General features: G+C 38.3%; 38 protein-coding genes, 19 tRNA genes, 2 pseudogenes, 1 riboswitch and 1 other annotated feature (1 of these 61 running past the window's edge). Of the genes and pseudogenes, 47 read left to right on the plus strand and 12 right to left on the minus strand.

Translation table 11 applies throughout. From position 1 onward, the window contains the following. Positions 1 to 52 precede the first annotated feature (52 nt). The 22 genes from OZ002_RS10170 to OZ002_RS10275 all read left to right on the plus strand — a co-directional run bounded on the left by OZ002_RS10170 (position 53) and on the right by OZ002_RS10275 (position 5686). Positions 53 to 126 (plus strand) — tRNA-Arg (locus tag OZ002_RS10170). Positions 127 to 135: 9 nt separating this feature from the next. Then, positions 136 to 209 (plus strand) — tRNA-Pro (locus OZ002_RS10175). Positions 210 to 228: 19 nt separating this feature from the next. Beyond that, a tRNA-Ala gene (locus OZ002_RS10180) sits at positions 229 to 301 on the plus strand. 27 nt (positions 302 to 328) lie between these two features. Continuing rightward, positions 329 to 402, plus strand: a tRNA-Met gene (locus OZ002_RS10185). Between the two features lie 13 nt (positions 403 to 415). Beyond that, positions 416 to 489: transfer RNA gene (locus OZ002_RS10190), tRNA-Ile, on the plus strand. 23 nt (positions 490 to 512) lie between these two features. After that, a tRNA-Ser gene (locus OZ002_RS10195) sits at positions 513 to 602 on the plus strand. Positions 603 to 614: 12 nt separating this feature from the next. Continuing rightward, positions 615 to 688, plus strand: a tRNA-Met gene (locus tag OZ002_RS10200). 18 nt (positions 689 to 706) lie between these two features. Then, positions 707 to 782: transfer RNA gene (locus tag OZ002_RS10205), tRNA-Asp, on the plus strand. Between the two features lies 1 nt (position 783). Beyond that, positions 784 to 854 (plus strand) — tRNA-Gly (locus OZ002_RS10210). A gap of 12 nt (positions 855 to 866) precedes the next feature. Beyond that, positions 867 to 940 (plus strand) — tRNA-Ile (locus tag OZ002_RS10215). Positions 941 to 964: 24 nt separating this feature from the next. Beyond that, positions 965 to 1052, plus strand: a tRNA-Ser gene (locus OZ002_RS10220). Positions 1053 to 1073: 21 nt separating this feature from the next. Further along, a tRNA-Glu gene (locus OZ002_RS10225) sits at positions 1074 to 1145 on the plus strand. A gap of 22 nt (positions 1146 to 1167) precedes the next feature. Further along, positions 1168 to 1257: transfer RNA gene (locus OZ002_RS10230), tRNA-Ser, on the plus strand. A 12-nt stretch (positions 1258 to 1269) separates the two neighbouring features. Beyond that, positions 1270 to 1343, plus strand: a tRNA-Met gene (locus OZ002_RS10235). Between the two features lie 18 nt (positions 1344 to 1361). Next, positions 1362 to 1434, plus strand: a tRNA-Asp gene (locus OZ002_RS10240). A gap of 3 nt (positions 1435 to 1437) precedes the next feature. Beyond that, a tRNA-Phe gene (locus tag OZ002_RS10245) sits at positions 1438 to 1510 on the plus strand. Positions 1511 to 1514: 4 nt separating this feature from the next. Beyond that, a tRNA-Gly gene (locus OZ002_RS10250) sits at positions 1515 to 1585 on the plus strand. 12 nt (positions 1586 to 1597) lie between these two features. Further along, positions 1598 to 1671: transfer RNA gene (locus tag OZ002_RS10255), tRNA-Ile, on the plus strand. 11 nt (positions 1672 to 1682) lie between these two features. Then, positions 1683 to 1754 (plus strand) — tRNA-Glu (locus tag OZ002_RS10260). 188 nt (positions 1755 to 1942) lie between these two features. Beyond that, positions 1943 to 2022, plus strand: a riboswitch (SMK box riboswitch). Further along, positions 2020 to 3213 (plus strand): methionine adenosyltransferase, encoded by a 1194-nt coding sequence (metK, locus tag OZ002_RS10265; protein WP_002289731.1) that lies wholly within the window; start codon positions 2020 to 2022, stop codon positions 3211 to 3213. Its footprint overlaps the riboswitch before it by 3 nt. A gap of 129 nt (positions 3214 to 3342) precedes the next feature. After that, positions 3343 to 4815, plus strand: coding sequence for an MDR family MFS transporter (locus OZ002_RS10270; protein ID WP_002307944.1), 1473 nt, complete (start codon positions 3343 to 3345; stop codon positions 4813 to 4815). Between the two features lie 82 nt (positions 4816 to 4897). Then, positions 4898 to 5686: an alpha/beta hydrolase gene (locus OZ002_RS10275; RefSeq protein WP_002299077.1), complete on the plus strand. Its 789-nt coding sequence runs from the start codon at positions 4898 to 4900 to the stop codon at positions 5684 to 5686. Positions 5687 to 5752: 66 nt separating this feature from the next. Here OZ002_RS10275 and OZ002_RS10280 read toward each other — a convergent pair whose 3' ends face one another. Next, positions 5753 to 6421 carry a TetR family transcriptional regulator gene (locus OZ002_RS10280; protein WP_002299075.1) on the minus strand — a complete coding sequence of 223 codons (669 nt, stop codon included), beginning with the start codon at positions 6419 to 6421 and terminating at the stop codon, positions 5753 to 5755. A gap of 114 nt (positions 6422 to 6535) precedes the next feature. Between OZ002_RS10280 and OZ002_RS10285 the strand changes: the two genes are divergently transcribed. Both OZ002_RS10285 and OZ002_RS10290 read left to right on the plus strand, forming a co-directional pair. Beyond that, positions 6536 to 8248 carry an ABC transporter ATP-binding protein gene (locus OZ002_RS10285; RefSeq protein WP_002325619.1) on the plus strand — a complete coding sequence of 571 codons (1713 nt, stop codon included), beginning with the start codon at positions 6536 to 6538 and terminating at the stop codon, positions 8246 to 8248. A 2-nt stretch (positions 8249 to 8250) separates the two neighbouring features. Then, positions 8251 to 10020 carry an ABC transporter ATP-binding protein gene (locus OZ002_RS10290; RefSeq protein ID WP_156249358.1) on the plus strand — a complete coding sequence of 590 codons (1770 nt, stop codon included), beginning with the start codon at positions 8251 to 8253 and terminating at the stop codon, positions 10018 to 10020. Between the two features lie 204 nt (positions 10021 to 10224). Here OZ002_RS10290 and OZ002_RS10295 read toward each other — a convergent pair whose 3' ends face one another. Genes OZ002_RS10295 through OZ002_RS10305 form a run of 3 tightly spaced genes read right to left on the minus strand, consistent with a single transcriptional unit; the run spans position 10225 to position 12403 of the window. Continuing rightward, entirely contained in the window at positions 10225 to 10791 is a 567-nt protein-coding gene (locus OZ002_RS10295; RefSeq protein WP_002285906.1) for a class I SAM-dependent methyltransferase, read from the minus strand. Continuing rightward, positions 10791 to 11747 carry a TIGR01212 family radical SAM protein gene (locus OZ002_RS10300; protein WP_002285909.1) on the minus strand — a complete coding sequence of 319 codons (957 nt, stop codon included), beginning with the start codon at positions 11745 to 11747 and terminating at the stop codon, positions 10791 to 10793. The genes OZ002_RS10295 and OZ002_RS10300 overlap by 1 nt, the downstream gene beginning before the upstream one ends. Then, entirely contained in the window at positions 11747 to 12403 is a 657-nt protein-coding gene (locus OZ002_RS10305) for a phosphatase PAP2 family protein (protein WP_002297384.1), read from the minus strand. Before OZ002_RS10305 ends, OZ002_RS10300 begins: the two co-directional genes overlap by 1 nt. A gap of 368 nt (positions 12404 to 12771) precedes the next feature. On the opposite strand from OZ002_RS10305, the gene OZ002_RS10310 reads away from it, so the two are divergent. The 3 genes from OZ002_RS10310 to OZ002_RS10320 all read left to right on the plus strand — a co-directional run bounded on the left by OZ002_RS10310 (position 12772) and on the right by OZ002_RS10320 (position 19532). Next, positions 12772 to 14790: a LysM peptidoglycan-binding domain-containing protein gene (locus OZ002_RS10310; RefSeq protein WP_002307949.1), complete on the plus strand. Its 2019-nt coding sequence runs from the start codon at positions 12772 to 12774 to the stop codon at positions 14788 to 14790. A gap of 69 nt (positions 14791 to 14859) precedes the next feature. Beyond that, positions 14860 to 15066 (plus strand) — a binding site (T-box leader). A gap of 150 nt (positions 15067 to 15216) precedes the next feature. Further along, entirely contained in the window at positions 15217 to 17631 is a 2415-nt protein-coding gene (gene leuS, locus OZ002_RS10315; RefSeq protein WP_002285916.1) for a leucine--tRNA ligase, read from the plus strand. Between the two features lie 347 nt (positions 17632 to 17978). After that, positions 17979 to 19532: a WD40/YVTN/BNR-like repeat-containing protein gene (locus tag OZ002_RS10320; RefSeq protein ID WP_325083254.1), complete on the plus strand. Its 1554-nt coding sequence runs from the start codon at positions 17979 to 17981 to the stop codon at positions 19530 to 19532. A gap of 380 nt (positions 19533 to 19912) precedes the next feature. Here the strand turns inward: OZ002_RS10320 and OZ002_RS10325 are convergent, their stop codons facing one another. Together OZ002_RS10325 and OZ002_RS10330 are read right to left on the minus strand one after the other, a co-directional pair. Then, on the minus strand, positions 19913 to 21697 hold the full coding sequence (locus tag OZ002_RS10325) for an ABC transporter ATP-binding protein (RefSeq protein WP_002285918.1): 1785 nt from the start codon (positions 21695 to 21697) through the stop codon (positions 19913 to 19915). Between the two features lie 14 nt (positions 21698 to 21711). Beyond that, complete coding sequence (locus OZ002_RS10330) at positions 21712 to 23433, minus strand: ABC transporter ATP-binding protein (protein WP_156249360.1); 1722 nt, start codon at positions 23431 to 23433, stop codon at positions 21712 to 21714. Between the two features lie 99 nt (positions 23434 to 23532). Between OZ002_RS10330 and OZ002_RS10335 the strand changes: the two genes are divergently transcribed. From OZ002_RS10335 to OZ002_RS10345, 3 genes and pseudogenes are all read left to right on the plus strand, one after another. Next, the gene (locus OZ002_RS10335) at positions 23533 to 24294 is read left to right on the plus strand and encodes a MerR family transcriptional regulator (protein WP_002307953.1); all 762 of its coding nucleotides are present in this window, start codon (positions 23533 to 23535) and stop codon (positions 24292 to 24294) included. A 942-nt stretch (positions 24295 to 25236) separates the two neighbouring features. Next, positions 25237 to 25530 (plus strand): annotated as a pseudogene (locus tag OZ002_RS10340) (IS607 family transposase); the annotation flags it as partial. A gap of 663 nt (positions 25531 to 26193) precedes the next feature. Further along, positions 26194 to 28950, plus strand: a complete 2757-nt coding sequence (locus OZ002_RS10345) for a SpaA isopeptide-forming pilin-related protein (RefSeq protein WP_325083256.1) — start codon at positions 26194 to 26196, stop codon at positions 28948 to 28950. Between the two features lie 459 nt (positions 28951 to 29409). On the opposite strand, the pseudogene OZ002_RS10350 reads toward OZ002_RS10345, so the two are convergent. Continuing rightward, a pseudogene (locus OZ002_RS10350) lies at positions 29410 to 30151 on the minus strand (transposase); the annotation flags it as partial. A 152-nt stretch (positions 30152 to 30303) separates the two neighbouring features. Between OZ002_RS10350 and OZ002_RS10355 the strand changes: the two are divergent. Then, positions 30304 to 31416: an FUSC family protein gene (locus OZ002_RS10355; protein WP_050564378.1), complete on the plus strand. Its 1113-nt coding sequence runs from the start codon at positions 30304 to 30306 to the stop codon at positions 31414 to 31416. A 77-nt stretch (positions 31417 to 31493) separates the two neighbouring features. Here the strand turns inward: OZ002_RS10355 and OZ002_RS10360 are convergent, their stop codons facing one another. Beyond that, positions 31494 to 31787 (minus strand): antibiotic biosynthesis monooxygenase family protein, encoded by a 294-nt coding sequence (locus OZ002_RS10360; protein ID WP_002285944.1) that lies wholly within the window; start codon positions 31785 to 31787, stop codon positions 31494 to 31496. 167 nt (positions 31788 to 31954) lie between these two features. On the opposite strand from OZ002_RS10360, the gene OZ002_RS10365 reads away from it, so the two are divergent. The 5 genes from OZ002_RS10365 to celB are packed head-to-tail and all read left to right on the plus strand — an operon-like array spanning position 31955 to position 36494. Next, a complete protein-coding gene (locus OZ002_RS10365; RefSeq protein WP_002297720.1) occupies positions 31955 to 32269 on the plus strand; it encodes a PTS cellobiose transporter subunit IIB in 315 nt (104 codons plus the stop codon). Positions 32270 to 32289: 20 nt separating this feature from the next. Next, the gene (locus OZ002_RS10370) at positions 32290 to 34269 is read left to right on the plus strand and encodes a BglG family transcription antiterminator (protein WP_156249336.1); all 1980 of its coding nucleotides are present in this window, start codon (positions 32290 to 32292) and stop codon (positions 34267 to 34269) included. 12 nt (positions 34270 to 34281) lie between these two features. Continuing rightward, positions 34282 to 34608, plus strand: coding sequence for a PTS cellobiose transporter subunit IIA (locus OZ002_RS10375; RefSeq protein ID WP_002285954.1), 327 nt, complete (start codon positions 34282 to 34284; stop codon positions 34606 to 34608). A 15-nt stretch (positions 34609 to 34623) separates the two neighbouring features. Further along, complete coding sequence (locus OZ002_RS10380) at positions 34624 to 35142, plus strand: hypothetical protein (RefSeq protein WP_002297723.1); 519 nt, start codon at positions 34624 to 34626, stop codon at positions 35140 to 35142. After that, the gene (gene celB / locus OZ002_RS10385; protein WP_325083259.1) at positions 35142 to 36494 is read left to right on the plus strand and encodes a PTS cellobiose transporter subunit IIC; all 1353 of its coding nucleotides are present in this window, start codon (positions 35142 to 35144) and stop codon (positions 36492 to 36494) included. Before OZ002_RS10380 ends, celB begins: the two co-directional genes overlap by 1 nt. 83 nt (positions 36495 to 36577) lie before the next feature. On the opposite strand, the gene OZ002_RS10390 is transcribed toward celB, so the two are convergent. Together OZ002_RS10390 and OZ002_RS10395 are read right to left on the minus strand one after the other, a co-directional pair. Beyond that, on the minus strand, positions 36578 to 38083 hold the full coding sequence (locus tag OZ002_RS10390; protein ID WP_156249337.1) for a UDP-N-acetylmuramoyl-L-alanyl-D-glutamate--L-lysine ligase: 1506 nt from the start codon (positions 38081 to 38083) through the stop codon (positions 36578 to 36580). A 91-nt stretch (positions 38084 to 38174) separates the two neighbouring features. Next, entirely contained in the window at positions 38175 to 38765 is a 591-nt protein-coding gene (locus OZ002_RS10395; protein WP_010727314.1) for a YitT family protein, read from the minus strand. 178 nt (positions 38766 to 38943) lie between these two features. Here OZ002_RS10395 and OZ002_RS10400 point away from each other — a divergent pair, with 178 nt between their 5' ends. The 8 genes from OZ002_RS10400 (at position 38944) to OZ002_RS10435 (ending at position 49338) form a co-directional block, all read left to right on the plus strand. Next, on the plus strand, positions 38944 to 40590 hold the full coding sequence (locus tag OZ002_RS10400; protein ID WP_002332371.1) for a putative polysaccharide biosynthesis protein: 1647 nt from the start codon (positions 38944 to 38946) through the stop codon (positions 40588 to 40590). A 48-nt stretch (positions 40591 to 40638) separates the two neighbouring features. Further along, complete coding sequence (locus tag OZ002_RS10405) at positions 40639 to 41358, plus strand: pseudouridine synthase (RefSeq protein WP_002285969.1); 720 nt, start codon at positions 40639 to 40641, stop codon at positions 41356 to 41358. Positions 41359 to 41836: 478 nt separating this feature from the next. After that, entirely contained in the window at positions 41837 to 42784 is a 948-nt protein-coding gene (locus OZ002_RS10410; RefSeq protein ID WP_325083260.1) for an ABC transporter permease, read from the plus strand. Positions 42785 to 42795: 11 nt separating this feature from the next. Then, positions 42796 to 43716 carry a carbohydrate ABC transporter permease gene (locus tag OZ002_RS10415; RefSeq protein ID WP_002285972.1) on the plus strand — a complete coding sequence of 307 codons (921 nt, stop codon included), beginning with the start codon at positions 42796 to 42798 and terminating at the stop codon, positions 43714 to 43716. Between the two features lie 40 nt (positions 43717 to 43756). Then, positions 43757 to 45214, plus strand: a complete 1458-nt coding sequence (locus OZ002_RS10420; RefSeq protein WP_156249339.1) for an ABC transporter substrate-binding protein — start codon at positions 43757 to 43759, stop codon at positions 45212 to 45214. Between the two features lie 344 nt (positions 45215 to 45558). After that, positions 45559 to 46173: a DUF624 domain-containing protein gene (locus OZ002_RS10425; protein ID WP_002297732.1), complete on the plus strand. Its 615-nt coding sequence runs from the start codon at positions 45559 to 45561 to the stop codon at positions 46171 to 46173. Then, positions 46166 to 47890: a sensor histidine kinase gene (locus OZ002_RS10430; RefSeq protein WP_010730514.1), complete on the plus strand. Its 1725-nt coding sequence runs from the start codon at positions 46166 to 46168 to the stop codon at positions 47888 to 47890. The genes OZ002_RS10425 and OZ002_RS10430 overlap by 8 nt, the downstream gene beginning before the upstream one ends. Then, positions 47887 to 49338, plus strand: coding sequence for a response regulator transcription factor (locus OZ002_RS10435; protein ID WP_002304851.1), 1452 nt, complete (start codon positions 47887 to 47889; stop codon positions 49336 to 49338). The genes OZ002_RS10430 and OZ002_RS10435 overlap by 4 nt, the downstream gene beginning before the upstream one ends. Positions 49339 to 49811: 473 nt before the next feature. On the opposite strand, the gene OZ002_RS10440 is transcribed toward OZ002_RS10435, so the two are convergent. Together OZ002_RS10440 and OZ002_RS10445 are read right to left on the minus strand one after the other, a co-directional pair. Next, a complete protein-coding gene (locus OZ002_RS10440; RefSeq protein WP_156249340.1) occupies positions 49812 to 51965 on the minus strand; it encodes a GH92 family glycosyl hydrolase in 2154 nt (717 codons plus the stop codon). 1 nt (position 51966) lies between these two features. Continuing rightward, positions 51967 to 53013 (minus strand): GntR family transcriptional regulator, encoded by a 1047-nt coding sequence (locus OZ002_RS10445; RefSeq protein WP_156249341.1) that lies wholly within the window; start codon positions 53011 to 53013, stop codon positions 51967 to 51969. A 149-nt stretch (positions 53014 to 53162) separates the two neighbouring features. Between OZ002_RS10445 and OZ002_RS10450 the strand changes: the two genes are divergently transcribed. The 3 genes in view from OZ002_RS10450 to OZ002_RS10460 are tightly spaced (at most 12 nt apart) and all read left to right on the plus strand, a layout consistent with a single transcriptional unit that may run on beyond the window. Continuing rightward, positions 53163 to 54452 (plus strand): glycoside hydrolase family 125 protein, encoded by a 1290-nt coding sequence (locus OZ002_RS10450; protein ID WP_002294491.1) that lies wholly within the window; start codon positions 53163 to 53165, stop codon positions 54450 to 54452. Positions 54453 to 54464: 12 nt separating this feature from the next. Further along, entirely contained in the window at positions 54465 to 57167 is a 2703-nt protein-coding gene (locus tag OZ002_RS10455; protein ID WP_156249342.1) for an alpha-mannosidase, read from the plus strand. Then, positions 57152 to 57671: the 5' portion of an ROK family protein gene (locus OZ002_RS10460; protein ID WP_002285988.1), read on the plus strand. 338 nt of this gene lie beyond the right edge of the window; 520 of the gene's 858 nt are visible here — the first part of the coding sequence; it begins with the start codon at positions 57152 to 57154; the stop codon falls past the right edge of the window. Before OZ002_RS10455 ends, OZ002_RS10460 begins: the two co-directional genes overlap by 16 nt.

Below are 57671 nucleotides of genomic sequence, written 5' to 3' on the forward strand. Positions count from 1 at the left end.
CGGTGAGTGATCACCGTACCGGTTCGATTCCGGTCCTCGGCATTTCAAATATGCGCCCATAGCTCAACTGGATAGAGTGTTTGACTACGGATCAAAAGGTTAGGGGTTCGACTCCTCTTGGGCGCGTTAATTAAACGGGAAGTAGCTCAGCTTGGTAGAGCACTTGGTTTGGGACCAAGGGGTCGCAGGTTCGAATCCTGTCTTCCCGATAATTATAAATTTAAACACGGGGCCTTAGCTCAGCTGGGAGAGCGCCTGCTTTGCACGCAGGAGGTCAGCGGTTCGATCCCGCTAGGCTCCATTTCATTTAAATAATGAATATCTTTTTCGCGGTGTAGCTCAGCTGGCTAGAGCGTCCGGTTCATACCCGGGAGGTCGGGGGTTCGATCCCCTCCGCCGCGATTTTTAAGAGCCTGGACCTTTAGCTCAGTTGGTTAGAGCAGACGGCTCATAACCGTCCGGTCGTAGGTTCGAGTCCTACAAGGTCCATTGTGGCGTTGTAAGTTTCATATGGAGGATTACCCAAGTCCGGCTGAAGGGAACGGTCTTGAAAACCGTCAGGCGGGTAAAACCGTGCAAGGGTTCGAATCCCTTATCCTCCTTTTTCATATTATCGCGGGATGGAGCAGTCTGGTAGCTCGTCGGGCTCATAACCCGAAGGTCGTAGGTTCAAATCCTGCTCCCGCAATTAAAAACTAAAAACACTGGTTCCGTGGTGTAGGGGTTAACATGCCTGCCTGTCACGCAGGAGATCGCGGGTTCGATTCCCGTCGGAACCGCCATGCGGGTGTAGTTTAGTGGTAAAACCACAGCCTTCCAAGCTGTTGTCGCGAGTTCGATTCTCGTCACCCGCTTTTAGTTTTTATGGGCCTATAGCTCAGCTGGTTAGAGCGCACGCCTGATAAGCGTGAGGTCGATGGTTCGAGTCCATTTAGGCCCATTAGTACAAAATCTTATTGGTTTTGGGGAAGTACTCAAGTGGCTGAAGAGGCGCCCCTGCTAAGGGTGTAGGTCGGGAAACCGGCGCGAGGGTTCAAATCCCTCCTTCTCCGTTTCAATATTTTGTTTTACCTGGCCCGTTGGTCAAGCGGTTAAGACACCGCCCTTTCACGGCGGTAACACGGGTTCGAATCCCGTACGGGTCATTAATTTAATATAGTTTTACATGGAGGATTACCCAAGTCCGGCTGAAGGGAACGGTCTTGAAAACCGTCAGGCGGGTAAAACCGTGCAAGGGTTCGAATCCCTTATCCTCCTTTTTCATATTATCGCGGGATGGAGCAGTCTGGTAGCTCGTCGGGCTCATAACCCGAAGGTCGTAGGTTCAAATCCTGCTCCCGCAATTAAAAACTAAAAACATTGGTTCCGTGGTGTAGGGGTTAACATGCCTGCCTGTCACGCAGGAGATCGCGGGTTCGATTCCCGTCGGAACCGTTTGGCTCGGTAGCTCAGTTGGTAGAGCAATGGATTGAAGCTCCATGTGTCGGCAGTTCGATTCTGTCCCGCGCCATTATGCGGGTGTAGTTTAGTGGTAAAACCACAGCCTTCCAAGCTGTTGTCGCGAGTTCGATTCTCGTCACCCGCTTTTAGTTTTTATGGGCCTATAGCTCAGCTGGTTAGAGCGCACGCCTGATAAGCGTGAGGTCGATGGTTCGAGTCCATTTAGGCCCATTTATTTTATTGGCCCGTTGGTCAAGCGGTTAAGACACCGCCCTTTCACGGCGGTAACACGGGTTCGAATCCCGTACGGGTCATGAAAGATACTTTTTGAGTATCTTTTTCTTTTTATCTGAAAGAATGATTTTAAAAAGCTTAGCAGAGTTATCTTTATGGATGATTGTGCTAAGCTTTTTTGGACAGTTCTAATGTAAAATATTTTTATATTTTTTAAGCAAAAAAATGAAAAAATACGAGCAGAAAACTGTTTTATCTGCTATACTTGGTTCGTTGCAAGTTCCCGAAAGGATCCGCAGGACGGAGATGCCTTGTAACCGAATTTAACTAGGGGGAATCATTATAATGGTAGAAAGACACTTATTTACATCAGAATCTGTTTCTGAAGGACATCCAGATAAAATTGCTGACCAAATCAGTGATGCAATCTTGGATGCAATTTTAAAACAAGATCCAACAGCACGAGTAGCGTGTGAAACGTCTGTAACAACTGGTCTTGTTTTAGTATTTGGAGAAATATCTACGACGGCATATGTAGATATTCAAAAAGTCGTACGGGAAACAATAAAAGAAATTGGTTATACACGTGCAAAATTCGGATTTGATGGAGATACAGCAGCTGTATTGGTTGCGATTGATGAACAATCTCCTGATATTGCTCAAGGAGTTGATGAAGCACTTGAGATCCGGGATGAAGATAAAAAAGACGTATTAGATGAGATTGGTGCTGGCGACCAAGGTTTAATGTTTGGGTTTGCTGTAGATGAAACACCAGAATTGATGCCTTTACCAATTGCTTTGAGTCATCGTCTGGTACGCCGCTTGGCAGATTTGCGTAAATCAAATGAATTAACGTATTTACGTCCAGATGCAAAATCTCAAGTAACGGTTGAATATGATGATCAAGGACAACCGGAACGCGTAGATACAATCGTTATTTCAACACAGCATGATGATGCAGTAGATAATGAAACAATTCGTCATGATGTCATCGAAAAAGTAGTGAAGGAAGTTATTCCAGCTGAATTATTAGATGATCAAACGAAATATTATATCAATCCGACTGGCCGATTTGTCATTGGTGGTCCTCAAGGGGATGCCGGATTAACAGGAAGAAAAATCATTGTTGATACGTATGGCGGTTATGCTCGTCATGGTGGCGGTGCTTTTTCTGGTAAAGATGCGACAAAAGTTGACCGTTCTGCCAGCTATGCTGCACGTTATATTGCTAAAAACATTGTTGCAGCAGGGCTTGCTCGCAAAGCAGAAGTACAGCTAGCTTATGCGATTGGTGTTGCTCAACCTGTTTCGATCTCAATCAATACTTTCGGTACTGGAACGGTTCCGGAAGAAGAACTGATTGCTGCAGTGAGAGAAAACTTCGATCTTCGGCCAGCAGGAATCATCGAGATGCTTGATTTGCGTCGTCCGATTTACAAACAAACAGCTGCTTACGGTCATTTTGGTCGTACAGATGTAGATTTGCCTTGGGAACATACGGACAAAGTAGATGCGTTGAAAGCAAGTTTAGCAAAATAAGTTATATTCAGCTGGAACGATCGCCAAGTGGTGGTTGTTCCAGCTTTTTTTATGGCAGTTAACCTCTTGAAAAAGATAGTAATTATTTATCTATTTTTAGATCCTGTCATAATGAAAGGGAGGAATAAGATGAAAAAAGAAACAAATGTTACTTTGGTCACAGTGAGTATTTTCATTGCAACGTTCATGACGGCTATTGAAGGTACAATCGTAACAACCGCTATGCCAACGATTGTCGGTTCATTACATGGAATGGAAATCATGAACTGGGTATTTTCGATTTATTTACTGACAAACGCTATGCTTACTCCGATTTACGGAAAACTTGCGGATAAAGTGGGACGGAAACCAATCTTTATTTTTGGGACATTATTGTTTATTATCGGTTCGTTATTTTGCGGTTTATCTCAAAGCATGATTGGGTTGATTGCTGCTCGTGCGATTCAAGGGATGGGTGCTGGGGCAATGATGCCAGTAGCTTTGACGATCATCGGCGATCTTTATTCTATTGAAAAGCGAGCAAAAGTTTTAGGTTTGAATAGTTCAGCCTGGGGGATTGCCAGTGTTTTTGGACCGCTTGCGGGAGGATTCATCGTTGAAACGATCAGCTGGCACTGGATCTTTTTTATCAATGTGCCGATCGGTATTCTATTAATTATTTTGATTTGGCTATATTTAAATGAACCAAAAATCATGCATGAGTCTAAACCAATGGATATTTTTGGTAGTTTTAGTTTGATGGCTATGCTGGTCTCATTGCTGTTAGGGTTCCAATTATTAGGAGACGAGGGAATGAGTCCGCTTGTTTCTGCTTTGTTGCTAGGCAGTATCGTACTGTTGGGTGTTTTTATTTTTGCTGAAAAAAGAGCTAAAGATCCTGTCATCATGATGCATTTATTCAAAAATCCACTATTTGTTGTGGTCAACTTGGCTGCAGCATTGGCTAGTGGTTTTTTGATGGGAATCGATGTTTATATTCCTATGTGGATGCAAGGTGTATTAGGACTGAATGCAGCAATTGGTGGGTTGGTATTAGCACCATTATCACTAGTCTGGATGGTCGGTTCTTTCCTTGCAAGCAAGTGGATGACTCAAATGAAAACTCATTGGGTTTTGAGAATTGGACTACTAATCGCAGCTATTGGGGGCGCTTGGTTGTATCTTATGCCTTTCAGAAGTAACTATTTATGGTTTTTTGCTATATCAACGGTCATCGGTATAGGCTTAGGTGTGACCATGACTACCTCGACTGTCAGTGCACAAAATAGTGTATCTCGTGACCAGCTTGGTGTAGCAACTTCTTTTAATACGTTAGTTCGAACAATTGGTCAAACAGTCATGGTTTCTATTTTTGGTTTATTGATAAATGGGGTAACTAAACGAGAACTTGCAGCAGCAAATTTAACAAATGATGCAGATATCATGAATAAACTGGTGAATCCACAAACGGCTAAATATATTGATGCGGATATTTTGTTACCATTAAGAAAAATTCTTTATGATGGGTTACATTCCGTTTATCTAGTTGGCTTGTTACTCGTGATCATTGCTTTGGTCTTAACGCTTTTCGTTCATGAAAAAAGTGGTAAAATAAAACAGTAGTTTCGGTTAAGATATGTACGTAGCCGAATCATTCAAATTTAAAGTTATTCAAAAATAACTTCTTACTAAGGAAGGCGAAAATATGGCATTTATTCAAGCAAATATTTATTCGAATGTGTTAGAAATGGAAGTCAATCTAAATGTGATACTACCGCAAACAACAAAAAAGGTGATTGGCACCAGTTCAGAGCAAGAGACAACGGATATACCTGTTTTATATTTACTTCATGGAATGGGTGGCAATCATAGTGTATGGGAAAGACGTACGTCGATTGAACGTTATGTAGCAGACTACGGATTAGCTGTCATCATGCCATCTACTGATCTTGGCTGGTACACAGATACAGTTTATGACATGAAGTATTGGACATTCATTGCAGAAGAGCTACCTGAGATTTGTCATGAATTATTCCCGCAATTAACAAGAAAAAGAGAAAAAACATATGCCGCTGGATTATCGATGGGCGGATATGGCGCGTTAAAACTAGGCCTTGCAAAATCAGAAAATTTCGCAGCAGTAATCTCTCTTTCAGGCGCTGTTTCTGTAGGAAATCGAATGGATGATCTTTTGATGGTTCGTAAAGCAGCTTTTTGGGAAGGGATCTTTGGACCATTGGATCAAATCGAAGGTTCAAAAAATGATCCGCAATACTTATTGAAAGAACTAGTAAAAAGCGGAAAACCAGTTCCAAGATTTTATATGGCTTGTGGGGAATCTGATTTTCTTTATCAGGCAAATCAGGAAATGGTATCTGCTATGCAGGAACAAGGCTTGGCGGTCACCTTTGAACAAGGACCTGGCGATCATAACTGGATCTTCTGGGACCAATGGATTCAACGTGCATTGGCGTGGCTAATGGAAGAAAAATAAAAAAAGAGTCTTAAAAAGATAGCTCCTATAGAGATCACAAACATAGTGATCTCTATAGGAGCTTTTTTACTGCTCGTTTTCTCTTCTTTTATTTTGTTGGCATAAGCCTTCAATATAGGTTTGTGCACTCGTTAGAAAGAGTGCTTTTTCATTCAATTCTGCATGGGACTGCATACTTTCTTTAAATCCCTCTAATTGATTTTCAACTACATAATTACGCATAAATAGAACTGTTTCTTTCAAAAATTCATTTCCGTCCATAATCTTTTGTCGAAGCTGCTGTTCATGCTGCTGATCCATTAACTGTCCAATCAATAAATTGTGGAGAGAGGCAATGGCCTGATGACTTTGGGTGACTGAAAATCCTTCACGAACAAGTAATTGGATCATTTGCTCCAAATGTTCTAATCGACTCGGAAAAGCGGGCACAGTATTGATTTCTAATTCTGCCCCACAAGGGAAACGTGTGTAAAGGTCATAGTAATTTTCCATATACTGCAGCAACTGTTCATTCCAAGGCAAAGTTGGATCTGGAAGCGCTAATTCATCTTCCATTGTTTCAGCCATTTTCTGCAAGAGCTGTTGTTTGTTTTTGAAATACCAATATAAAGCAGGTGCTTGAACATGAATTCTGTTTGCGATGTTTCGCATGGAAAGCTGCGAAAGAGCTTGTGTTTCAGCCAGGATATCAAAGGCGGCCTGAATGATGATTGCTTGAGAAAGCTTTATTTCCATTTTATCAACCTCGTGTATTGCATTATCTTTTTAAACATGGTAAATTGTTAGTCGGTCTAATTTTACAGTGTTAAATTAGTCCTGTCAATTTAAACAAAGGGGTGTAATCAACGAATGAAATTAATCTTACGACATGCGAAAAAATATAAAGTAGCTGTTTTTATTTCCTTGCTGTCCGTAGCAGTCATGGTTGCAGCAGCATTATGGCAACCTAAGTTACTACAGCAAGTATTGGAAGCTATTATTACAGAAGATAATGATGAAATGAAAACAATTGGTATTTACCTGATCAGTCTGGCTTTGCTAGGATTAGCCGCAGGTGTAACGAACACGATTTTCTCTGCAAAAGTAGCTCAAGGCGTAAGTGCAGATATCCGAGAAGAAGCATTTCGAAAGATCCAGACATTTTCATTTGGAAATATCGAACAGTTCTCTGCTGGAAATCTTGTTGTTCGTCTAACAAATGATATCACGCAAATCCAAAATTTAGTGATGATTTCTTTGCAATCACTTTTTCGAATTCCATTCTTATTTATTGGTGCCTTCATTTTAGCTATGATCACGATGCCGCAATTATGGTGGATCATCGTAGCGCTTATCGTTACGGTATTTCTGATTACGGCACTTTCATTTACAAGGATGGGCAAGCACTTCATGATCATTCAAAAACTGATTGATCGTGTGAATAGCATTGCAAAAGAAAATTTACTAGGGATTCGTGTAGTGAAATCTTTTGTACAAGAAGAAAACCAATTGAAGTCATTCAGCAAAGTAAGTGAGGACTTAACAAAACACAACATCATAGTCGGTACATTATTTTCTGTGATGATCCCGTCCTTCATGCTGGCTGCCAATTTGGCTGTGGTTGGGGCGATCTTTTTTGTGAGCGATCTTGTTAAAGATGATCCTACGTTAATTGGTGGAATTGCTTCATTCATGAACTACTTGATGCAGATTATGATGGCAATCATTATTGGCGGAATGATGATGATGATGACTTCAAGAGCAGCGGTATCGCTGAAGCGGATCACGGAAATTTTAGATGCTGAACCAGATCTTACTTATTTAGACGTTCCAGAACAAGAGTTGACAGGTTCTGTTACTTTTGACCATGTTTCTTTTCGTTATCCTGGTGAGGATACAGATACGCTTAAAGATATCAGCTTTTCTATCAAACCTGGAGAAATGGTCGGGATCGTCGGGGCGACTGGTGCCGGGAAGTCAACACTAGCACAATTGATCCCTCGTCTATTTGATCCGACAGAAGGCAAAGTTGAAGTAGGTGGTGTAGATCTTCGTCAAGTAAATGAAAAGAGTTTAAGACAAACGGTTTCCTTTGTTTTGCAAAAAGCAATTTTATTCTCAGGAACGATTGCTCAAAACTTGCGTCAAGGGAAAAAGAATGCAACAGAAAAAGAGATGGAACATGCTTCTTCTATTGCTCAAGCAAAAGAATTCATCGAAAAGTTATCTGATCGTTATGAAGCACCAGTAGAAGAACGTAGCAGTAACTTTTCTGGTGGTCAAAAGCAACGTTTATCCATTACTCGTGGCGTTATCGGTAATCCAAAGATCTTGATCCTAGATGACAGTACGAGTGCACTGGATGCTCGCTCTGAAAAGCTGGTCCGAGAAGCACTCGATCGAGATTTGAAGGGAACAACGACGATTGTCATCGCACAAAAAATTGCTTCTGTTGTCAAAGCAGACCGCATCTTAGTATTGGATGAAGGCAGATTAGTCGGCGAAGGAACCCATGAGGAATTGGTAGCTGGAAACCGTGTCTATCAGGAAATCTTTGAAACTCAAAAAGGAACGGAGGAGTAAGTATGACTGATCTAATAAAAGCAAGTAAATTTTTCTATCACTATTTGAAGCGGTACAAACTCTCCTTTTTCTTTATCTTTATCACAGTGATCATTGCTACCTATCTACAAGTAAAGGCACCTCAATACATCGGGGAAGCTTTTCAAGAATTAGCTAATTACGTAGGAGGCTTGATGCAAGGCGTAGACGATAAAAGCAAATTTGTTTCTGTAATATGGAAACTCTTGCTGTTTTATGTACTAGCTAGTGCAGCCAACTTTATCTATAGTATTTTGTTCACACAAGTAGTAGGGAAGTCAACGAACCGAATGCGTATCGGTCTATTCAACAAATTGGAAAAATTGACGATCCGTTTCTTTGATTCTCATCAAGACGGTGAAATTTTAAGTCGTTTTACCAGTGACTTAGATAATATTCAAAATAGTTTGAACCAAGCTTTGCTTCAAGTCATCACGAATGCTGTTTTACTTGTCGGGATCTTGATCATGATGTTCCGCCAAAATGTAGAGTTAGCTTGGGCTACAATTGCTTCCACTCCAGTAGCCGTTTTGATAGCTGTCTTGATTATCCGCAAAGCACGGAAATATGTGGATCTTCAGCAAGATGAAGTGGGGAAACTAAATGGTTATATGGATGAAAAAATCAGCGGACAACGTGTCATCATCACAAATGGCTTACAAGAAGAAACGATTGAAGGATTCTTAGAGCATAATCAAAGTGTTCGCGAAGCAACCTTCAAAGGACAAGCTTATTCTGGTCTACTATTTCCGATGATGCAAGGAATGTCACTGGTCAATACAGCGATAGTTATCTTTTTCGGCGGCTGGTTAGCATTAAATGGTGATTTGGAACGTTCGGTGGCATTAGGCTTAGTTGTGACATTCGTCCAGTATTCACAACAATATTACCAACCACTGATGCAGATTTCATCTGGATACAGCATGATCCAATTAGCGATTACAGGGGCAAGACGATTGAATGAAATGTTTGATGAAAAAGATGAAGTCAAACCAGAAAACGGTAAAGCATTTGATGGTGTTGAAAAAGGTCTTGCGTTGCAGCACGTAGATTTTGGTTATTCTCCAGAAAAACTAGTCTTGAAAGATGTCTCGATCAATGTGGACAAAGGAGAAATGGTTGCTCTTGTTGGTCCAACAGGATCGGGGAAAACGACGATCATGAATCTGCTAAACCGTTTTTACGATGTCAATGATGGTTCAGTAGTCATCGATGGAATAGATATCCGAGATTATGATCTTGATGCATTACGTAGACATGTAGGAATCGTTTTGCAAGAATCTGTATTGTTCTCCGGAACGATCAAAGACAATATCACATTCGGCAAACCGGGCGCTTCAGATGAAGAAGTCATCAATGCAGCAAAACAAGCGAATATTCATGACTTCATCATGACGTTAGAAAAAGGTTATGATACAGAGATATCCGAAGAAAATAACTTATTCAGTACCGGTCAAAAGCAGTTGATCAGTATTGCTCGAACGATCATCACAAATCCATCTTTATTGATTTTGGATGAAGCAACAAGTAATGTAGACACGGTAACAGAAGCAAGGATCCAAAAAGCAATGGATGAAGCAATCAAAGGAAGAACCAGCTTTGTGATTGCTCACCGGCTGAAAACAATCTTGAATGCAGATAGAATCGTTGTCTTGCGTGATGGGGAAGTCATTGAAGAAGGCAGTCATCACGAGTTATTAGCAGAAAATGGATTTTATGCGGAACTTTATCATAATCAATTTGTATTTGAATAAAGAGGTTGTGAAAAAGCTGTCCTGCATCAAGTAATAAGAACAGCCAATCAAAAACAGCTTCTCATGTTTTTGATTTAGTTGGACTTATTACCGCAGATATAAGCTTTTGAGCACCGTGAATAAAGAGATTGTGAAATCAACGCTCTAACCTGAGTATTAGAGAAAAAAACGCAAAACATATCATTTATGTTTTGCGTTTTTTATTTATCTTTTTTTCTCAATACAATATAAAATAGGCGGCTGGTTCTTTTGGTTGATAAACCGATAATTCAGCACATTGTATGTTTCCTGTGGCAGTTTGGAACAAAAAGAATCAACCATATCCAGTTCTTTTTCTCCACCTTCATGACCATAGTAGACGACAAGGATCAATCTTCCGCGAGGCACAAGTCGTTTCAATATTTCTTCCATAGCTGTGCGTGTAGTCTCTGGCATAGTGATGATTGCTTTATCACTTTTTGGGAGATACCCTAGATTGAAAATCCCTGCTTTGAGATTTTGTTGTTCAGCTATCACTTCTCCTAACGTTTCGTGGCCTTGTAGAAACAATGAGACACGTTCTTCTAACTGACGCTGTTCTAGCCTTTCACGAGTAGCATCGATTGCTTGTTGCTGGATATCGAAACTATAGACATGACCAGTTTTTCCGATGTGTTCTGCTAGAAAAACCGTATCGTGGCCATTGCCCATCGTTGCATCTACGACGTGATCCCCTGGTTGCAAGATTTCTTGCAGTAATGTATGGCTGAAATGCAAAGCAGTTTGCAACATCAGACGCTCACCTTTTTCCGTACATCATATTTTCCTTGGAAGCTATCTCTGCGAAGAAGTTCTTCATCAATTGCATTCAAGACTTCCCATTTTTTCAAGCTCCACATTGGTCCAATCAAGGAATCCCACGGCGCATCCCCTGTCAAACGATGGATGATGATCTCTTTTGGTATCATTTCCAGCTGGTCGCAAATGACATTGACATAGTCAGGACGGCTCATTAATTGAAGGCGACCTTCATGATAGTCCCGCAACATTCTCGTTTTGCGCATCAGATGCATCAAATGGAGCTTGATTCCTTGGATATCTGAATCTAAAATGGTGCGTCTGACATTTTCTTTCATCATTTCTAAACTTTCGCCTGGTAATCCGTTGATCAAATGCGTACAAACACGGATATTATGTTTGCGTAATTTAGCCACGCCATCTAAATAAGTTTGATAATCATGTGCTCGGTTGATCAGTTTTGAAGTTTCTTCAAAAGTTGTTTGCAATCCAAGTTCTACCCATAAATACATCCGCTCGTTCAGTTCAGCAAGGTAATCAACTACTTCATCTGGCAGACAATCCGGTCGTGTACCGACTGATAATCCTACGACACCTGGTAAATTGACTACTTGCTCAAATCGTTCTTTGATTATTTCAACTGGCGCATGGGTGTTTGTAAAATTTTGGAAATAAACGATGTATTGTTGGACATGAGGCCATTTTTGATGCATCATGTCGATTTCTTTCTGGAATTGGATTGGAAGAGGGTCTTCAGGTGCAACGATCATGTCACCCGAACCAGATACACTGCAAAAAGTACATCCGCCATGGGCAACAGTCCCATCTCGATTCGGGCAGTCGAACCCTCCATCGATAGGCACCTTGAAAATTTTCCCGCCAAACTCATTTCGTAAAGCGTAATTCCAAGAATGATATCTTTTATTTCCTTCTGAATAAGGAAAAGTCATTAAAAGTCCTTCTTTCTGTAAGAGTTATCTATTTGTTTTCTTTTTTCTCTATACACTGGATAAGTCAGGCACAGCCAAGAAAGACTGAGTAAGTAGCCGCCGATGATATCAGTAGGAAAATGAACGCCCAGATAAATGCGGCTTATCCCGACACTTACTATAATAAACACCATCAGCAATTGAAGCAATGTGCGTAAGGTTCTTTTTTGAACAAAAGCTGGAAGCAGAAATAGTAAAGAACCGTAAAGAATCATACTGCCTGCTGCATGTCCACTAGGGAAACTGTAACTTGTTTCAACTACTAAGTGCGCCAATGAAGGACGCTCTCGCATGAAAAATAGTTTGATCACCGGGTTGATGATTCCAGCAATTACAATAAATCCAGAAACGAACCAAAATGTTTCTGCCCTTTTTTTCTTATACCACATCCATAAAGCCGCACAAGCAAATAAAATGATGACGGTAAGAGGATTACCGAATTTAGTCATAAAGAGTTGGTAGCTGTTCAGATCAGGATAAGAAGCTCTGACAATGCCTGTAAACCACTGATCGAAACCAGAAAGCCACGACAGATGGAACTTTACGATCCAGCCCAAAATGAAAAACAGGACAAGAAAGAAGCTACCAGCCACCTGAAATGATGTTTTATATTTCATACAATTCCTCCTTTGAAGCAATGACTTATTATAGCATTTTTGGTCCAGCGAAAAAAACGGTAAAGAGATAAAACCAATGTATGATTCCTCTGTGAATAACCAATATTCTTATAAAAAAATAACTGTAATCGGAAAGACATTTTTTGGTAATGCAAATGAAATGTTAGGGAAATAAAATCAGTGTTTTTCGAAATCCTTTTAAACAAGAACGTAGACGTAGGAAGAACTTGAAAATGAACAGAAGTTGTTCATTACGGTAAATTACAATATGATTACAAAAAACAACAAAGCTCTTAAATAACTTTTAATAAATATTAAGAGAAGTTATAATTATTAATAATAGATAAATTGAAGTTGGAGGATAGAAGATGGAAAACATTGCAAGAAAAGAACGGAGACGTTTAGAACAGACCAAACGTTTTCGAAAAGCAAAACGAGGGGCAGCAATCGTGGGAACTGCGATGGTAGGCTGTTCTGTCGCTGCCCCATTAGTACAGCCGGTTCCTGTTCAAGCGGATGAAACACCTGTTCAGTTCGGCGCAAGAATCAATACAGCGGCATTTATCACAGAAATTGCTACTTATGCTCAACCAATCGCTCAAGCCAACGATCTATATGCATCAGTGATGATCGCACAAGCAGTTGTAGAAAGCGGTTGGGGCAGTAGTGCGTTATCTCAAGCACCTTATTATAATCTTTTTGGGATAAAAGGCAGCTATCAAGGACAAACCGTCTACATGGATACGCTTGAATTTTTAAATAATCAATGGGTAAATAAAAAGGAGCCTTTCCGACAATATCCTTCTTTTGCTGAATCTTTCAATGACAATGCCTATGTACTTAGAAATACTTCATTTGGCAACGGTTATTACTATGCCGGTACTTGGAAGAGCAACACGAAATCCTATACAGATGCGACAGCTTGTTTGACAGGGCGTTATGCGACTGATCCTGGTTACGCAGGCAAATTAAATAATATCATCGCAACTTACGGATTGACCCAATATGATACACCAGCTAGCGGAAACGCAGGCGGTGGAGCGACTACAGGTGGCAATAATACTGGAAGTACAGGTAGTACTGGCGGTTCAAGCAATTCTGGTAATACAAACTCAGGTTCAGCAACTTCGACCACTTATACTGTCCAATCTGGTGATTCTGTTTGGGGAATCTCAAATAAATTCGGTATCACAATGGATCAATTGATCCAATGGAACAACATCCAAAACAATTTCATTTATCCAGGACAAAAACTGACAATCAAAGGTAGCCAGGAAAATGGCTCTTCGACGAATAATTCCGGTAACAATACCAATTCTTCAGGAAATGCTGGTACATCAAACGGAGGACAAACAACTGGTGCGAAATACACTGTTCAATCTGGTGATTCTGTTTGGAAGATCTCAAATGATCACGGAATTACGATGGCTCAATTGATTGAATGGAACAATATCAAGAACAATTTCGTTTATCCAGGACAACAGCTAATCGTATCAAATGGCGGTTCTTCTAATGCTGGAGCAAATACTGGCTCAAATACTGGGAATACAAGTGGCTCTAGTTCGTCCAGCTCAAGTTCTTCTAATACAGCTTCAGGAACGAAATATACAGTTAAAGCCGGAGACTCTGTTTGGAGCGTCTCAAATAAATACGGAATTACGATGGCTCAGCTAATCCAATGGAACAATATCCAAAATAACTTTATCTACCCAGGACAACAACTGACTGTTTCAAACAGTGGATCAACAAACAGCACGTCAGGTAATACAGGTTCGTCAACCAATACAAATAACAGCAGTTCAGTTAATACTGGCAGCAGTTCGTCTCAAGGCACTTATACCGTGAAAGCAGGTGAATCTGTTTGGAGCGTGGCAAATAAAAACGGCATCACGATGGATCAGTTAATCGAATGGAATAATATCAAAAACAACTTCATTTATCCAGGACAGCAATTGATCGTTAAAGGTGGAACTTCGGCAAATACAAATACAGGTTCAACTACTTCTGCAGCGAAACCAAATACACCGAATACGTCTGCTACGACAAGTACATCATCCACTGGTAATACGATGTATACCGTGAAAGCGGGCGAGTCAGTTTGGAGCGTAGCGAACAAACATCATATCACGATGGATCAGTTAATCGAATGGAATAATATCAAAAATAATTTCATCTATCCAGGACAGCAAGTGATTGTGAAGAAAGGTTCATCTCAATCAACAAACCAACAATCAGTTACTGGTTCGAAAACCTATACTGTGAAATCTGGAGAATCTGTTTGGAGTGTTGCTGACAGTCATGGAATTACAATGGCTCAACTAATCGAATGGAACAATATTAAGAACAACTTTATTTATCCAGGTCAAACGTTGATTGTAGCTAAATAAAATAGCTGTTCGAAGAAATAACGATTGAATTCCACAAAAATATTTGTTACTATAAGGCTACTTAAATATGACAACACTTGAAAAGGAAGTAGTAAAAAGACTGAAGTTTCAGAGAGCGCATGGCTGGTGAGAATGTGTACGGATGCTTTTGAACTCGCCTTTGAGTTGCCCTTGCTGAATACCCGAGTAAGCAAGCGGCGGTGACGGCCGTTACAACGTTCGAGGCCTTTTCACTAAGGTAAAATTAGGTGGTACCGCGTAGATTACGTCCTATAAAAAGAGCAATCTTTTTATAGGATTTTTTTATTTCTTTTGTGAAGTTTGAGAAACCAAAGCAAAAGGAAATAAAAATAAACAGATTCTGCCGGTTTTTTCGTTATATTTATAATAGAAACAAGTGTTTTCAATAGAACAGGAGGACAGCAAATGAGTTACAATCATAAAGAAATTGAGAAAAAATGGCAAAAATACTGGGCAAAAACGAATACTTTCAACACCCATGATGATCCTGAAAAGCCAAAATTTTACGCACTGGATATGTTTCCCTATCCATCCGGTCAAGGGCTACATGTAGGGCATCCTGAAGGTTATACGGCAACGGATATCCTTTCACGTGTGAAAAGAAGTCAAGGATACAACGTACTGCATCCAATGGGGTGGGATGCATTCGGTCTGCCTGCTGAACAATATGCGCTAGATACAGGAAACGATCCGGCTGAGTTTACCCAAAAAAATATCGAAACATTCCGACGCCAAATCAATTCTTTAGGATTTAGTTATGACTGGAATCGCGAAGTGAATACAACTGATCCAGAGTATTATAAATGGACACAATGGATCTTTACGAAGCTTTATGAAAAAGGTCTAGCTTATGAAGCAGAAGTAGCGGTAAACTGGGTACCTGAATTAGGAACAGTTATTTCAAATGAAGAAGTGATCGATGGGAAAAGTGAACGTGGTGGCTATGATGTAGTCAGAAAACCAATGCGCCAATGGATGCTGAAAATCACTGCTTATGCTGATCGCTTATTGGATGATCTAGAATTAGTTGACTGGCCAGAAAGCATTAAAGAAATGCAAAGAAATTGGATCGGTCGTTCAGTAGGAGCAAATATTGAATTTAAAGTGGCTGGTACGGATAAATCCTATACCGTATTTACGACACGACCAGATACTCTATTCGGTGCAACTTACTCGGTTCTTGCACCTGAACTAGATCTTGTTAGAGAAATTACGACCCCTGAACAAAAAGCTGCTGTAGAAGCTTATATCGAAGAGACAGCTAAAAAATCAGATCTAAAGAGAACGGATCTTGCAAAAGAAAAAACAGGAGTATTTACTGGTGCTTATGCAATCAATCCAGTTAATGGCAAGGAAATCCCAATCTGGATCGCCGATTATGTATTATCTTCATACGGCACAGGAGCCATCATGGCTGTTCCGGCACATGATGAACGTGACTTTGAATTCGCTCAAACTTTCGGACTAGAAATTCTTCCAGTTATCGAAGGTGGAGATGTTGAAAAAGCTGCTTACACAGAAGATGGTACGCACATCAACTCTGAATTTCTAGACGGCATGAACAAACAAGAAGCAATCGATAAAATGAATGAATGGCTAGAAGAAAATGGCGTAGGGAAAAAAGAAGTCAGCTATCGCTTACGTGACTGGCTATTCTCCCGTCAACGTTACTGGGGTGAACCAATCCCAATCATCCATTGGGAGGACGGAACAGTCACAGCTGTCCCAGAAGAAGAGCTACCATTACGGTTGCCTAAGACAAAAAACATCAAGCCAAGCGGTACTGGAGAATCTCCATTAGCAAATATCGAGGAGTGGGTCAATGTCGTTGATCCTGTAACAGGTAAAAAAGGCCGTCGCGAAACGAATACAATGCCACAATGGGCAGGAAGCTCATGGTATTACCTGCGTTATATCGACCCTCATAACAAAAAAGAACTAGCAGATTATGAAAAGTTGAAGCGTTGGCTACCAGTTGACATCTACATTGGTGGAGCAGAACATGCGGTACTTCATTTACTATATGCACGATTCTGGCATAAATTCTTATACGATATCGGTGTTGTTCCTACAAAAGAACCATTCCAAAAACTATACAATCAAGGAATGATCTTAGGCGAAAACAACGAAAAAATGTCAAAATCTCGTGGTAATGTAGTCAATCCTGATGATGTGGTCGAAACTTACGGTGCAGATACACTGCGCATGTACGAAATGTTCATGGGGCCATTAGATGCTTCGATTGCTTGGAGCGAAAATGGCTTAGAAGGAAGCCGTAAATTCTTGGATCGTGTATGGCGTTTGATCGTTGATGAGAACAATAAAATGCGTGACCGTATCACTACATTGAATGATGGCAAGCTTGATAAAGTGTATCATCAAACAGTGAAAAAAGTGACAGAAGACTATGAAAATCTTCATTTCAATACAGCAATCTCCCAATTGATGGTCTTTATCAATGAAGCCTATAAAGTGGACGCTCTGCCTTATGAATATATCGAAGGATTTGTTCAACTACTCGCACCGATTGCTCCTCACATGGGTGAAGAACTATGGGCAATCCTTGGAAATGATGGTGGTATTTCTTACGCACCATGGCCAACATACGATGAAGCAGCACTTGTTGAAGACGAAGTAGAAGTTGTTTTCCAAGTAAACGGTAAAGTTCGTGCGAAAAGCAATGTTCCCCGAGACTTAGGAAAAGATGAGCTAGAAAAAGCAGCATTAGCCAATGAAATAGTGCAAGAATATATTGAAGGCAAAACAGTCAGAAAAGTTATTGCGGTACCAAATAAGTTAGTCAATATCGTTGCTAATTAATTGGCTCTTTGTCAATAAGGACTGATGAGTTGTGCAAAATCAAATCTGGGCCAGAATGAACTTCATTCTGTCTCAGATTTTTTGTTATTTCAAATTGATTAATTGATTGATCAAAAAGGTTTTGATTTTCATGTTCTCAAACACGTTCAATGTCTTTTTCTTCTGAATGGTCTTGTAAGAGATCTCTGTAATCATCAAATTTTTGTCTATTAATCTTAGTATTTTTTGATGTATACACTACCTGAAATTGAGAGTACATACCAAATTCATAAATTTTTTATTAGGGGGACTAGTGATTGTATGGATTTTGACGCATAATGAATGAAGTATGAGAAAAGGAGAGACAAATGGATCAAGAACTATTTATTATCGAAGTATTATCAGCTAAACAAAAAATTATCGAGAAAGCGAAAAAAAGAGCGAAAAGAATAATGTTCAAGCTTTTAAGCTTAGTATTTTTCTCTGGTTTGCTTTTTTTCGGAGCTGTATCGTTCCTATATCGCCATATGAGTGCAGTAGTCCGTTCAGCTGAAGGGATGCAAAAATTAAATAATTTGTATCACTTTTCGTGGGGAGTTGGCGGAATAACAATTGTTGTGCTTATTGTTTTTCTTCTACTTATTTGGCTCCGTTACCATCAATTGTCGCGTCATTTCGATCAATGGCTTAGTCAAAGAGCACAACAGTTTTTACATAATAAACCAACTTCTCAAGATGATGACTATCTTTATTTTGAGAAGACTTCGACGAGTCAAGCTTTTCGGATACAAAAAAGTGATTGCCAGTTATTGCTGAGATCACTTGATGATTTACCTGTCTACTTAGGCGAAAGCAAATCAAAATTCGGAATGAACACATTCCATATTTTTTTACTAGAAAACGAACCCAGATGGGAAAAAAGCCAGTCTTCGCCTGGTGGATACCTGACAACTAAGATGAGTACATTAGTCACTGGTTTTTTCCTCATTCTTTTAGCTGGAACAATCTATTATGGGAGATACACTCAGCCAAAAATGTCTTCTCATATAAATGCTGCTTCTCACATGACAATGAACTCAACTAACGATACGTATATACAAAAGACAAATGAAGGGTTGTTAGCTGATCCTAAGCAAAAGGTAAATTTGACAACACAAAAGATAAATGATCTCAAACTTGATACAGAGACGCACTCTCTCTATATGACAACAGATAGTGGTGCTAATTGGGTATTTGTGCCGATTGATTCGCAATGGTTGCGTTTTGGCGAATACACCCTGACAACGGGGCTGATTCCTGAAGGTTATTGGATGGACAACACATATGATATTTCCGCCGATTTCTCATGGTTTATCTATTCTTCTGGGGATGATGTACGTCTGCTGACTTCAAGAGATAATGGTAAAACATGGCAAACGTCTATTATCACCCAATCAGTTCAGCCGATACGTTATCGAAAAGCAGTATTTTATGGCAACGATGGTCTATTTATCTGTACATCAGCCAGTGGGATGTCTGCAGAAACTTTGTATATTTACACTACTATGGATGGCGGAATCACTTGGATAAAAAGTGGAAGTACAATGATCAATCAGCCAGTACAAATTGTCAGCTTCGTTACAACTTCTTTAGGTTTTGTTTCGACACGTGAAAGTTTGTTTTATACAAATAACGGAGGACGCTCATTCAAAGAATCAGTTCTGTCGATTCCGGAAAACTATCAGACAGGGGGGATAGATCTTTTTCAATCACCAAATGAAGTTACTCAAATAAGCGCGAATACGTTAGAGACAAAATTTTATTTGTTGAAAAAAGGACCAATCGATGCAGGGAAAATGTTTGCCTGCCTCTTCCGTTCAACTGATAACGGGGAAACATGGCAATTCGTTCAGCAACTATCGCAAGTAGAACAAGGAGATTAAAGAAGAGAGATTGTGAGCCTGACGTTCAGCTCCGAGTCACAAGAAACAAATTCAAAAAACAGCTTCTCATATTTGTTGAATAGTGTAACTCGTGATTCGGAGTTGACAAGAGCAACAAGAAGCGATTTTGAAGAATAGCTTCCCGTATTTTACAAGATCGTGTCTTATTGCCGATAGGTTGTCTCTTGAACACCGTTTATTCGTAAAAAGGGATTGTGACAAGTCTGTTGTCACTACTTACCGAACGAAACTGAAGGAGTTGTCCAAAAAGTATCATTAGTATTATTCTTTTTGTTTCTAGTGGCACCACTAGTACATTTAAAAAAGCTATCGATCATGGACTAATCATACATGATCGATAGCTTTTTAGATAATGTTTGTTACGCTATCTGAAATTGACTATTATAAAGACTGGCATAAAGCGTTGGTGATTGGAGTAGTTCAGAATGTGTTCCTTTTTCGACGATATCGCCATTCTTCATTACAAGGATCATGTCTGCATTTTCAATCGTTGACAATCGGTGTGCAATCACAAAACTTGTCCTATCTTTTGTCACAGCTTCCATTGCTTGCTGAATCAATGCTTCTGTTCGTGTATCTACGCTAGAAGTTGCTTCATCTAAAATAACGACAGGAGGATTCGCTAGAATGACTCGAGCAATTGTCAATAATTGTTGCTGTCCTTGAGATAACGTGCCGTTTTCGCTAGAAATGATCGTATCATATCCGTCTGGCAGTGTTCGAATAAAGTGATCACATTGTGCGATTTCAGCCGCTTCGATAATTTGTTCTCTTGTGGCATCCATTTTCCCGTAGGCGATATTATCAGCTACCGTTCCTTCAAACAGCCAGGTATTTTGTAAAACCATCCCAAAAGAACGACGTAGTTCTCCACGTGAAAGCTTGGTAATATCAAGACCGTCGAATTCGATCTTTCCTTTATTCAGTTCATAAAAACGCATCAGCAGATTGACTAAAGTCGTTTTTCCTGCACCAGTTGGACCAACGATCGCTACCGTTTGTTTTGGCTTTACTGAAAAATCGACTTGATTCATCAATATTTTATCTGATGTGTAACCAAACTGTACATTTTTGAAAGCTATTTTTCCTTTCGGTTGTTCTAAAAGTCTTGCATCTGGAAGGTCTGGAATTTCATCTGTTTCATCTAATATCTCAAATATCCTATCGATTGCTGCCATTGCGGATTGGATCGAGTTGATCACATAAGAAGCGGTAGAAATTGGTTCAGAAATCTGATTGATGTACTGAAGATAAGCTTGTAAGAAGCCGATCGTCACACCACCTGATAGAACAAGCATAGCACCGAATACCGCACTTATGATGAAGGCGAGTTGATTAATGAAACGAATGGCCGGATAGATAGCAAAGTTCATAAATTGAGCACGTTTAAAAGCGTTGTATTGCTTTTTATTTACTTCGTGTATAGCAGCTTCTGCATGAGCTTGCTGATTGAATGTTTTGACCACTAGATTACCAGCTAAGATTTCTTCCATTCGATTATTTAAAACACCCAGTTCATACTGATTCTGTTCAGAAATCTGTTTGTTTTTGTTCGCAATCTTAGTTGTAACAATTGAACTGCCAACGATCAGCAATAAGACGAGCAAAGTAAGCTTGCTTTCGATATAAAACAGCATCAGACCGGCAGCAGCTATTGTTACGACAGAAGTAAAAAATTGATTGATACCTGTCAATAACACTTGAGAAAGTTGATTGAGACCGGTAGTTGTCCGACTAATGATGTCACCTACTTGATGATTGTCAAAAAACGACATCGGTAATGTTTTGAATTTTTTTGTGATTTCTTTTCGCACCCTCAATGTGATCTTTTCGCTTAACGCTGCCATTGTCCGTTCCTGAATAAATGAAGTGATGCTGCTTAAGACTGAACAGCCGATCAGCAATAAGACAGGGAACAACAATGCTTGTTTGATATCACTGAAAGAAAGCTGTCCAATACCTGTTTTTCTTATTTCTGATAAGAGATCATCGATCCCGATTCCCATGATCAAGGGCATGGCTACGACTAATAGGTTCCCGAATAAACTGCATAGAAACAATCCGTAAAAATATTTATGTTCAGGTTTGATCATTTTCCAAAAACGTATCAAAGCACGCGTGTTCAACGTTTTTTTCTTTTCCATCGTATCCCTTCTTTCTATATTCCTTGTGATTTTGCAAACTCCTGATAAGTTTGGCAATTAGACAGTAGTTCTTCATGAGTACCTTGTCCAACGATTTTTCCTTTATCTAAAACAATGATGTTATCTGCTTGTTGGATTGTACTGAGGCGTTGAGCAACAATCACGAGAGTTTTCTCCGACATGTGTTTATGAAGGGCTGCTCTTAATGCTGCATCTGTTTTATAGTCTAAAGCGGAGAAACTATCATCGAATACATAGATCTCTGCTGGTTTGATCAACGCTCGAGCAATACATATCCGCTGTTTCTGGCCCCCTGAATAATTAGAACCGCCTTGAGCAACAAAGCTGTCCAATCCGTCAGGAAGGGTGTCCACTAGTTCTTCTAATTGAGCGATCTTGATCGCTTTAGACAACTCTTCTGTTGAGGCATATTCATTTCCCATCTGCAAGTTGCTTAAAATTGTCCCACTGAATAAGAAAGCCTTCTGAGGGACATAACTGATGTGGGAGCGGATCTGTTCTTGAGTCATTTGAGTAAGAGGAATACCACCAAGGGTTACTTTTCCTATCGTAGGGTCACTAAGTCTCAAGAGAAGTTTCGCCAAACTACTTTTTCCAGATCCGGTCCCGCCAACGATCGCTGTTGTTTTTCCTTTAGGTATTGTGAAATCAATATCTTCTAGAACTGGATCAGAGATTTCAGTATATTTAAATGTGACATGTTCAAAAGCAGCTGCATTTGTCTGATCAAAGGTTGGTTCAGCTACTGTTTTGATCGTCTCTTCCTCAATTTCGATCTCTGCTTGCAGTATTTCTTCTATCCGTCGTAATGAGGCAAACGATTTAGGGATAATGACCAATACCATAGCTGCGATCATCAAGTAAGCAAGTGTCAGCATAGAGTATTCGACTACAGCAGTCACGACACCGATTTGTAATGCTCCTTCTGCTACAAGATTTCCGCCAAACCACAAAATAGAAGCATAAACGATTCCCATGAGCAAAAAAGCAATTGGAGTGACCCAAGCAAATATTCGGTTCACTTTGATCATTTGATTAGCATAGTCAACAAAGCTCTTATTCGTTCGCTTTTCTTCATATGATTGATTATCAAAGGCACGGATCATATTAATCCCAGTAAAGAATTCTCTCAATGTGATGGTGATCCGATCCATTTTTGGCTGGATACTCAAAGATAAAGGTGCCCCTCGTTTCATCAGTCGATAAACAATCCATACATAAAAAACAACAGAGATCAATGTAACCCATGTTAGTAATAGAGAATAACGAAACATCATGAGAATGGTGAAAACGCAAATAACCGGTGCTGGTAAGATCATTTGGCAAAATAAAACAATCATTTGCTGGACATTATCGACATCATTCGTCATTCTTGTCAAAAGAGATCCAGAACTAAAACGACTGATATCCTTCATTGACAGCTGTTGGAATTTACGGAAATATTTCTCCCGCGTTTGGAATCCAAACCTAGCGGATGCCAATGCTGAAAAGTAACTAGAGGCAACCGCAGCAATCGTTCCTAGAAACGCTACAAGCAGCATTTCAACTCCGATTTTTTTTATAACTGAGGCTTCGCCACTTGCTATACCTGTGTCGATCAGCTTTGCTACTAATTTTGGTACACCTAATGTACCGGCGATTTGTAAACAGATCATCACAAAGGTAAGGAGAGCTAGTCCTTTGTTTTTCTGTAAGAATGTTTTTAAGATAGACATATTATTCCTCCTTTTTTTCTGATACTTTTCGATTCTATACCTTCAAGTAACTTGAAGGTCAATAGAAAAAAGAATAAACTGGAAAAGAGGTGAGAAAAAATGAAAAAAATGTATACGATTGGCCAAGTATCGGAACTATTTGATTTGCCAAAATCAACGATCCGCTATTGGGATGAACAAGGATTAATCCGTTCAAGTAGACAAGAAGAGAATGATTATCGATTGTTTGATATCGATGATATTTTTATGCTTTATGATATCGTTTTTTATAGAAAATTAGATATACCGATCAAACAGATGAAGAATTTATATGGAAAAACATTGACGGAGTTATATGAGACACTTGATGAAACAGAAAGAAGAATCCATAAAGAACTAGTGGTGATGAAACAAAAACAAAAAGAGATAAGGGCGCGAAAAAAACAGTTGAAATTGATGATCGATACAAACGAGGAAGAGTTTCCTGTAGAAGAGATCCCTTTTGACTGTATGATCTCAACGGAGTTTGAAGATATTGTGGAAATCAAAAAATTTCTACCTAACTATTCAAGCTTTGGGATGATGAGTATGCCAGCTTCCAGTTCACAGACGATGTATGGATTTTTTATCGACCCTAGTGAAGTACATTTATTTACTCAAGACGTGATTTGGGAGAAAAAAGATACGGCTGTTTATCGTCGATTCTTATTGAAATCCGAGATGAACCATGCGGAACGTAATAATATTTTAGAAATCAGAGAAAGAATGTATGAAAAAGGATGGAAAACAGGAGAAGTGATCGGCCAGTATCTATTGACGAATACGGATGAAAACAATATCAGAACTGAATATTATCATGCATGGATAGAAATGAAAAAATAGGAAATATGTGTTTAAGATAACTCGAAAATGATGGTTGTTTTAGTTATAAAGAAAAATTTTCTGGTTCGATTACGGGTTTAATGTGGGGGATTATTAGTCGTGGATAGATAGAATTTTAGTTTTTTAGAGGAAATATGTCTTTAAAAATGGAACAGTTGCAATTCTTAGCGATATATACGATGTAATTGTCCTCTTAAAAAAGTATGGAAAAATAATTGTATTGGGTGTTATGTATAATTCATGGTGAACTGAGACTAATGAGAAGAAAAATTCATATTGTTATGAGTGAGATTGTATCAGATGAGAATGATAAATTAAATAGGTGCATAAAAGCATTACACTTAAAATACATTGTTGCTTACATTATTACAATATGTTAATAAGGCAAAAATAAATAGATGGATTGAATAAACATATTTTTTAATCAAATAGTCCCTACTGTGACTTTCCTCAGCTATCGGTGATACTACCGATAGCATTTTTTTTGCTTATAAAATAATTATAAGTATTTAGAGATTTTTCTTCCAACATTCTTCAAACAAGAAAAATCACAAAGGTTATTGTTATTTTTTGATATTCTTTTTAAGAATGATTATTTTTTTATAGAAATTTTAAAAAATAAAACACGTTATTGATGGATAGTTAGTTTGTTATTTGGTAATATTATAGAAGTTGACTGGTAGTGATTTATTTTTCGTCGTTTTATAAAAATGTTATTTTTTAGAAAAATTCACAAATATGTAACGAATGTTTTTCTGGAATTTGCTGTGTTAAAAAGCAGTATGACTAATATAAATACTATTGTCATTTATGCAATTTTTTATGGATAGTAATTTTAGAGGGGAATCAATGAAGGAAGAATAGAAGGGAAAAATAGTTGCAAATACGCCAGTTAGCAAAAATAGCAATACATCTTCAAGCTTTAAAATTCGAGAGAATCATCTTGGTAGTGGAATCAACTACAACAAAAGGATTAAACCAATTAATAGATAGAATTACCAATGGAAAAATAGAAAAGGTAGTTATTCTATACAAAAGTTGTTTAATTCGCTTCGGTTATGAACTTAGTGAAACCCTTTGCAATATATGGTACAGAATATAGAAATTATTGACATTACAGAAAATGATGAAGATTTAATACAGATTGTCACTATTTGTAGATACCTTTTACAAGAAAACCGAGCCAATAAAGCTAAGAAGATGATTAAGGAGTTGATGGAAGACGATACAAGTTAAGAAAGTAAAACTACGCCCAAATAAAGAGCAAAAAGAGTAATTGGACGTGGAAAATGCAAGAAATGAACCATCGATTCGGTGGACAGTTTATTAGTAATGACGGTTTGAGAACATCCATGACGAGAATGAAGGAACATCCTAAATGCGTTTAGTTGAACCAAGTGCCAAATAATATGGCCAAATAAGCGATCAGTTATAGATGAATCCCAAGTATTCTAAACTATATATTCATTTTGATGCTAAGCATTGATATATTTTTTTGGGATTGATGAAGGTTAACCAATACAGGGACTCACTGATGAAATTCTAGAGTCTGACCTTGGTATCAACGATTTAGTGATTGTTTCTAATGGAAAAGTATATAAGTACATTAACAAAACAACTATTAGGGTTACGCTCCAGCTTGTGCAAGGCACTGGCAGGAGGAATCGTGAAATCATAATTATGGTTAAGCCACACGGACAACTAAAAGTCATACAAAGCTATCGAATCAATCAACAGAAGACAATCGGCAATCATTAGCTTTGTTTACAGCTTACATTGCAACGCTTGAGTTGAACCGAAAATACGAGGGAGGTAACGCAGCCATTTTGAGTTGGGGAATCTTTTTAGAAAATTATCGGGTACCTTGTTGTTTAGTCAAAATTATAAGGGGGAGTAATAGTGAGGAACAAATTTCATAAACTGTTAAGTATGTTTCTAGTTATGCTTATTGTGATCAATCAATTTGGGAACATAACGGTTCTAGCTGAGTCTTTAGCAGAACAGCCAGAGCGTTCGCTGACAATCGAAGTTGATCAAGAGGAGGTTGCTTTGGGTGAGCAGTTCCAGTTGCGAGTCAGAGGAACACCAGACCTGCTAAATGCATTGGTCATTAATAAGAGTGAGGATTTGATTGAAGGGGAAGTGAAGCAACTCAATGATTACGAACGTCTGATTACTTATTCTTCCCAGCATTCAGGTAAATACGAATTGACCGCAAGAAGCGGTGATATTCAATCAAATACGGTCTCAATAGAAATCAATGTACCAGAAGAAAGCACAAGTGAGTCTTTTAATGAAGCGAGATCATCTGAGCCATCTATGACGCAGGAATTTCAAATTGAAAGACAAGAGGAGCACTTGAATTATGACATCGGCATCTCTGCTGAGCGCCCCACTTTGCCGAGCAGGCATACACAAACGTTAAAGGGATACGTTCAAGGAGGCGCTGGCGATATTCTTGAAGAATATGGGGAGATGGTCGTACGAGTTCCTAGAGCATCGATTGGCTTAATTGAGTTCATTAGAGTGGAGGTCGCTGATGATTCTCCGTTAAAGCCACTGGCATTTTACCAAGAAGGCACAGACGTTGTTTTTCCATTTACCTTTGATTATGAAGGATTAAATGAAGCCGCTCAGTTGTATACATTCAGTATCACGTTTGAAGTTGCTTTCTTTCAATCAGGCGGTACTGAGCCAAATAATGACTTTCAAGTGAGTCTTACTTATGCTGAGCGAGTAGTAAACACGGAATTTTCAATTACACCTATTCCTTCATCAAGACCCATTTTTTCGAAATTATACTATGGCTCTAGAGAAATCGACAGCCAAGGAAATTTTGGGAATCTGCTGATTGACGGGCAAGACGTGACCAACAGTAATAAATTTATTTTGCAGGTAAATTATGAAGGATCACGAAAAGACGGTGTAGTGGTTACCGATGTACTACCGCAAGGAACAACTTTGGCACCGAATCCGACTCCATGGAGTTCCACTGGAAATAGAGAACCTATTTCAGGTGGGGTTCGGATCGCAGAAGTAACGAATCCAGGTGAAGCAAACGTTAGAACTCATTATGTTTCCGAGGAATTTGTGGACAAAGTATCTTTTAATAAGGAAACGAATACACTTGTTGTGGACTTTGGTAATCTAGCAGAGGGTCAATCGTATTTTATTGAATATGCTCTTGAAGTGACCGATGTCGACTTGTTCAATGAAGGAAGACAAGAGGATGGGTTTTCTCGGAATCGAGCGAGTATGACCTACAATAATCAGGTAATGAGCCGAAACTACCGCTTGAGAATCCCTGAAAGTAATCTTCCGGCAATCTCTTTAAGAAAAAGTGTGGACAAAAATGTTATCAATCTCAATGAAAATGAACTAACGTATACTCTGCATGTCTCGATGTTTTCTGGAACAAGCAATACACTCGTTATTGAAGATGTTTTGGAAGAAGGCATGGAATTTGTGTCATTTCTATCAGATATTCCCTCTTTCATTGATGCCGAAGTCAATAATGGAATGGTTCGTTTCAGTGCGAATAATATGATTGTTGGGCCGACAAGTTTTACCCTCTCTTTTAAGGTCAATGTAGAGGCGTATGCAGTCGGCGATCAAATTTTAAACTTTGCAACGCTTGTGAATAGTGACAGTCGATTGAATACGAGTACTGTAAGAACAAGGAAAATCGATGGGCGTATTAAAGTAATTAAAACTGATGAGAATGGCCAAAGGCTGGCAGGAGCAAAATTTGAAATTTTATCAAGCGATTCACAAGTGATACAAGAAGATATAACGGCAGAAAACGGAGAATTTTTAAGTGAACCGCTTCCTGTAGGCAGCTATCAAGTCCGAGAAATAGAAGCACCGGAAGGGTATCTTTTAGATGCGACGGTACATGATGTTTTTATAAATGAATACTCCATAGAAGAAGTGACGTTAACCATTGAAAACATCCTTGATACGGGTGGTGTTGAACTAATTAAACATGCTGAAGGCAGTGGTGAGGTCCTGCAAGGAGCAGTTTTTGAGTTACAGAACCGAGAAGGAGAAACGCTACAAACCGGTTTAACCACAGGAGCAGATGGAAAACTGGCAATTGACGGTTTAGCACCAGGAGCATATCAGCTGGTAGAAACTCAAGCGCCAACGGGGTATGAATTAGATGCGACACCAATCGAGTTTGAGATCGAAAGAAGTCAGACAGCGGTGGTAGAATTGACGAAAGCAAACCGACTTACACCAGGCGGTGTCGTGTTGACAAAGATCGATGACCAAAGCGGGGAAGTCCTGCAAGGAGCTGTTTTTGAGTTACAGAACCGAGAAGGAGAAACACTACAAACCGGTTTAACTACAGGAGCAGATGGAAAACTGGCAATTGAAGGTTTAGCACCAGGAGCATATCAGCTGGTAGAAACTCAAGCGCCAACGGGGTATGAATTAGATGCGACACCAGTAACTTTCAAGATCGAAAAAGAACAAGAGGCGGCGATCTTTTTAACAAAAGAGAATAGAAAAGTTGCTGGTAGCTCAGATACAAGAGGAAATAAGCATCTTCCAAAAACTGGAGAAACTATCATTAGCCAGTTTATATTGTCAATATTGGGTGTGCTACTTGTTTTCATCAGTATAAAATTTAGAAAGAAACGAAATATATGAGCTAAAATAAAAAATTGAATAAGCATAGTTTTTAAAATCAACTAGTACCCATCAATTGAATGGAAACTACCGATTTTAGAAGGGGTATACAAACAAATATTAGTATCGGAGTAGAGAAGGTTGAACTCAACCAGTAAATAAGTAAAGACAATTTTGTGCTGCGTTGAGAAGTGAAAAATAAACCTTTGTAGTAATACTAGTTAATAAAAAATATACAAAAACACTGCGAAAATCATTCTTGAGGTTCGCAGTGTTTTTTGCCTAATGACTCAAGTTTATTGGGTAATACTTTGATTTTCTTTCTACAAATAATCAGCGATCAGTTGTAATTTTTTCTCTAGTTTTAATGGCTCTTTGTCAATAAGGAGAAAAACAAGTCGGGTCTTTTGTCTAGAAAAGCTTCAACCAACTCGTGAATAAAGGTTACGCCTCCTTGAAAGGCGTGAAAAAACCAAGTAATCGATCAAACACCAATTTCGCATTTGGTAGAACACGTTTGGTGAGCTGAAAGTAGGTGGCGTTCATGTCTGTAACTAAGAATTCTATTTTTTTAGGATTAGTGCAGCTAAGGAAATAGTTTGTTAATCGAGGAATTTTTTGTGTAGGTAAATTTCCTCGATTAATCTTTCTGTTTCGCTATCCGCGGAAATAAAACTCAGTTTATCCTCAACGGAAACGTGAGAACGAAATTCACAACCCTCAACACTCAAGACAGAATTCTTTTGGAAGACTTTGGTAAATAGCTTTTCAACTCTTTCAATGTGCGAATAACGGTTGTCAAAGATACCTAACAACTTTTCGAAATAAAAAATAGCGACACTTTTTCAGTCAGTAAAGAAGTGATTTTATGTCTGACATGATTTGAAATCGAGTGCCTTGGACGGATAAAATAACTTTGAGCGGTCCAATGGCTTCGACAGTTTTTACAGGTATAGCGCTGCTTTTTTAGGCGTATAACCATTGGCATATGATTATATTATTCAAAGTGGACAATGGTTTCCTTCTTCTTGTTTTTCACCACCATTAATTTCCTATTTCCATCTACCACAGCAGAACCACAATTTCTACAGACACATGGAGCAGGGAAGAGAACTGCAGCAACGATCAATGTTTTTTTCTTCTGTAAGGTTTCGTAAGAGACCTCTGTAATCATCAAATTTTTGTCTATTGATCTCAGAATTTTTTTGATAGAACCATTCATAAAGCATATCGTTCTCTCAGTTGTTTATTTTGTGGTGATTTAATCATACAAGAAAACGATATGTTTTTTTATAAAAACATGAATAGGAAAAATAGTTGACAAGAAAATGACAACGCCATATGATGTTCCATAGTATTTACAACCTGTCATAGATGACTGTAAAAAATAAAAGTAAAAAGAAAGGACGACAACAGGTGGATTTTTATCAGTCTCTACAACTAGATCCGTTTATTTTAAAACAAAAAATACGAGAAGCAGCTTCTAAAAAAGAAAAGTGCATGTATATTTGTTCATTGTTTTTACGATCATTATTCATCGTATTGTTTGCCATTTGTTTTATCATTATAATTACAACATTATTTGAATCGAAGCATAAACCATACGCTGTGGTTTTATTCTGTATGTTGATGAGTATTCGTTTTGTTGACTTTGGTTATAAGATTTCCCATTCGATCATAGGTTTAGCAATCGTCATGTTCTCACTATTAGTAGCACCGTATGTCCAGCTGATCAAATGGTCAGTTATGGGCATGTTGATTCATTTTATTTTACTAAGCAGCATATTAATGGCAACCGCTAGTGATCCCAAAATGGGGAATGCTTCTTTGTACGGCTTTTCATATCTCTTTATTGTTTATTCGTTACCTAAAGATTCGTTGAACAAGAATTTCTTTACACAAACAAGTAGCTTATTATTTTTGTTTTTTTGTTGGTTTTCAGTTCTCCTTTACAGAAAACATCGAGAAAAGAACAAAGACAAAAGCTTGTTTAAAGAGATTTTTTTGAAAGGCATGTATTCGCAGGAAAAAATTTGGATGCTCATCTATGCATTTGGCATTAGTCTTTTGATCGTTGCAGGAGAGTATGTCCCTTTTCAGCGATTGATGTGGGCAGGGTTTGCATTTTCTTCTATTGTATCTAGCTATGGATTGATGTCGATTGGTTTCAAAGAACGAGCAGTAGACCGAATCATTGGCTCATTGATTGGATGTGTTTTATTTATTGGTATCAGCCAATTTATTCCTTTTAACTGGATCGGTATATTAGGTGGTCTAGCTTTAGGTGTTTGTTCTACCTATAGATATAAAACAGTTTTTAATTGTTTTGGTGCTTTGGCAATCACTGCCAGTTTATTCGGGGTTCCAGGAGCAGTAACGATCCGCATTTTTGAGAATATCCTTGGGGTATGTTTAGGAATCATGTATATTGGGGTGACTGAAATACTTATCCGAAAAATAAGAGAAAAACACGGTTTGAATCATTAGATTAGATCGAATAAAAAATAAGGAAAAAGTGAAGATACACATGGATGATAAATTGCTATCATTCCATGTGTATCTTTTTACGGTAAATCAGTGAAACGTTCGACTTTCATTTTTAATTTATACTTTTTACGGAGTTCGTTTATTTGAGCCATCATTTCGGATTTGTGATGCTTTTCGATTGCTTCTTCATCTTTCCAACGGTCGATCAGTAAAAGAGATTCTGGATCTTCTAGTGGAAAGTAATAGTCATATTTCTCGTTTCCTTCTTCTGCACGAATCGCTTTGACAATGTTTCTTTCGACCATTTCTTCTGCAAATTTTCTGGCTTGTCCATTTGTACTTGTATACAAAATATTCACTGTGATACTCACTAAATCCCCTCCTGAAAAAATTCTATCACTAGTATATCACGGTGCCAGAAATTATTATTCAAGATATGATACACATTTTTTCCGCAATGCTACGGAAATATATATTTTGAATAGAAAACGCTTACAAGATATGCTTGTTTTATAAAAATAAAAGGAGTGATTGATTTATGAAAAAAGCATTGATTATTTGTGCGGCAGGAATGTCATCCTCGATGATGGCCTCAAAGACAACAGATTTCTTTAAGCAAAAAGGAGAAGAGGTACTCGTAGATGCAGTTTCAGCTACAGAAGGCGATAATATGATTAAGAATAGTGATTTTGATTTATTTCTGATCAGCCCGCAAACGACGATGTTTTTGGATAAATTCAAAAAATTAGGAGAATCTGTTGGAAAGCCTGTTGTTAGTATCCCTTTCCAAGCGTATGTCCCAATCCCTACAGGCATCCAGAAGTTAGCAGAGGTGATCGAAGAGAACATATGATGGAATAGGAGTGGATGATAATGAAACAGAAGGAAAAATTGCTGTTGAGATATTTGATTGATCACAAGAAGGAGTATGTCACCAGTCAACGTTTAGCTTCTGAATTGTTATTATCTGATCGGACAATCCGTAATTACTTGCAGCGGATCAAAGAGTTAGTAGAAAAAAACGGAGGTAAGATCATTGCTAAACCAGGTTATGGCTACCAACTGCATATTTTACAAAGACTGATATTTGACTTGTTTTTGAGTCGGCAAGAAATAGTACCTGGATATGCTAGAGAACCGCAAGGATTTTATGAGTCCGAAGATCGACAAAAGTATATATTGAACCAATTGCTTTTGGAAGATGCCATTCTTTTTATGGATGATTTGGCAGAAGAGCTTTATATCAGTCGTTCCAGTTTGACAAAGGACATGCAAGAAATCAAGGAGCGATTGATTCCATATTCACTAAAAATCATTTCTAAGCATGGTCAAGGGACATGGATCGAAGGGGAAGAAAGAAATCGACGGCATTTTATCATGGATACTTTTTTTGGAAACCATTATGGAAATTCATTGAAAGAATATTTAGGACAAAGCCGTTTTTTCCCAGACATCAGTTTTGAAGAGCTAGTCATTATCATTCTCGATGAAACAAGAGAAGCTAAGTTAAAAGTTTCGGATTTTATCATACAGAATCTGACTTTACACTTGGCTTTGGGGATCAAACGGCTCCGAGAAGGGTTTGAAATCAAGGAATTAGGCATCGAACAAGAAGTTTCTAAGCGAGTAGAGTATCAAGTGGCGCAGCGGATCGTTCAACGTATTGAGGTAATCGCAGGTGTATCGTTTCCCGAAGAAGAAATTGCTTATTTGACATTACATCTCATGGCTAAGTCGAATCACAAAGAAAATAAAAATGATCAGGAACTATCAAAGGAATTAGCGAAAGTTCTGAAAAGATTGTCTCAGGAATTTCATTTTTCATTAGTAGAGGATCTCCAGCTTTTCAATGGACTACTCGATCATTTATCACCGATGATGATTCGATTGAGCCGAGGTATTCGCATTGAGAACCCATTGACTGAGGAGATAAAGAAAGAAAATCCCAAAGTCTTTGACGCAGTAAAAAGGCATTTCAGCAACATGCCGGCTTTGAAAAACTATACCATCAATGAAGATGAATGGGCCTATTTGGCTTTGCATCTCATGGCGGCATTGGAAAAAGAAAGAGCTGCGCATAAACTACATGCATTGATTATCTGTGCAACGGGTTACGGCAGTGCCCAACTATTAAAGAATCGTGTAGTCAGTGAATTCGGTAAAAATATTACAGTGGTAAGTGTAAAAGGCTATTATGAGATCAATGAAACAACTTTAAAAGGAATCGACCTGATTATTTCTTCTATTGATCTTTCGACAATGTTTTTCAAAATTCCAGTTTTACATGTCAGTATTTTTTTGAATGAAGATGATGTTCGTAAAATACGAAAGGTAATTGGAGAATCTATACCCTATCATTCCTCAGATAGACCGATACCAGCATTTTCTCTACAGCAAAAAAAGCAGATTTACACCGAACAGTTGTCTGAAAAATTTTTCAAGACTTATACGTACGAACCGAAAAAGGAAGAAATTCTTCATGATTTGCTGCAAAAGCTGAGCATAAATGAAGAAGAAGGATATATAAGAGAAATGCGAAAGCAGATCCAGCAACGTGAAAATATGGGACAAATCATATTCAGTGATACAGTGGCAGTCCCACATCCCGCTGTTCCAGTTGGAATCGAAACAAAGGTAGCCGTTGCATTGATTCCTTCTGGGATGCAGTGGGATCAATATCAAGAAATTCATTTTGTTTTTTTAGTTTCGCCTTCTTATATCGAAAATGAAGGAATTACGGTCGTGACTAAAGCAATCGTTAGGTTAGTTGACCAGCTAAAAGTACAGCAGGAAATCTTAGCTGAACCTATTTTTGAGAATTTCAGCAGTAAATTTATCAAACTGATCGAATAAGGAGGAAAACAGATGGCTGAAAAAATAAACAGTGAAACACTACAAGTGACTTCTTTTGATATCATTTTCCATAGCGGAAATGCACGGACACTGATACATGAAGCATTTCGCTCGATGCGTAAAGAGATGTTTGAAGAAGTAGAAGAGAAGTTGCGACAAGCAAATGAAGAGATTCTTCATGCGCATCAGTCACAAACTCAACTTCTGAAAGAATATGCCAGCGGGACAAAAATAGAAATGGAAATTATCATGGTCCATGCACAAGATCATCTGATGACGACGATGACATTATTGGAAGTTGCACAGGAAATGAATTATTTGTATCAAAAAAATAAATAGAAAGGAAGGATCATTGTGCAGGATACAGTAAAAAGGAAAATCGAATTAGAAAAAAAGCAACTTAGTTTGAAAAACATGTATTTCAATCGTTATCTAATCGTACGTTACCTGACTGCCTTTTTCTTTTTCATGAACATGCAATGGATGATTCTGCTTCTATCAGCTAAAAGTTTAGGAAGTAGTTTACCGATGATTCTGATTTTAGCTATTTTGCCTGCAGTAGGAGAACAAGTAAAGCTTTATCGAAAACACCAAACGAACGTTCCATGGACAAAGTGGTATTTTTTATTCCAGAGTGTCTTTAATTTATTATTGATTCCAGTGTTGTTTACCTCAGGATTTACATTCTTGTATCCTTTTATGGCAAATAACAATGGAGGACAGTTATTTGTTTTCATTCTTGTTGTAAGCGGTATTTTTACCAGTGTATTTATACAGTATCGTTTAAAGAAAATTTCACTCAACCAAGACCAACAGTATATCCGTATTAAACAATATGAAAAAGCGTTATATTTAGGAAAGGAGAATAACTAATGTTTGATTTTTTGCAGAAATACCTGATGGGACCTATGGGGAAAATTGCGCAACTTAAAATCGTTCGGGCTGTCATGGCAGCGGGGATGGCTTCTATTCCTTTCACGATTGTAGGCTCGATGTTTTTGGTTTTAAATATTTTGCCATTACCGTTCCCATTTTTAGAAGGATTTTTTAATGCAACTTTTTTCAAAGTTAGTGACTTGTACATGATCGTCAATACAATGACGATGGGGATTTTATCTATTTACTTTGCCATTGTGTTTGCTTATGAATTAACGTCAATTGAACGAGATGAACAAAAATTAAATGTTAATCCGCTCACGGGGGCATTACTATCTGTTTTTGCATTCTTTATGTGTATCCCTGAATTGATCATGACTGATGGTAAAATCAGCTTGATTGCTTCTATCAATGAGACAGAAACTGTAGTAAATGGTATTAGGATGGGCTCTTTTGTCGAACGTTTAGGAACTTCAGGAATCTTTACAGCTATTATTATGTCGATTATTGCGGTCGAATTGTATTGTATGTGTGTCAAGAGAAATTGGGTCATAAAAATGCCAGATGTTGTTCCGCCAGGAGTTTCTCGTTCTTTCACTGCTCTGATCCCAACATTTGTCATTGCGTTTGTGGTGATGATCATCAATGGATTATTAGTTGCACTAGGAACGGATATCTTCAAAATGATTGCTATCCCATTTGGGTTTGTTACGCAGTTGACGAATACATGGCTTGGTGTCATGGTGATTTATTTCTTGATCCATGCATTGTGGATCGTAGGGATCCATGGAGCGAATATCATCACTTCTTTCTTGACCCCAATCGTATTAGCTAATATGGCAGCTAACGCACAAGGCGCAAATTATCCGTTGGCAGGAAAATTCAACAATTCTTATGTAACCGTTGGTGGATCAGGTGCGACTTTAGGATTGATCATCTTTATTGCATTCCTCGCGAAATCTGATCAGCTGAAAGTGTTAGGAAAAGCCTCACTTGTACCAGGATTATTCAATATCAATGAACCAATCATTTTCGGGATGCCAATCGTCTACAATCCCTATTTAGCGGTTCCGTTTTTCTTAGCTCCGATGGCTTCTGCTACACTCGCTTATTTTGCCATTCGGCTGGAAATCGTCAAACCGATGCTTGCACAGATGCCGTGGCCTTCACCAGTCGGGATCGGAGCATTTGTTGGTAGTGGTGGTGATTGGAAAGCGGCTGTGTTAGCAGTCATTTGTGCAATCATCGCATTCATTATCTGGTTCCCATTTATCAAATTCTATGATAATAAATTATTAAATGAAGAAAGAGAAAAGGCAGCAGAATTAGCTAGTGAAAAGTTAAAATGATTTCTAAGAAAAAAGGAACTGTGACAAAAAATCACAGTCCCTTTTTTTCTTAGAAATGGGAAACCACTAGTATATAAATACCATTATTCTTCAATCAACCGCTTCACGATTGCATAATCCCCTTCATAAGGTTCATCTACACCATTGATTTTTTGATAGGGATCCACGCCTTTTCCCGCAATAACGACTGAATCTTGCGGAGCGCTTTCTGCTAAAGCGCGTCGAATCGCTTCAGGACGATCCATTTCATAATGAACGATCAAATCTGGATTAGTAATTGCTTCATTGATTTCTTCCGCGATTTTTTTCGGATCTTCAAATGCTGGGTCATCTGCCGTCAAAAAGGCGATGTCAGCTGTTTCTGATAGCACTTTTCCAAAATCATGTCGACGGGAGATTGCTTTGTTTCCTGGGCTGCCTAATACAACAATTACACGGCCATCTGGATGTTCATTTTTGGCAAATTCCAGCAATGTTTTCAAGCTTAGATAATTATGTGCGTAGTCCACATAGACATGCGCTCCATTGGATTGGATCAATTGATCCATTCGGCCTGGTACACGAGCTTCTTTTAATCCGTCTTGTGCATCTTGACTGGAGGCACCTGTTAGTGCTGCGGCAATGATCGCACTGGCTGCATTTTCTTGGTTGAATCCTCCAGCCAACAAAATATCATAAGCAGTATCGCAGATAGCTAAGTGATCTTGACGAGAAGATAAAGTAAATCCGTGGTTACCTTTGTCTGAATGGATCACTTGATAATTGCTTTTTTCCGAACGACCATAAGTGATTGTTGGGATCTGGAATAGATCGGCGGTTTCTTTAAGCAAATCAAAATAGTCACTTTCGTGATTCAAAACAACTGTTTTTGAGTTTAAGATCAATTGACGCTTGCAATAGAAATAGTCATCAAATGTCGGATGTTCGATCGGACTGATATGGTCAGGCGAGATATTCAAGAAGATTCCTACATCTAAAGTCAACCCGTACACACGTTGTGTTTTGTAAGCTTGTGAAGAAACTTCCATCACTAGATGAGTCATACCATTTTCAACTGCTTCTGCCATCATACGATATAAATCTAATGACTCAGGCGTTGTTAAATGGGATTTGAAATACGTTTTGCCATCTAGCGTTGTATTCATCGTAGAAAGCAATGCAGTTTTTTTATTCGTTGTGTGATCCAAGATTGCTTTTGTAAAGTACGCAGCAGTTGTTTTACCTTTTGTTCCAGTGAATCCGATCACTTTCAATTTATTTTGCGGATAGTCGTAAAAAGCCATAGCAAGAAGCGCCATTGCTTTACGGATATCCGTTACGATGATTCCTACTGCTGAATTTTCGTATGGTTGTTCTGATACATAATATTGAATACCCTGTTCGATTGCTGAATCCAAATATTCTTCTTTGAAATTCATTCCTTTACAGAAAAACAAAGTAGAAGCATCAGCTTTTCTTGAATCATAACTTAACTGAAGAAATTCAGCTTTTTCTGGTACATCAAGATGCCAGCCTCTTGTTGAAACAAATTCTTTTAATAGATTTTCTTTTAATAGTAAATGACGGATGTCTTCTAAAGAGAAGCTCATTGATTGATCCCTCGCTTCATTCAATTTCTTGGTTTATTATAGCACACTCTTTTTAATATATCGTTTGTTTCCGCTATGACAAAATCCAGCTTTATTCAAATTTTCTTGACACAGGGGACAAGCGGATGAGTATTTTCATAAACAATGAACTGACTGTAATAGATAGGAGAACGAATAGTGTCTCCAACAATCCAAAAACATAATAATTCAAAAAGACGATAAGACTATTGGTAAGTAAAAGTCCTTGCGGCATTGGAAGCCGAAAAAATTTGTGGAAAATAATCGGCGGTATCGTTATACCGCCATTTGAGGCCCCGACTGTGTACAATGTGTAAACCCCAAGACTGAACAAAAGACTTCCTGAAATCAGTGAAAAGAAATGTGAGGAGATTATTTCCACTTTTGGAACAATCTCTAAAACAACAGGAAAAAGCAGACTTCCCGCTACAGTCTTAAAAAATACTGATTTTCCTAATAGGACAGCGGCTAGAAGCAGCATCATAAGATTGATGCTCCAAACAGTAACTGAGCGTTGGATAGAAAAGGCCGTTTCAACTAAATGTCCGATGGCGCCCACTCCGGCGGAAGCTATATCGTGAGGGAGCAAGAACCAATTCAATCCAACTGTGATAAAGAAAAGACCTAAAAATATAACGGGTAGTTTTTTTATTTCTTGTGTCATTGATATCTCCTATAAATGTTAGCCATAAAAGGCTGTATATTTCTTTACTTTACCAAAAAAACGAAACCGAATTCAAAAAAACAATTGTTCTTATAAAAGTTATATAAAATCGATTGCCAGTTTCTGTTTTACCAATTAAAATGATAGTAATGTTTTGTAGAAAGTTGGAATCTGACCGATGGATAATCAAAGAAAACCAGCATTAGATCAATTAACACCGCAAGAAAAAATGGCACGAGGCTCTGCTTGGATGACCGCCAGTAATATCATTTCAAGATTGCTAGGGGCTGTCTATATCATTCCTTGGTATGCTTGGATGGGCGAAAATGCTAAGGCTGCCAATGGATTATTCAATATGGGATACAATATATATGCATTGTTTCTACTGATCTCTACAGCAGGAATACCTGCTGCGATTGCAAAACAAACTGCACGCTATAATTCATTGAATGAATATGGCACTTCACGACGATTATTTATCCGTGCATTACAGATGATGGGCGGGTTAGGCCTGTTGTTTGCTTTGTTCATGTACATCGCCTCTCCTTGGCTAGCTCATGCTTCTGGTGGCGGAGAAGAACTGATTCCAACGATGCGTTCTTTGAGTATCGCTGTATTGGTTTTTCCTTGTATGAGTGTAATACGAGGGTATTTTCAAGGCAATCAAGAAATGATGCCTTATGCGCTGTCGCAGATTGTAGAACAGGTGGCACGTATTTTTTATATGCTATTGGCTACATTCATCATCATGAAAGTCATGGATGGTGACTATGTGACGGCGGTCACGCAATCAACTTTCGCGGCATTTATCGGTATGCTAGCAAGTATTCTTGTCCTTTTGTATTTTTTGAAGAAACATCAAGCGTATACATCGGCGTTTATTCACTACAGCGAAAACAAAGTAAATATTGCAACGAAGGAATTGTTGTTAGATACCGTTAAAGAAGCGATTCCGTTTATTATTGTGGGTTCAGGGGTAACGATCTTCAAATTAGTCGATCAGTTCACTTTTATGAAGATCATGTCTGCATCCACCGAGTATTCCAATGCACAGTTACTGGATCTTTTTTCGATTTTTAGTGCCAATCCAGATAAGTTGACGATGGTAGTTATCGCATTGGCAACATCGATCGCGTCTACTGGGTTACCGTTGATTACAGAAGCTGTTACGTTGAAAGATCGAGTAGGTCTGGCAAAATTGACAAGCGGAAATTTACAGTTGTTTTCATTTTTTATGTTTCCGGCGACATTTGGTGTTATGTTACTTGCCTATCCGCTAAATACATTATTTTATACACCGGATTCTCTAGGAAGTAATGTACTGATCCAAGCAAGTTTTGTAGGACTCTTCCTAGGACTATATATGCTAGTTTCCAACATGCTGCAAGGAATGTTTGAAAACAAGGCGGCAATTAATTATTTGGTTATTGGGTTTCTAGTGAAACTCCTTCTTCAATACCCAGCCATTCGTTTATTTGAAGTATACGGCCCTTTATTGGCGACAATGATCGGATTTGCTGTGTCTTGTACCTTGATCTTAAAGAGAATCCATGAAGTAGCCCGCTTTAAACCAAGTTTTGTCTGGCGCAGGACATTGCTGATCTTTATTCTTACCTTGATTATGCTTTTGGCTTCGTGGATCACAAAGATGATTTTTGGTGCTTTTTTAAACGAAGATAGCAAATTCCAGTCTCTATTGTTGATTCTTGTAGTAGCAGGTATAGGGGCTTTAGTGTATGGTTATTTAGCTTTGAAAATCCGCTTGGCAGAAAGACTACTAGGACCAGGAATAGCGCGTTTACGACATAAATTAAAAATAAAATAAGTGAATCAGAAGAGCTAGATTGATGCTCTTTTGAAATGGGGGAAACGCATGCGTTTAGATAAGTTTTTAGCAGATATGGGACTTGGCAGCCGCAAAGAAGTCAAAGGATTGATCAAAAAAGGAACGATCGAAGTCAATGGACAAGTGGTGAAAAGCGATAAAGCGCAAGTAAATGAATTCGAAGATGCGGTTACTTATTTAGGAGAAATCATTACGTATCAAAAAGATTTTTACTACATTTTGCATAAACCTGCAGGAGTCATTTCTGCTACTCAGGATAATCATGATCAAACCGTAATCGATTTATTGGAAGACCAGGATTATCGGGAAGATCTTTTTCCAGTCGGCCGATTAGATAAAGACACAGAGGGCCTCTTGATTTTAACGAATGACGGGGTGTTTGCCCATCAGTTACTATCACCTAAAAAACATGTGGAGAAAGAATATCTAGCTGAGGTTAGCGGTATAATGACAGAAGAAGATATCCGTTTATTTGCAGAAGGACTGATTATTGATGGCGATGAGCAGACATTGCCGGCAAAACTCCAAATTGATCAAGTAGATCAAGAGACAGAAACTTCAATTATCCGTCTGATTTTGCATGAAGGAAAGTTTCACCAAGTTAAGCGAATGGTCAAAGCAGTAGGAAAAGAAGTCTTATATTTAAAAAGAATCCGTATGGGAAAATTTTGGCTGCCTAAAGATTTGAATAAAGGGCAATATCGACCCATGACCAAAGAAGAGCTAGAACAAGTGAGAGAAAAATAATTGAATGGATAGCTAAAAGAATAAGCAGAGTAGTTGTAGCGCCATCTGAAAAGCAGACTTGTCCGTCTGACTTTCGGATGGCTTTTTTGTGAAATTTCGGCTTATTTCCGTAGAAGCTACTTCTGGAACACCGTTTGTTCGGAATAAGGGACTGTGACAAGACTTTTGTCACAGTCCTCATTGTTCCTTGTGACTCAGAGTTAGATAGTAAGGACACGATCTCCCTAATACTCAGGCCAAAACGCTGAATTCACAACCTCTGATAAACGGTGTTCAATCAGCTGACCCTCGGTATTAGCTCAAAAAACGGCAAAATATGAGGAACTATTTTCCCGTTTTTTTCTCTAATACTCAGGCCAAAACGCTGATTTCACAACCTCTCCTATACTTTGTTTCATTTTCCCTATACTTTGTTTATTTATTCTCATTATTGAAAGCGCTATAATTGCGTTGCGAATGAATCGAAAGGGGTTTTTAGATGAAAAAACGAAAGGGGTTCAATCATTTTTTTATGAATCTATGGCGTTATAAAGCACTTGTCCTGATGGCTGTACCGGGTATGTTTTGGATGATTTTTTTCTTTTACATACCTGTAATGGCGAATGTCGTAGCATTCAAAAATTTTCATATTTCAGCAGATGGGTTCTTGGCTAGCTTGAGGGAAAGTCCTTGGGTGGGTTGGGAAAATTTCAAATTTTTATTTTCTTCGGATCAAGCATTTCTCATCACTAAAAATACAATTTTATATAATGTAGCATTTATCCTTTTGAATCTGCTGATCTCAGTCGTATTTGCAATCATTATGAGCGAGTTGAGAAATAAACGACTCGTTAAAGTTTATCAAACGATGTCCTTACTACCTTATTTTCTATCTTGGGTCATTATCAGTTACTTTGTTTACGCTTTTTTAAGTCCCGACAAAGGAATATTCAATCAGTGGATCACTGGACATGGAGGAGAAGCTGTCAATTGGTATAATGAACCAAAATATTGGCCGTTTATCTTGGTGTTCATTGGTACATGGAAAGGGATTGGTTATAACAGCATTATTTACTTTGCATCTGTTATGGGAATCGATCCGACTTATTATGAAGCTGCTATGGTTGATGGAGCTAGCAAATGGCAGCAGATCAAACATGTGACGATACCACAACTTATTCCACTAATGACGATTTTAACGATTTTAGCCGTAGGAAACATTTTCCGAGCTGATTTTGGCCTGTTTTATAACATTCCTAGGAATTCCGGTGCATTATATGATGTGACTCAAGTTTTGGATACGTATATCTACAATGGCCTGACATCCACAGGAGATTTTGGTATGACGGCTGCTGCAGGACTTTACCAATCAGTTGTCGGCTTTGTCTTGTTGATGATCACAAATACGATCGCCCGACGTTTTGATAGCGATTCTGCATTATTCTAAGGAGGAAAAAAATGAAAAAAAAGAAAGTGGAGAGAGTCCAAGTCCGCTCTTTCAATAAGACGGCTAATTTTTTCTCTAATATAATGATTGCACTCTTTGCTATTTCCTGTATTTTGCCATTTATATTTGTTATCGCCATCTCTTTTACCGATGAGTCCATATTGTCGACTCACGGGTACAGTTTTTGGCCAGAAAAGTTCAGTATATTTGGTTATACGTACTTGTTCGACCAAATGCAGGATAAAATTTTCCAAGCGCTTTTCGTCACTGTACTTGTTACTGTTTTAGGTACACTGATCAATAGCACGGCTACTTCTTTATATGCTTATGCGATTTCACGGTCAAACTTTCCATTCCGTCGTTTTTTTACCGTTTTTTGTTTGATTACGATGTTGTTCTCACCAGGGATGGTGGCCAATTATCTTGTTATGACAAATCTTCTTCAGTTAAAAGATACGATTTGGGCATTGATCTTGCCAATGGCTGTCAGTCCCTTCAATATTATTGTGATGCGCACATTCTTTAAACGTTCGGTCTCTGATTCGATTATTGAATCGGCACGGATCGATGGAGCTAGCGAACTGCGAATATTTGTTCAGATCGTTTTACCGTTAGCTGTTCCAGGTATTGCGACAATCAGTTTATTTGCCGCATTGGGTTACTGGAATGACTGGTTCAATGCTTTACTATACATCCAAGATGATAAGCTAGTTCCACTACAGTATCTTTTGATGAAAATCCAAAGTAATATTCAATATCTGACACAAAATTCAGGAGCAGGAAGCCAATTGACAGGCGGATTAGCCTCAGTTCCAGGAGAATCTGCCAGAATGGCGATCGTAGTCATCTCGACGTTGCCTATTGCGATCAGCTATCCATTTTTCCAGAAGCATTTTGTCAAAGGTCTAACAATCGGCGGAGTAAAAGAATAAAGAAACAAAAATATAAATCATAAAATTAGGAGGAAGAAAAATGAAGTTATGGAAGAAACTAGCCTTTACAGGTGTTTCAGCGTTGTTGTTGGGAACATTAGCAGCATGCGGAGGTTCTGGTTCTAAAGACCAGGCAGAAGCTAGTGATTCGGACACTTTGCAGATGTATCAAATCGGAGATAAACCAGATAATTTCGATCAATTGATGGAAGTAGCAAACAAACGAATCGAAAAAGAGATCGGTGTAAAAGTCAATATCAATTACATTGGCTGGGGCGATTACGAAAAGAAAATGAACGTCATCATTTCTTCCGGGGAAAATTATGATATCGCCTTTGCGAACAACTATGTTTCCAATGCCCAAAAAGGAGCCTTTGCTGATTTGACTGAATTAGCGCCTAAGTACGCTGAAAAAGCTTATAATGATTTAGATGAAGCATATATTAAAGGAAATCTGGTCAATGGAAAATTATATGCTTTCCCAGTCAATGGAAATGTCTTTGCTCAACAAGTACTTACTTTTAACAAAGCTTTACTAGATAAATACGATCTTTCAATTGATGGAATCCAATCTTACGCTGATGCAGAAAAAGTCTTGAAGGAATTCCATGAAAAAGAACCAAACACGGCAGCTTTTGCCATTGGACAAGGCTTCAAAGTCCAAGGGAACTTTGATTATCCTTTAGGGAATACGTTACCGTTTGCTATTGATCTGGATGGAGATGATTCGAAAATCATCAACCAATACGATAATGAAACGTATATCGGACTGTTACGTACAATGCATAGCTGGTACAAACAAGGACTCATTCCAAGTGACGCTGCAACGAGCAATAAGGATTATCCACTAGAAGGAAATACTTGGCTAATGCGTGGAGAAACACAAGGACCGTATGATTATGGCGATACGATTTTGACAAATGCAGCAAAACAAGAACTTGTTTCAAAAGCAATTACTGTTCCACTAAAATCTACAGCTCAAGCACAAATGGCAAATTTTGTCGTATCAAATACTTCAAAAAATAAAGAAAAATCAGTAGAACTTCTAGGGCTGCTTAACAGTGATCCAGAATTATTGAATGGGCTTGTTTGGGGGATCGAAGGAGAAGCATGGGAAAAAGTCGATGGTTCAGATGATAAAATCAAATTGCTAGATGGTTATCAGCCAAATACACATATGTCTGCTTGGAATACAGGAAACAACAAGATTCTATATACACAAGAGTCTATTACGGATGACATGATTGCCAAACGTGATCAATCGATTGCTGATGCAGAAACTTCACCGATTTTAGGATTCAGCTTCAACACTGACAGTGTCAAAACAGAATTAAGTAATATTTCTAATGTCATGAATCAATATTTAGATGGATTGAATACAGGGACTGTTGATCCAGATGAAACATTACCGAAATTGAAAGACGCTTTGGACAAGGCTGGCTATGATAAGGTATTGAAAGAAATGCAAAAACAATATGATGAGTTCCGACAAGAATAATAATGAATAAAGACAAAGGGGTTGTGACAAAAGACGTGTCACAACCTCTTGTTCCGAATAAACGGTGTTCAAAAGCCAGTTTCTCGGTATTAAGCTAAATATATGTAAAAATGTGGAAAGCCATATTCACAAAATTTTTCTTACTACTCGAAACTAAGCGGCTATTTCACAACCTCTTGGTAAACGGTGTTCAATCAGCTGACCCTCGGTATTCGCTCACAAAACGACAAAATATGAGGAACTATTTTTCCGTTTGTTTCTCTAATAATCAGGTCAAGGTGCTGATTGCCCAACCTTTTTTTGTATAATGAGAAAGTATAAACTTAATGTTTGGAGGAGAAGATATGTTAGGGAAGGTTTTGGAAGAGTTATTTATTCGGATCTGGGTCGTTATAAAACTAACCTTGTATTTCTGGATATATACATTTGCCGGCGGGATCATCTTTGGATTAGGTGCGGCATGGAAAACAGTCAATGAACTATTTTATTTGTACGGATTCGAGTATAAAGAAATCACAATAAAAAGAGGCTGGAATATATATAAAAGAAATTTTTTAAGAGGCAATCTGCTATTTAGTTTATTTTTATCTGGTACTGCTTTATTGAGTTACAATTTATATTTATCTGTTCAAATCAAAGGGCTCATTTTTTTAGCTATTGATTTTATTTTACTTTTTGCCTTGCTCTGCCTATTTGCTACTTATCAATACAGTATGATTTTAGATAGTGAATATACGATCTCTGTTCCTAATCTGCTAAAGCTAAGTTTTATTTCGGTTTTTTCCAGCTTTTCGTCTTTTCTAAAAATAATTATTGGTAGCGGTATAATTTTAGGCGTGACTTGGCAATTCAAAGGATTGATCCTGTTTGGTGTCATTGGTCTTTTGACGGTTTGGAATGGTACGATGACAACACACTGGCGTGAAGAATTAGATAAACAGTTGGAAAGTTATGAATAAGTTTCGGATTCTATTTTCAAAAGGAACCTTACTAAATCGTCTGTTGCGGAAATACGCGGTTATCATGATCGGTGTAACGATGACTGCTACCGTTATTTTTAGTATCCATACTTGGGAACAAAATCAAAAACAGGCAGAAAACATGACAAGTGATGCCGTTCAAAGCACAAGCAGAATGCTGAATGATAAAACAACCTTGAGTAGGATCATCAAAAACCAGCTTGTAGGGAATTCCGAAAAGATCGAAAATGTGACGACCTACTTAACAAAACCCATAGATCAGTATCTGATGTATGTATACGAACAGCAAAACAGTACCGATGAATTAGTTTCTTTCCCAAATCAAATCAAAGATCTCTACGCAAATTATGAAGAACTAAGTGCGATATATATCGTGTTGAATCAACTACCGGAGTATTATGAATCTTCTAGAGAAAACAAAGGTGGGAAAATAAAAAAGGGGACACCAAAATTACTAGACGCTTTTTATATCAAGTTGCCTATCACACAAGGAGGAGCTGAGTCAGGAAGTATTTTTATTGGTTTTCAAAAGAAAGAACTAGATATGATTTTAGAAAATCTAACGTCATTCAATGGACTCTCTTTATACATGATTTCTGGAACGACAAATCGACTATACACATTCCATGATAATAAAATAGCTAAAGAAACGTTTGAAAGACAAGAAATGATCATCACAGAGAGTCTGAAGAAAAATTCACAATTGCCGATTGACGATCTGGAAAAAAACAATTTTGTTCAACACCAAGAACTGTCTGATGATTATCGTATATTAGCTGTACTAGATAAAAAAAGTGTAAAAATCGAAACGGGAAAAAATCTTGCCCCGCTGATCATTGGTATCATTATTTTAGACAATATACTGCTTATCTTTCTTTATAAAACATTCAAACGATATTCACAGCAAGTATCTATCGTCATGCAGGCCATGGATCAAACAGCAGCAGGGAATTTAGAGACGCGGATCGACATAACAAACACGGAATATGAACTGAAGGAACTTTCAATCGGTATCAACGAAATGTTGGATAGCATCAATCAGTTTGTAGAAGACATCTACAAATTAGAAATCAAACAGCAAGACGCACATATGCGGGCGCTTCAAGCACAGATCAATCCACACTTTTTATATAATACATTAGAATATATCCGAATGTATGCAATCAGCGAAGGAAGTGAAGAATTAGCAGATGTTGTGTATGCGTTTTCCGCTTTGCTTCGAAACAATACGAATCAAGAGAAAACGATCACTTTAAAAGAAGAACTGGACTTTTGCGAAAAATATGTCTATTTGTATCAAATGCGTTATCCTAATCGAGTAGCCTATCATTTTATGATCGATCCTGATTTGGAAAAGATCGAAGTACCTAAATTTGTGATCCAGCCATTAGTTGAAAATTATTTTAAACACGGTATTGATTTTACTCGATTCGATAATGCGCTAAGTGTCAAAGTCTTGCAGGAAGGCAAACGGGTAAGGATCATCATCAAAGATAATGGAAAAGGGATGACTGAAAAACGGCTAAAACAGATTGAAGAAAAACTGTCTCATCCTAAAGTGGAACTTCACGGTTCTATCGGTCTGCAAAACGTGAATGAACGTTTACGTGCCAGCTTCGGCAGCAGTTATTATATGTCGCTTGAGAATAATGAGACAGGTGGACTGACCGTTTCTATTACATTCAAGGAGGGATGAGCGTGTATCAAGTGTTATTGGTAGATGATGAATACATGATTTTGAATGGGTTAAAAAAGATAATTGATTGGCAAAGTTTAGGCTTTCAAATAGTAGCAACAGCAGAGAATGCCAAAGAAGGACTAGCTGTACTTGAACAGCGACAGATTGATTTAGTAGTAACGGATGTGACAATGCCAGAAATAAATGGACTGGAATTTATTGAAGCGGCTCAAAAAGAACGTCATAATTTTGAATTTATGATTTTATCAGGATACCAAGAATTCGATTATTTGAAAGGAGGTATGCAATTAGGCGCCGTGAATTATTTGATGAAACCCGTGAATAAGTTCGAATTGGTTGAAAGCCTCAAGAAAATCAAAACACGGTTAGATCAGCAAAATGAACAAAAAAATCAACAAGAAATCTATCAAGAACTGTTATTCAGTCAATGGTTGAATGAAGAATTGGATGAAATAAGTGAAGAAGAAATAATAGGACAAATAAGTGAGAAGCAGCATAGGATAGTATTGATTCAACTGGCAAGAACTCATGATACTCTTATCAATAGATGGTTGCAAGAACGGCAACAAATCTTTTACTATCAACGAAATTACGGAGACCGTGTATTGATCACGTTGTTGTTGGAGGCAGATGAAGTTGATGGCTTCTGTTGTTTTGTTCAAGAAAACTTTCCTGATCAGGAATGGCTGATCAGTATCGGGGAAGAGACAGATTCTTTGGACAAAATCCCTGAAACATTCCAACAAGCGAAAGACAATCTACAGTTGCATCAATTTTATGGAGATAAAGACGAGCATGTTTTTTACGCAGTACAAGCAGAAACAAAAGATCAAACCATCGATTTTTCAAGTTTCAGACGCGTGCTGCAAAATAAACAATTGGAAGTCGCTCAAAAAATGATCACTGATTTTTTTGAACAGTTTCAGTTAGCAGCCATGATGCCGGAAGATATACGATATTCCAGTTTTTTACTGTTTATGGAGATTCAACGGGAATTGATTGATCTGGAAGATGAGGAATATTTACAAGGAATCGAAAAAATCCATCAGGCAAAAACGGTGCAAGAACTTCAGCAGCTACTTCTGTCATTCATCAAAAAGCATCAGAGACAGAAAAAGTACAGTGACAATGTGGAAAAAGTAATCGTAATCCTGCACCAGCATTATCAAGAACCACTTACACTCAAAGAAGTGTCAGAAAACCTGCATTTAAATGTCATGTATCTAGGACAGCTGTTCAAAAAAGAAACGAAAAAAAGTTTTTCAGCTTATTTGAACCATTTACGTATGGAAAAAGCGAAACAACTGCTTTTGCACAGTAATCAAAACATCAATGAGATAGCAAGTGAGATTGGCTACAACAACACCACGTATTTCTCTAAATTATTCAAGAAAATCGTCGGCAGATCCCCTAAAGAGTACCGAGAAAACAGTGGAGAATCATAAAAGAAAAAGCCAATGTAATGAAATAACTTATAAAAAATTGTCTAGAAATCTAATTTTTGGCTGTTCTTATTACTTGAGGCAAGGCAGCTTTTTCACGACCTCTCCACTAAACGGTGTTCAAAAGCCAGTTTCTCGTTATTAAGCCAAATTTATGCAAAAATGTGGAAAGCCATTTTCACAAAATTTTTCTTAATACTCGAAACTAAACAGCTTTTTCACGACCTCTCCACTAAACGGTGTTCAATCAGCTGACCCTCGGTATTAGCTCAAAAAATGGCAAAATATGAGGAACTATTTTGCCATTTGTCTCTCTAATACTCAGGTCAGAACGCTGATTTCACAACCTCTCAATAAACGGTGTTCAAAAGCTTGCATCTGCGGTAATAAGACCAACCAAACGAAAAATATGAGGAGCTATTTTTGCTTGGCTGTTCTTATTACTTGATGCAGGACAGTTTTTTCACATCCTCTTGTTAATTATAGTTTGATAAGGAAAAAGGCAAATCTTTTGCTTGATATTTCTTAGGGTGAGGGACGATCCCTAATTGGTAAGAGATCGTGCCGCCTTTCAGCAAATCTTGATGGGTAAAATATAATTTCGTATATTCTTTGTCCATCCGTTTGATTTTATGGATAAATTGTTGCTGCGGCCGATTAGGCGTTGCTTCAATCGTCAATTCCTTTCCATTTGACAAAAGCAAAACAGCCTTGTCAATTAATGGCATACCGATAACATATTCACCGGTTCCAGGCGTGACAGGATAAAATCCCAGACTATTGAAGATATACCAAGCGGCCATACTTCCATTGTCCTCATCTCCAGGGTAACCTATTGGAGAATCGTCGAAGGTCTGAGTTATCAACTGTTTAAGCAGTGGCTGTGCCATTTCAGGTTGTCCTATATAACTGAACAAGTAAGGATAGTGAAAACTTGGCTGGTTTGAAATAGCTAATTGTCCAAATTCTATCGCGGCCATCTCACTCATTTCGTGGATCTCAAAACCATATCCTCCTGGGTCAAACGTTGGGGGCTGATTGCACAGCTCAATGAGTTTTTCTTTATATCTCTCACTGCCACCATATTTTCCGATCAGTCCTGAAAAATCGTGATAAACAGCAAAGCTGCTTTGCCAAGCACTTCCTTCTGCATAATCTTGTCCCCAACGATTAGCTGAAAATGGTTCTCTGAACTTGCCATCTTTATCTTTTGAACGCATAAATCCTGACTCATAGTCAAAGATATTTTGATAGTTCAATGATTGCTGCTGATATTTCTTCGCCATTTCCTCCTCTTCTAGTACCTTGGCAACTTGGCTAATACAAAAATCGCTATAAGCATAGTCTAATGTGTGATTGACTGATTCGTGGTAGTGATTAGGAACATAGCCATATGTCAAGTAATCTTCTGTTCCTTGTCGTCCATAATTTGGATGTTTGCTTTGAACCGTAGCACCTTTTTCCATTGCCGTTAGAAATTCAGGCATCAAGTCTCGTCGGATATCTTTTACAGCAGCATCTGCAATGACCGCATCGATCAATGTCCCAGGCATAAGTCCACGTTCATCAGGAGACAGCCATTTTGGCAAATAGCCACTTTCTCTATAGCTGTTCAAAAAACCTTCCAGCATTTCTTCGTATTTTTCTACAGCAATCAAAGAATAAAGAGGATAAACCGTTTTATACGTATCCCAAAACCCATTATTTGTATAGAGAACACCAGGTTTTATAGATCGACTAGTCGTATCATAGTGGATTTTTTGCCCACTAGGATCAATTTCATAAAATGTTTGTGGAAATAAAAACACCCGATATAAATTATGATAAAACGTCCGCAATTGTTGTTGATCATGGTGTGTGAGCTGTATACGATCAAAATAGGACTGCCATTGTTCTTGACTGTGAGCAAGGTAAGTCTCTTTGCTTTGGTTTTGTTCTAGTTCCAGGTTATAAGCTGCTTGTTCCGAGCTGATAAAAGATGTCCCAAATCGGATAGTTTGTTTTTTTGTCTGTTCAAAATACAACGGGATCGAGTCGCTATTTTTGTTGGAAACAGCTAACTCATCAATTGTTAAAGGATATTCAAATCTCAATATAAAATAAAAAGAAAAATCAGGATCTTCTGAACCAGCAAAATGTGTGATTTTTCCTTCCACTGTGTAAGGATCTATAACAAAGAGCTGATGGCGTCCCGGAAAGGATAAAAGTAAACCGCTATCATTTTTGCTGTAATCAATAGATAAGATTCCGCCATACATGCTAGGTATCAATGTAGAACAGATGCCATAACGTAATTGACAGATCGACAGATGAGTCGGGCAAAATATACTTTCTTCTGGGCGGTAAGAACTTTGAGCATGGAAAAGGGTGTTCTCCTGTAGTTTTCCATTGATCGGCGTAAACAGCATATGACTGAAATCACCCATCCAAGGACTTGGTTGATGGGTAAGACGGTAGCCTTGAAAAACGCGGTCATCAGGATGAAACCACCAGCTGCCGTTTTGATCCGTAGTTTGCGGTGCAAAATAATTCATCCCAAAAGGAACGCCAGTATAAGGCTGGCAGTTCCCATTAGAGAAATTTGGCTGATTCGCTGTTGCATGTCTAGTATCTATTTGACCGATATTCATTTTATTTCTCCTTTGTTGATTGTCTTTTGATGAATGAAACTGGAAATTTACTATCGGATGGTCGATCTTTTGTCTCTAACCAAGTGACCAAAGCATCTCCCGCAAGCTTACCTAACTGTTCAAAATCTTGTGCGATGGTTGTCAGTGGCGGGTCAACAAGAGCTGCTGCTTGGATATCATCAAATCCGATAATTGAAAAATCTTCAGGGATATGATAACCATGCTGTCTCAAGAGATTCATGGTCTGGATAGCGACAACATCGTTTTCACAAACAAAAGCAGTTACTTCATACTTAGTGATATAAGAAAGCAATTCATCTAATGTCGCGCTTTTATCATCCAGCGAAGTGTGGAAAGCCAAACCAGCTTTGTCTAATGCTTCAAGGTAACCAAGGTAACGCTGACGTACGGATTGTGGATGAGTCTGCGTACCAAACAAATAAGCGATTTTTGAATGTCCCTGTTCGATCAAATAAGAGGCAGCAAGCGCACCGCCTTGGAAATTATCGGAAAGAACGGTAGGAAAAGGTAACTCATAGATTTTTTTATCTAATATGACGACAGGGAATTCTTTCAATGAAAGCTCAAAAAGTAAGTCAAGATGTTGTTCTGTATCAAGAGCATAATAAATCAATCCGTCAAATTCATTGATTAGCTCTTTTGCTGTTTTATTTTGTAGAAAGTCAAGCGTCGTCATCATGACATCAATCTGTTTATCTTGCATCACAGGGTTCAATCCCTTGCTAAAATCACCAACAGACAAATCAGCGACATATGGAAGAAGAAACAGAATCCGTCGTGTTTTTGTAGGAGAAGCAAGAATCTGTTCCGGAGAAGCGGATTTAACGAAACTGCCTTTCCCGCGAACGCGATAAATAAGTCCTAATTGCTCTAATTCAGTCAATGCACGTTTGGAAGTGATTCTGCTTACTTTATAGGTACGTGAAAGTTCTTTTTCAGTTGGTAGTTGGCTGTCTACAGGTAATTCACCAGTTAAAATAGCCGTTTGCAAATCATTAAATATTGTCTGGTACAATGGTTGATTCATATAAACACCTCTTAATGATATATCATATTTAAATAATACCATAATGGATGAAAAAGTAAATAAAAAGATATTTTTTGAAAGCGTAGACATAATTGGCTGTATGAAGTATAATCTTTAAAGATATATCAAATAGAAAGAAGGTTTTATTAGTGGTTTATAAAGATATACCAAAATCGGTGCAGAAATTTATGGAAGATATCACACAAAAATGTGGGGATATCCATGCGGACTGGGCAAAGAATTTTACAGCAGCATTTGCCAATACTCTGTTGACAACAGTCAAAAAGCAAAATGACGGAACCACCTTTTTATTGACGGGAGACATTCCAGCGATGTGGTTAAGAGACTCTACTGCACAAGTTCGTCCTTATTTAGTGATTGCAAAAGAAGATGAGGAATTAGCTGACATGATCAGCGGGTTAGTCAAAAAGCAATTTTTTTATATCAATATCGATCCATATGCGAATGCCTTCAACGAAGAAGCTAACGGTGCTGGCCACCAAACAGATCATACAAAAATGAACGATTGGATCTGGGAAAGAAAATATGAAATTGATTCTTTATGCTACCCAATACAGTTGGCCTATCTTCTTTACAAAAATACAGGAAAAACTGATCAATTCAATCAATCTTTTATTGAAGGTATCAAAAAAATCTTGGACGTGTTCAAAACAGAGCAAGATCATGAACACTCTCCTTATACATTTGTACGAGACACGACAAGAAAAGAAGATACGCTGATCAATGACGGGCGAGGTGCAAAAACAGCTTTTACAGGAATGACATGGTCTGGTTTCCGTCCTAGCGATGATGCTTGCCGTTATGGATATCTGGTACCATCCAATATGTTTGCGGTGGTCGTGTTAGGTTATGTGGAAGAAATTTTTCAAACGATACTCGATGATAAAGAAATTGTACAGCAAACACAGAAATTGAAGAAAGAGATTCAAGAGGGGATTCAGAATCACGGACGAACGGTTAATCAAAAAGGGCAAACGATTTATGCATATGAAGTAGATGGAATGGGAAACGCCACAGTCATGGATGACAGTAATGTGCCCAATCTGATCGCCGCACCTTACTTGGGATATTGTTCTGAACAAGAGGAAGATTATCTGCAAACAAGAAGAACATTGTTGAGTAAAGAAAATCCATATTTCTATGAAGGAAAGTACGCAAAAGGAATTGGATCCTCCCATACGCCAGAAAAATACGTTTGGCCGATTGCATTAGCTATGGAAGGAATGACAACGTCAGACAAATCTGAAAAAGAGCGGATATTGAATTTACTTGTAGCAACTGACGCAGGAACACACCTTATGCACGAAGGATTCGATGTGAACAATCCTGAAAATTATACGAGAGAATGGTTTTCTTGGGCAAATATGATGTTTTGCGAATTAGTCATGGATTACTTTGATATTAGAGTAGAAAAGTAGGAGGTATCGTAAATGAAAAAGAAAGTATATATCATTTCTCATAGCCACTGGGATCGTGAATGGTACATGGCTTACGAACAGCATCACATGCGACTGATTGAATTGATAGACGATCTACTAGAGCTATTTGAAGTTGATCCGTCCTTCAACAGTTTTCATTTGGATGGGCAAACGATTATTTTAGATGACTATCTTCAAGTAAGGCCAGAAAAAAGACAGGCAATCCAACAAGCAATCAATGAAGGAAAATTGAGAATTGGACCATTTTATATCTTGCAAGATGATTTTCTTATCAGCTCGGAATCGAACGTGAGAAATATGCTGATTGGCATGGAAGAAAGCCGTAAATGGGGAACCCCTGTCATGTTAGGCTATTTTCCCGATACATTTGGAAATATGGGACAGACGCCTCAATTAATGAAACAAGCTGGTATTTCAGCAGCAGCGTTTGGCCGTGGTGTAAAACCAATTGGCTTTGATAATCAAGTTTTGGAAGCAGAAAACTATTCTTCCCAATACTCAGAGATGTGGTGGAAAGGACCTGATCAAACAGCAATCTTTGGTCTGCTATTTGCCAATTGGTATAGCAACGGGAATGAGATTCCAGTAGAAAAAGAAGCAGCTCTTGCCTTTTGGAAGCAAAAATTAGCGGATGCAGAACAATATGCCTCTACGAACCACTTATTGATGATGAATGGTGTTGATCATCAACCGGTACAAAAAGATATATCAAAAGCAATCCATCTCGCAAATGAACTGTTTCCAGATTACGAGTTTATTCATTCTAATTTTACTGACTATCTGGAAGCAGTTCAAAAAGATGTGCCAGAAGACTTAGGCTCAGTAGAAGGAGAATTGACAAGTCAAGAAACGGATGGCTGGTATACTTTAGCCAATACAGCATCTGCTCGGGTTTACTTAAAACAATGGAATACCAAGGTCCAGCGACAGCTAGAAAATATTACAGAACCACTTGCGACGATGGCTTATGAAGTTAGTGGAAACTATCCCCATGATCAATTAGATTATGCTTGGAAGACATTAATGCAAAATCATCCTCACGACAGTATTTGCGGTTGTTCAGTCGATTCTGTCCATCGGGAAATGATACCTCGTTTTGAAAAAGCAGATGAAGTTGGAAAGTATCTTGCACAAGATTCCTTAGAACAGCTGACCGCAGCAATCGATACGACCGGATTCCCAAAAGACAGCTTTCCATTTGTCATTGTAAATACTGCAGGAATGGATAAAACTGGTGAAGCAGAAATAACCATCGAATTAGAAAGAAAAAGATTCGCTGAAGGAATACCTGAACAACTATATCAAGAGTTAGAAAATTTGCCTAAACGTAAGTATCATGTAGAAACAAAAAGTGGGGCCACTATACCAGCTATTTTATCTGAAGAAACTGTCCAATTTGGTTATGATTTGCCGAAAGACCGTTTCCGTGTGCCATATATGGCAAGAATGATCAAAGTGACTTTACCATTAGAAAACATGCCAGCATTTTCTTGGGAAACATTCGCGCTTGTAGAAGGGGAAGCGAAAGCAGAAGAAAAGGAAACAATGATTCATCAGAGTGGACGAATCATCGAAAACGGCCCTCTACATTTGACGATTGAAAAAAATGGTACCATTACAATGGAAGATCGCAAAAACAAACGAAAGTTGAATAATCTGCATATTTTTGAAGATATCGGCGATATAGGAAATGAGTATATCTCTAAACAACCTTTCTGTGATCAGCCAATCCTATCCAGTAACAAAGAAAACTCTGAAGTAAAAGTATTAGTAGATACACCGGAAATAGCAAAAATAAGTATTCTACAGGAAATGGAAATCCCTGTTTCTGCAGACGAGCGTTTAGAAAAAGAACAGCAGATGGTTGTGGAATTTCGTTATCGAAAAGCAGAACGATCCAAAGAAAAACGAATCCTTCAAATAAAAACAATCATGACAATCAGAAAAGATAGTAAAAAAATCGACTTTGAAACGACTCTCGACAATCAGATGAAAGATCATCGCTTACGTGTCTTGTTTCCTACAAAGTTACATGTGGAACATCACGAAGCAGATAGTATTTTTGAAGTGGTGAAGCGCCCAAACCATGTGTCTAAAAGTTGGGAAAACCCCACGAATCCGCAACATCAGCAAGCATTTGTCAATATTCATGATGAAGAGTACGGTGTAACAGTCGGAAACTTTGGTTTGAATGAATATGAAGTAACAGAAGACGGACAAATCGCAGTGACGCTACTTCGCAGTGTGGGAGAACTAGGCGATTGGGGATATTTTCCAACACCAGAAGCACAGTGTCTAGGTGAGCATCGGTTCAATTACAGCATTGAACTACATGGACCAGAAGAAAAATTCTCTACTTATTTGCATGCATACGCAGCACAGATTCCTTTTTCCACTCAACAAATCAAACATCATGAAGGAACATTGATTTCAAAACAACAATATTTAACGATAAAAAGTGAAACGTTTGCAATTACAGCTTTGAAACGCAGCAAGTTTAGTGATAAAGTAGTAGTAAGAGGTTTCAATATGTCTAGTCATTTAGAAAAATTGGAAATAACTAAAGACAATGGAAAAACTGTCATATTGAATCTGCTTGAAGAACCAACGAAGCAAGCGGTTGTCCCAATAATCCAACCTTATGAGATTCGGACAATCGGATTCGAGGAGGAAAACGAATGTATGGCGGAATAGAAGCAGGCGGAACAAAATTTGTGTGTGCGGTTTCAGATGGTGGAGAAATTTTAGAAAAATTAAGTATCCCTACCACAACACCAGAAGAAACATTGGATCAGGTATTTGAATTTTTTGATCGTTATGAATTGAAGGGAATCGGGATTGGCTCATTCGGCCCGATTGGTATCGACAAAACAAAAGATAATTACGGATACGTTTTGGCAACTCCCAAAAAAGGGTGGGCACAATTCGATTTTCTTGGCACAATCAAGGAACGCTACAATATTCCTGCTGCTTGGACAACGGATGTCAATGCTGCTGCATATGGGGAATTGAAGCAAGGAGCAGCACAAGGAAAAAATAGTTGTATTTACCTTACCGTGGGAACAGGAATCGGTGCAGGTGTCGTGATCAATGAAGAAATTTTTTCAGGGATCGCACATCCTGAAATGGGACATATTTGGGTGAAACGCCATCCAGATGACCATTATGAAGGTACTTGTCCTTATCATAAAGATTGTT

The organism is Enterococcus sp. E4-150 (assembly GCF_035726465.1).
Taxonomy (GTDB): Bacteria; Bacillota; Bacilli; order Lactobacillales; family Enterococcaceae; genus Enterococcus_B; species Enterococcus_B faecium.

Excerpts from the sequence above, each read along its gene's own strand:
- OZ002_RS10440 (WP_156249340.1), bottom strand. The coding sequence starts at position 51,965 with ATGAATATCGGTCAAATAGATACTAGACATGCAACAGCGAATCAGCCA.
- OZ002_RS10365 (WP_002297720.1), top strand. The coding sequence starts at position 31,955 with ATGAAAAAAGCATTGATTATTTGTGCGGCAGGAATGTCATCCTCGATG.
- OZ002_RS10405 (WP_002285969.1), top strand. The coding sequence starts at position 40,639 with ATGCGTTTAGATAAGTTTTTAGCAGATATGGGACTTGGCAGCCGCAAA.
- OZ002_RS10270 (WP_002307944.1), top strand. The coding sequence starts at position 3,343 with ATGAAAAAAGAAACAAATGTTACTTTGGTCACAGTGAGTATTTTCATT.
- OZ002_RS10325 (WP_002285918.1), bottom strand. The coding sequence starts at position 21,697 with ATGGAAAAGAAAAAAACGTTGAACACGCGTGCTTTGATACGTTTTTGG.
- OZ002_RS10320 (WP_325083254.1), top strand. The coding sequence starts at position 17,979 with ATGGATCAAGAACTATTTATTATCGAAGTATTATCAGCTAAACAAAAA.
- OZ002_RS10390 (WP_156249337.1), bottom strand. The coding sequence starts at position 38,083 with ATGAGCTTCTCTTTAGAAGACATCCGTCATTTACTATTAAAAGAAAAT.
- OZ002_RS10330 (WP_156249360.1), bottom strand. The coding sequence starts at position 23,433 with ATGTCTATCTTAAAAACATTCTTACAGAAAAACAAAGGACTAGCTCTC.
- OZ002_RS10425 (WP_002297732.1), top strand. The coding sequence starts at position 45,559 with ATGTTAGGGAAGGTTTTGGAAGAGTTATTTATTCGGATCTGGGTCGTT.
- leuS (WP_002285916.1), top strand. The coding sequence starts at position 15,217 with ATGAGTTACAATCATAAAGAAATTGAGAAAAAATGGCAAAAATACTGG.
- OZ002_RS10375 (WP_002285954.1), top strand. The coding sequence starts at position 34,282 with ATGGCTGAAAAAATAAACAGTGAAACACTACAAGTGACTTCTTTTGAT.
- OZ002_RS10410 (WP_325083260.1), top strand. The coding sequence starts at position 41,837 with ATGAAAAAACGAAAGGGGTTCAATCATTTTTTTATGAATCTATGGCGT.
- OZ002_RS10420 (WP_156249339.1), top strand. The coding sequence starts at position 43,757 with ATGAAGTTATGGAAGAAACTAGCCTTTACAGGTGTTTCAGCGTTGTTG.
- OZ002_RS10355 (WP_050564378.1), top strand. The coding sequence starts at position 30,304 with ATGACTGTAAAAAATAAAAGTAAAAAGAAAGGACGACAACAGGTGGAT.
- celB (WP_325083259.1), top strand. The coding sequence starts at position 35,142 with ATGTTTGATTTTTTGCAGAAATACCTGATGGGACCTATGGGGAAAATT.
- OZ002_RS10310 (WP_002307949.1), top strand. The coding sequence starts at position 12,772 with ATGGAAAACATTGCAAGAAAAGAACGGAGACGTTTAGAACAGACCAAA.
- OZ002_RS10295 (WP_002285906.1), bottom strand. The coding sequence starts at position 10,791 with ATGTTGCAAACTGCTTTGCATTTCAGCCATACATTACTGCAAGAAATC.
- OZ002_RS10415 (WP_002285972.1), top strand. The coding sequence starts at position 42,796 with ATGAAAAAAAAGAAAGTGGAGAGAGTCCAAGTCCGCTCTTTCAATAAG.
- OZ002_RS10305 (WP_002297384.1), bottom strand. The coding sequence starts at position 12,403 with ATGAAATATAAAACATCATTTCAGGTGGCTGGTAGCTTCTTTCTTGTC.
- OZ002_RS10395 (WP_010727314.1), bottom strand. The coding sequence starts at position 38,765 with ATGACACAAGAAATAAAAAAACTACCCGTTATATTTTTAGGTCTTTTC.
- OZ002_RS10445 (WP_156249341.1), bottom strand. The coding sequence starts at position 53,013 with ATGAATCAACCATTGTACCAGACAATATTTAATGATTTGCAAACGGCT.
- metK (WP_002289731.1), top strand. The coding sequence starts at position 2,020 with ATGGTAGAAAGACACTTATTTACATCAGAATCTGTTTCTGAAGGACAT.
- OZ002_RS10400 (WP_002332371.1), top strand. The coding sequence starts at position 38,944 with ATGGATAATCAAAGAAAACCAGCATTAGATCAATTAACACCGCAAGAA.
- OZ002_RS10285 (WP_002325619.1), top strand. The coding sequence starts at position 6,536 with ATGAAATTAATCTTACGACATGCGAAAAAATATAAAGTAGCTGTTTTT.
- OZ002_RS10435 (WP_002304851.1), top strand. The coding sequence starts at position 47,887 with ATGAGCGTGTATCAAGTGTTATTGGTAGATGATGAATACATGATTTTG.
- OZ002_RS10430 (WP_010730514.1), top strand. The coding sequence starts at position 46,166 with ATGAATAAGTTTCGGATTCTATTTTCAAAAGGAACCTTACTAAATCGT.
- OZ002_RS10275 (WP_002299077.1), top strand. The coding sequence starts at position 4,898 with ATGGCATTTATTCAAGCAAATATTTATTCGAATGTGTTAGAAATGGAA.
- OZ002_RS10335 (WP_002307953.1), top strand. The coding sequence starts at position 23,533 with ATGAAAAAAATGTATACGATTGGCCAAGTATCGGAACTATTTGATTTG.
- OZ002_RS10300 (WP_002285909.1), bottom strand. The coding sequence starts at position 11,747 with ATGACTTTTCCTTATTCAGAAGGAAATAAAAGATATCATTCTTGGAAT.
- OZ002_RS10455 (WP_156249342.1), top strand. The coding sequence starts at position 54,465 with ATGAAAAAGAAAGTATATATCATTTCTCATAGCCACTGGGATCGTGAA.
- OZ002_RS10370 (WP_156249336.1), top strand. The coding sequence starts at position 32,290 with ATGAAACAGAAGGAAAAATTGCTGTTGAGATATTTGATTGATCACAAG.
- OZ002_RS10290 (WP_156249358.1), top strand. The coding sequence starts at position 8,251 with ATGACTGATCTAATAAAAGCAAGTAAATTTTTCTATCACTATTTGAAG.
- OZ002_RS10280 (WP_002299075.1), bottom strand. The coding sequence starts at position 6,421 with ATGGAAATAAAGCTTTCTCAAGCAATCATCATTCAGGCCGCCTTTGAT.